We start from the raw sequence: 57,671 nt of genomic DNA, 5'->3' as shown, positions 1-57,671 counted from the left end.
TACATTTTCCTTAACACGTGTAATCGACGTTTCAATTTCTCGAAAAAGTTCTTTGGACTCTTCTAATAATTGCTCTACTTCTTCTTCGATTTTTTCATCATCTTTTCCTTCTAATTGTTTATACTCTTTCGCAAATTTCCGGAAACCGATCGTTAATTGCTGCTCATTGTCAAAGTACATCGGAGAACACATCGTTACTACTCCTTGCAGTGGTGTATTCCCTGCTAGCCGTAACGCTAATACTCCTCCAAGCGATAAACCTATAACTGCAATTTTTTGATGGCCATTATCTTTAAGATGTTGATAAGCTTGTTGAACATCTTCCCACCATTCTTCAGCAGTAACACCTATTAATTCTTCCGGAGACTTGCCATGGCCTCGATAGATCGGTGCATAACAGGTATAGCCTTCACCATTTAAATATCTTCCAAGCATTCTCATATCTGCTGAATGACCAGTAAAACCATGTAATAATAATACCGCACGTTCGTCTCCTTCAAACATAAATGGTTCTGGTTTTTTCATCTTCATTCTATGTAGACTCCTTTCATAAAGCAAGACAGTCGGACTGCCTACATCCTATTAATGTATATTTCCCTTTAATCTTTTTCACATTCTTTTTATGTTAAAGAAAAGCACAGAGCGCCCGCTAAAGAACGTAGCGACTGGAGCGAATTAACTGAGATAAAGAAATCACGGTAAAAAGCGAACCGATGATGACTTATCGTAGGCAATTCGTGAAGTCGCCTAGTTTCTGGCGCTTGCGTGGACAGATACCCAAACTTTATACTTTCTTAGCTTTGAAACAAAAACATCCTCTGCATTTTTGCAAAGGATGTTTTATTGATGCTATATTAATTTGTCCTTTTATTGATTATAATAGATAAGCAATAGCAAAAGTAAGAACAAATAGTAGTACACCCGTGATGACTGTCCCACGGTGTAACACTGCATCGACACCTCTTGCTTTTTGCTTACCAAATAATTGCTCAGCGCCACCTGAAATAGCTCCAGATAGTCCTGCACTCTTACCGGACTGTAATAATACAAATACGATTAATACGATGGCATCAATAATTAACAAAGTCATTGCAACGGTTAACATGTTGCAAACCCCCCTTAGACGTACAAATACATATCTACAATGTAGCAAAAAGTATATCAAATAGCAAGAAGTTTCTACTAATTATCCCCTAGTGATATGATAAGATAGAATATGAAATAGTAAAAGCAACAAACGGCGATTGTATCTCTCTAGGCAATAATGTTTGTAAGCGGACATTTAGTACGTTACTTGCTGAAATAATTACCCTTTTTCACTGTTGGTGGACATTTAATCCTTTATTCGTTTCATTTCGGCTTAATTTGCGTTATTTTCAATCAATAGCGGAATAGATGTCCGCATGCACCCTAAAAACGGTAATTTTGTCACAAATAACGTACTAAATGTCCGCATTCCACTCGAATTTATCGAACCAGCTATAGAAAAGGAGCGTGAACAAGATGAAGGCTGATTCTTTTTGGTTTCGTACGACTGATGATCATGAACTTTTCGTTAAGCGCTGGCAAAGCAGTTCTTCACCAAAAGCAATTATTCAAATTGCTCATGGCATGGTGGAACATATCGAACGATACCAGTCCTTTGCAACATTCTTAGCGTCACATGGATTTACTGTCTATGGACATGATCATCGTGGACATGGTCAAACTGGTACTAATGTAAACGCACTTGGCTATTTTGCTGAGGAAAACGGGTTTGACCGTGTCGTACAAGATTGCATCGAATTGACTGAGATGATTGAAATAAAACATCCACGAATCCCTATTTTCCTCCTAGGACACAGTATGGGATCCTTTATTAGTAGAAGATATCTCATGTTAGCACCTGAACACTTAGCAGGAGTTATTCTCGTTGGTACAGGATTCCAACCAAACAGTTTATTAAAAATCGCCAAACAACTCACAAAAGTAGTCGGTCACCTCAAAGGAAAGAAAACAGAAGCTAAATTAATGAATAAACTTACCTTTTTCGGCTATAACAAAAATACGGATAATCAAACGGCTTTTGATTGGATATGTTCAGATCAAAATGAAGTAGAAAAATATCAACAAGATAAATGGTGTGGTTTTATACCGAGCAACCAATTTTTCTACGATTTGTATACTGGATTACAATTAATTCAATCTAAGGATACGACCGATACCATTCCAAAAGGTATTCCTTTATATTTTGTAAGCGGAAAAGAAGACCCTGTTGGACAATATGGACAAGGTGTACTAAAAGCAGTTGCATTTTACCGTTCTTTAGGTTTGGAACATGTTGACTATCATTTATATGAGAATGGAAGACACGAAATTTTAAATGAAACCAACAAAACAGAGATATTTCACGATATTGTCACATGGATTGAAGAGCAAATGACTTGTCACAACTTAACACAATCTTTATAATAAGCATGTTACTTTATAATTTTCCTTGAAATATAACCTATAGAAAGAGTAAAATTAGGTTGTAGTACTATCTAAATATAATTTTATTAGGAGGTTTTTCTTATGGCAGTAGAAAAAACAGTAACAATCACAGATGAAACAGGAGTTCACGCACGTCCAGCAACAGTACTAGTGAATAAAGCAGGTAGCTTTGCATCTGATATGAATTTAGAATATAACGGGAAATCCATCAACTTAAAATCTATTATGGGTGTTATGTCTCTAGGTATTCCTCAAGGTGCTGAAATCAAAATCATTGCTGATGGTTCTGATGAACAAGAAGCACTAGATGCAGTGGTTGAGGTAATCAAATCAGAAGGTCTAGGAGAGTAATTCATACATGAGTCAATTAACAGGTATAGCAGCATCAAATGGAATAGCGATTGCAAAAGCGTATAAACTCGCTATTCCAGACCTTTCTTTTGATAAAAAGAAAGTAGATGATACATCAACTGAAGTCGAACGTTTAACGAAAGCGTTGGAAATTTCTAAATCAGAATTGGAAAAAATCAAAGAGCATGCTCGTACCTCCTTAGGCGACGAGCATGCGGAAATTTTTTCTGCTCATTTACTAGTACTAGGTGATCCTGAACTCATTAATCCGATCAAGGATAAAATTGAGTCAGAACAAGTCAATGCAGAATTTGCATTAGATGAAACAGCACAAATGTTTATTGACATGTTCGAAAATATGGATAATGAATACATGAGAGAACGTGCTGCAGATATCAAGGATGTTACGAAACGAGTAATGGCACATTTATTAGCGGTTTCCTTCCCAAATCCTGCCTTAATAGATGAAGAAGTAATTGTCATTGCTGAGGACTTAACTCCATCAGATACTGCACAATTAAACAAACAATTTGTACAAGGTTTTACAACAAATATTGGTGGTCGTACTTCTCACTCCGCTATTATGGCACGCTCTTTAGAAATTCCAGCAGTTGTTGGAACCAAGACAATTACAGAGCAAGCAAAAGAAGGCGACATCTTAATTGTTGACGGTATTGATGGTGATGTCATTATCAATCCAACAGAAGACGAAATTAACGAATATCAAAAGAAACAAGAGAATTTTGAAAAACAAAAGCAAGAATGGGCTAAACTGAAGGATGAACCTACTGTTTCTAAAGACGGTACACATGTTGAATTAGTTGCTAACATTGGTACACCAAATGATGTAGAAGGTGTTATCAACAATGGTGGTGAAGGTGTAGGTTTATATCGTACCGAATTCCTATACATGGGTAAAAATGAACTTCCAACAGAAGATGAGCAATTTGAAGCTTATAAATCGGTATTGGAACAAATGGGAGACAAGCCTGTAGTCGTTCGTACACTCGACATCGGTGGAGATAAAGAACTTCCCTATTTAGAATTACCGGAAGAAATGAACCCGTTCCTTGGCTATCGTGCTATTCGTCTTTGTCTAGAACGTGATGATATTTTCCGTACACAACTACGTGCATTACTTCGTGCAAGTACATACGGAAATTTAAAAATTATGTTCCCGATGATTGCAACACTGGACGAATTCCGTCAAGCGAAAGCCATCCTACTGGAAGAAAAGGAAAACTTGACGAATGAAGGAACCGAAGTATCTGATAGTATCGAAATTGGTATTATGGTTGAAATTCCTTCCACTGCAGTTATTGCTCGTCAATTTGCGAAAGAAGTTGACTTTTTCAGTATTGGAACAAATGACTTAATTCAGTATACATTAGCAGCTGACCGTATGAATGAACGAGTAAGCTACTTATACCAACCATATCACCCAGCAATCCTTAACCTTGTCAACAATGTGATTGAAGCAGCACATGCAGAAGGTAAATGGGCTGGAATGTGTGGAGAAATGGCTGGTGATTCGATCGCAATTCCGATTCTACTTGGATTAGGTCTTGATGAATTTAGTATGAGTGCAACGTCAATTTTGCCTGCTCGTACACAAATTAAAGACCTATCAAAAGAAGAATTAGCTTCCTATAAGGAACAGCTCCTCAGCATGGATACAGCAGACGAAGTAGAAGCGTTTGTCCGAGAAAAAACAAATCAATAAACTCTCAAAACGACTCGGAATTTATTCTGGGTCGTTTTTCTGTGTACTCTTGCTTTTGTAATAAAGCGCATACATGAAAACTCATTCAACATTTTAATATGAAACAATTATGATTGCAATAATTTAGCCTGAGGGCAAGGGTACCCAGCAAATCAACGGACGTTCCCCTGCCCACAGGCTATTTATTTACATTTTGATGCTATTCCGTCTGTAAGCCCCTCACTGATCATAGTCTCACTTTATTTGATCGATTCATTAACCATAGGAAATAAGGGGCTCCGATGATCGCCACGATGATTCCTGAAGGGATTTCTTTTGGCACTAAGAGTGTTCTACTTAATACGTCAGCAACCATAAGGGTGACACCACCTAACAATGCTGTAGTAAAAAACAAATGCTTGTGAGCCGGTCCTAACAGCAAACGGGCAACATGCGGTGCAATCAATCCAACAAACCCTATTGTACCAACCGTTGCAACACTTGCAGCCGCTACAACAGAAGCTAATAAGGCTAAATAAAACCTCGTCTTCATTACCGATAACCCTAACCCTTTCGCTGTATCATCTCCCAGTGCCAATGTATGAATCCGATCACTGACTAAATAGACTATTGGAACGAGAATAAGAAGTGGTCCAACCAAATAATATACTAGTTCCGTCCAACTTTTCGCATAGGTCGTACCAGATAACCAAGTTAATGCAGAAGCTACTGCCATATCTGAACGAACTACCATAATTTGAATCACTGCTGATCCAAACGCAGAGATACCGATACCAAGTAATGCTAGCAAAGTCGGCTGAAATTCCGCACGATAAGCAAGCGCCATTACAACTATAAAGGCTACAAGCGCACCAATAAACGCACCTAACGGAACCCATACGGCCGAAATAGAACCAATATATAGGAAAATTAACGCTCCAACACCAGCACCTGATGTAATACCGATTACAGATGGGTCTGCTAATGGATTACGTAATACTCCCTGAAAAATATAGCCACTAATCGCTAACAACACACCACTTGCTGCAGCAACTAATAACCTTGGTAGCCGCAAATCTAGCACCATACTTTTAATAAATTCATCATTATTTAAAAAGAGTGCCTGAAAGGTTTGAACTAATTGGATTCCGTTGTTTCCAGTAGAAATACCGACAAATAGTACCGCCACTGCGACCAAACTAAGAAAGAGAATTATCCATTTTTGTATAGCTAGCGAATTATTTTGCCCTGCTAATATGCCTGTATCCTTGCTACTATATTTCTTGTTTTGTTTATTCATTATTAGCCAGATTAACCATGGTGCACCGATAAACGCTGTAATAGCCCCTACAGGTAACTCGGAAAAAGATGGATCTAATATTCTAGCAAGAACATCCGCACCTATTAAGACAATAGCTCCCCATAAAAAAGAAGCTAAAATGACTATATGATGCTTTTGAAAACCTAATAATTTAATAAGATGAGGAGCAATCAACCCGACAAACCCAATCGGTCCCACCACACTAACGGTTACAGAGGTAAGAAAAACAGCAATTATTACCGTAATAATTCTTATTCGTTGTACTTTTTGTCCTAATCCAGTCGCCACTTCTTCTCCCAATTGAAACAAGTCTAATGATTTCGCAATCAATATAGAGCCAATGAGTCCGATTATGATAAAAGGTAAGGCAAATTGTACGCCTTGCCAGTTGTTTTGCACCAGTGTACCCGCTCCCCATAAAAATAGACCAGCAGTTTCATTCTCAAAAAAGATCTGTAATAGCGAAGTAAAAGCGGAGAACATCATTGTAACAACCATACCCGCTAATACCATTTTGACAGGATTTGCATTGGCCACTCCTGCCAACGTATATACGAGGACTGCTGTTAAAATACCGCCAAGAAAAGCAACTAATAAGCCACTCCAGCCACTTGTTGCAGAAATAAATACACTAGCAAATACAACCGCAAAATAAGAGCCAGAATGTATCCCCAAAGTACTGGCAGATGCTAACGGATTTTTCGTTATCGTTTGCAAAAGCACTCCAGATACTGCTAAAGCGCCACCAGCCAAGATACCAATAACTGCTCGTGGCATGCGTAGAAAACGAATGGTATGGTGTTCCAACTGATCTTCTGGCCTAAAAATCGCATTAAAAATAGCAGAGGGTGCAATCGAGACACTACCTTGATTCATATGTATAAATAATAGGAAAAGCAAAAGGACGGCTCCGCCCCCAAAGGTCAGAACCGCTCTTGCTATATAACTCTGTTTTGACATCAATTATCACTTCTCTTGTATTAATGCTTCCTTAATCTGATTTGCAAAAACTTCGGCAGATAATGGACCACCAAATGTCCATGTATCACCTGGCAATTGATATGTTCTACCTTCTTTCACAAATGAGAGTTCTTCCCATGCAGGATTACCTGCCAATTGATTGGTAAATACATTATCATCTTCCTGCACAATATAGAAGAAATGAGCATCCTGGGCTGTCTGTAATGATTCTACACTAGTTTCATCAAAACCGTAAACTTGGAATCCTTCTGACTGATAGGCATTGTCCAAGCCGATTTTAGTCATAATCTCTGTTGCCATCGCATTATCTTTAAATAATCTAATAACAGGAGAACTATCAGAGCTAAATGCCTGTGATAATACAAAGTCTGTATTGTCAATACCTGCTTCAGCAATTTCTGCTTCGATATCCTGATAGCTTTGATCCAACTCTGTTAAAATTTCGTCTGCTTGCTCTTCTTTTTGAACAAGTTTAGCCATTTCTTTGAAGGTAGCTTCCATTTCTTCATATTGCGTACCTTCTTCTTCTTCAGGATAGGAATTATAGGCCAATGTTGGTGCAATCTCTTCTAAACTGTCCATAATCGCTTCATGACGATAATTAGCAGTTATAATAACATCTGGATCTAATGCATGTATAGCTTCCAAATTTGGCTCTTGGCGAGTACCTACATCTTCTACTTCTTCACCTAATTCAGCTTCTATGTTTACCCATGAATGGTATCCTTCAATATCAGCCATACCAACTGGTTGTACACCAAGCGCTAATAAATCTTCTGCATAAACCCACTCTAATACAACAATACGTTCAGGCACTTCATCAAATGTATGCTCTCCATCAATGTCTGAGACAGTAATAGCACCACTCTCTGCTGCTGCTTCATCTTCTGTATCTGTTTCTTCTTGATTTTGCTCTTCTTCAGTCTCACTGTTGTCACTTCCACAAGCAACAGCAAAGATACTAACGAGCAATCCTATCATTAATAGTAATAGTCCCTTTTTCATAAAAAGATTGTCCCCTCTCTTATGTATTTATTCTAATTGAAAAAGATTATCATTTATAACATATTCATATTACACTTCCGTCAGTAAACTGTCAAGTAGAATTAGAACTGCTAATCAAAGAATTAGTTGTCATCGGTAAAATCATTGTTTTTACTTGCTTGTTTATCTAGCTTTTAAATCTTATCTTCACGTTGGATTTGTTGTAAACCTTGGTTTATTCAACAAATCTCTTTGCTCTCCTCTTGGATTTGTTGATTATCTTGATTTATTCCACAAATCTTTTCGTTCTCCTCTTGGATTTGTGTTCACATCAACACATCTTCTCGCTGAGGTATATATTTTTACATATAACGAAAAACAGCACCCTCCTATTGGGGTGCTGTTTTAATTATGCTATAGCTTATTTGTTTAAGTTGTAGAATGCTGTTTTTCCAGCGTATTTTGCTGTGCCTACTAGTTCGTCTTCGATGCGAAGTAGTTGGTTGTATTTCGCAACACGGTCTGTACGAGATGGTGCACCTGTTTTGATTTGACCAGCATTTGTTGCAACTGCGATATCTGCAATAGTTGCATCTTCTGTTTCACCAGAACGGTGAGAGATAACTGCTGTGTAACCAGCTCGTTTTGCCATTTCGATCGCTTCGAAAGTTTCTGTTAGTGTACCGATTTGATTTACTTTTACAAGGATAGAGTTACCTACACCTTGATCGATACCTTGTGCAAGACGTTTTGTGTTTGTAACGAATAAGTCGTCTCCAACTAATTGAACACGGTCACCGATACGGTCAGTTAATAGCTTGTGACCTTCCCAGTCGTTTTCATCTAAACCATCTTCAATAGAAACGATTGGGTATTTATTGATCATCTCTTCATACCATCCAACCATTTCTTCAGAAGTACGAACAACACCTTCTCCTTTAAGGTTGTACTTGCCATCTTCATAGAATTCAGAAGACGCTACGTCCATTGCAAGCTTTACTTCTTCACCTGGTTTGTAACCAGCAGCTTCGATTGCTTCAATGATTGTAGAAAGTGCTTCTTCGTTAGATTTTAAGTTTGGAGCGAAACCACCTTCATCACCAACACCAGTGTTGTAGCCTTTTCCACTTAATACTTTTTTCAAGCTGTGGAATACTTCTGCACCCATACGAAGTGCTTCACGGAATGTTGGAGCACCTACAGGCATAATCATAAATTCTTGAATATCTACGTTGTTATCAGCATGCTCTCCACCGTTAAGGATATTCATCATTGGTGTAGGAAGTGTAGTGGCATTGAATCCGCCTAAGTAAGTGTATAAAGGTACTCCTAGGTAGTCAGCTGCTGCGTGTGCTGCTGCCATTGAAACACCAAGAATTGCATTTGCACCTAATTTTCCTTTGTTTTCTGTACCATCAAGCTCTAATAATAGTTGGTCAATAACAACTTGACGAGTTACATCGATACCTAATAATTCAGGTGCAATTACTTCATTAACGTTCTCTACTGCTTTTAATACACCTTTACCTAGGTAACGGTCTTTGTCACCATCACGTAATTCTACTGCTTCATGTTCACCAGTAGAAGCACCACTTGGAACTAGTGCAGAACCGAATGCTCCTGATTCTGTAAAGATTTCAACTTCAACTGTTGGGTTACCACGGGAATCTAATACTTCGCGTGCATAAACATCTGTAATGTAAGGCATAATGTAAAACTCTCCTTTTTAAGATTATTTTTGAATAAGGCTTTCGCCTGTCATCTCTTTTGGTTTTTCTACTTGTAATAAATCTAATAATGTAGGCGCCAGATCAGCTAAAATACCACCCTCACGCAACTCGACACCATCTTTTGTCACGATGACTGGCACCGGATTCGTTGTATGAGCAGTCATCGGATCACCATCAAGCGTAACTACTTCGTCTGAATTACCATGGTCTGCTGTAATAATCGCTTGACCACCTTTTTCGATGATTTTGTCAACCACTTTTCCTAGACATTCATCAACGGTTTCGATTGCCTTAATTGTCGGCTCCAGCATACCTGAGTGACCGACCATATCTGGGTTAGCAAAGTTTAAGATGATCGCATTTTGTTCATCTTTATCTAACTCTTCTAATAATGCATCTGTAACTTCATATGCACTCATTTCTGGCTTCAAGTCATATGTTGCCACTTTCGGTGAATCGATCAGTATACGCTTTTCACCAGGGAACTCTTGCTCACGTCCCCCACTCATGAAGAAGGTAACGTGGGGATACTTTTCCGTTTCTGCAATACGTAGTTGTTTTAGATCATTTTGTGCTAAAACTTCTCCTACTGTATTATCTAAGTTGACTGGTTCATAAGCTACATAACCGTCGACTGTTTCACTAAAGTTTGTGAGACATACGAAGTGGATATTTTTTGGTGCTTTGTCGCCACGGTCAAAATCACGGAAATCTTCATTTGCAAACGTACGTGATATTTGGATGGCACGGTCTGGACGGAAATTATAGAAAATCACCGCATCTTCATCCTGAATCGTAGCTCTTGGTTCCCCATTCTTATCTGTAATGACAGACGGGATTACGAATTCATCATAGATTTCATTTTTGTAAGAATCTTCTACAACTTCGAATGGATCGGTATATTTAGGGCCTTCTCCGTATACCATCGCATCGTAAGACTTTTTAACACGATCCCAACGCTTGTCACGATCCATGGAATAATAGCGTCCGGAAATTGTGGCAAATTCTCCAACACCATATTCTTTCATTTTCTCTAAAGCTTGCTCAATATAGATTTTAGCTGATTTTTGATCGACATCACGACCGTCTAAAAAGGCATGTACATATACTTTTTTAAGACCTTTGTCGGCAGCAAGCTTTAATACTGCATACATATGCTCAATATGACTATGTACACCACCATCTGACAACAATCCGAAAACGTGGAGTGCTTTATCATTCTTTTTCGCATGTTCTACTGCATTTAGTAATACTTGATTGTCAAAAAAGTCGCCATCTTTGATCGATAAGTTAACACGAGTTAAGCTTTGATACACGATACGACCGGCACCAATATTTAGGTGGCCAACTTCTGAGTTACCCATCTGTCCCTCTGGAAGGCCAACCGCTTCACCACAGGCAGTTAATTGACTTGTTGGATATTGGTTCCAGTAACGATCAAAGTTTGGTGTATTAGCTTGTTTTACTGCATTTCCTTTTTCTTCATCCCTTAATGCATAACCATCAAGAATGATGAGTGCTGCTAGTTTATTCTGGCTCATTTTGTACCAGCCTCCACTAACTGTAAGAAGGAATCAGCCTCAAGACTTGCACCACCTACTAATGCGCCATCGATATCAGATTGTGCTAATAATTCGTTCACATTAGCTGGTTTGACACTTCCACCGTATTGAATACGAACAGCATCAGCTGCTGCAGCAGAAACCGCATCTGCTACGACTTTACGGATATGGGTACATACTTCATTAGCTTGTTCAGAAGTAGCTGTTTTTCCTGTTCCAATTGCCCAGATTGGCTCATAAGCAATAATCGTTTCTTTCACTTGTCCTTCTGAAAGTCCTGCAAGTGCTGCTTTTACTTGCTCTTCCACAACAGTCATCGTTTGATTTGCTTCACGTTGTTCTAGTGTTTCACCAACACAAACAATTGGTACTAAGTTATGAGCAAAGGCAGCATGAGCTTTTTTGTTTACTGTTTCATCTGTTTCAGCAAACATTTCACGACGCTCAGAGTGTCCTAGCACTACGTATGTTACACCAATGTCAGCAAGCATACTTGGGCTTACCTCGCCAGTAAATGCCCCACTTTCTTCAAAATGCATGTTTTGTGCTGCAACCTCTAGGTCGGTTCCTTTTGTTTTTTCTACTAATGTTGGTAAGTAAGGAAAAGGTGCACAAACTACAGATTCTACCTTGTCATTGCTAGCTACTTTGTCTTTGGTATCTTCGACAAATTGTACAGCTTCACCTAGTAGTTTATTCATTTTCCAGTTACCTGCAATTACTTTTTTACGCATATTCTTCACCTCTCCTTTGATTACTTGTCGGTTAGTACACTAACACCAGGCAGTTCTTTACCTTCCATAAATTCTAAGGAAGCACCGCCACCAGTTGAGATGTGGTCCATTTGCTCTGCGTAGTTAAATTTCTCAACTGCTGCTGCAGAATCTCCACCACCAATTACAGTATAACCTTCTGTTTTACTTAGTGCATCTGCGACAGCTTTTGTACCATTAGCAAATGTTTCTAATTCAAATACACCCATTGGTCCGTTCCAAATAACAAGCTTAGAATCGCTAACAATATCTGCATATTTTTCGCGGGTTTTTGGTCCGATATCCAATGCTTCTAAATCAGCTGGGATCGAATCAATATCAACGATTTGCGTATTCGCATCATTAGAAAAGTCATCTGCAACAATAACATCTTCAGGCATAACAAAATTTACACCTTTTTCTTTAGCTTTTTGCATATACTCTTTTGCTAATTCAATTTTATCTTCTTCTAATAGTGATTTACCAATTTCATGTCCTAATGCTTTAACAAACGTATAGGCAAGACCACCACCGATGATCAAATTATCAACTTTATCTAATAAATTATCGATCACACCGATTTTATCTTTTACTTTTGCACCACCGATAATTGCTGTAAATGGACGATCTGGATCAGACAATGCTTTTCCCAATACTTCTAATTCTCTTTCTAAAAGGAATCCTGCTGCAGATGGAATATGTTCTGCAATACCTGCTGTTGAAGCATGTGCACGGTGTGCAGCACCAAATGCATCGTTTACGAAGTAGTCTGCAAGGCTCGCGAATTCTTTTGCTAGAGCTGGGTCATTTTTTGTTTCACCAGGTTCAAAACGTACATTTTCAATTAACAAGAGGTCACCGTCTCCTAGTTGGCTAACCGCTTGGTTGACTTCATCGCCATATACTTCATCAGTTTTAATAACGGATTTGTTACTTAAGTCGCTTAGACGTTTAGCAACTGCATCCATGCGAAGTTCTTCTACTACTTCTCCACCCGGACGACCTAAGTGACTGGCAAGGATAACCTTTGCACCTTGTTCTGATAAGTATTTAATTGTTGGTAATGCTGCTTTAATACGTGTGTCATCTGTAATTTCGCCGTCTTTCATTGGCACGTTAAAGTCAACACGGCAGAATACCTTTTTACCATTAACGTCAATGTCTTTAATTGTTTGTTTGTTCATTCGTATGAACCTCCTTAAGGACTTGGATATTGCAATGTGATGATGGGATGTGTGGACACACTTACATTCCACCACCAATAGTTTAACCTAGTATGAACTTCAGGCAAAAACGGGAGGAGGATCAATCCCCCTCCCGTTCATTTGTTACGCTTATAGTCCTTGTTTTTTAAGATATGCAGCTAAGTCCACTACACGACTAGAGTATCCCATTTCATTGTCATACCAAGATACTACTTTTACCATGTTACCTTCCATTACCATTGTAGAAAGTCCATCAATAGTAGAAGAGTTAGTGTTTCCGATATAGTCAACAGATACTAGTGGCTCATCAGAGTATCCAAGGATACCTTTCAAGTGACCGTCTGCTGCTTCTTTTAATGCACCATTTACATCTTCAACTGTTACTTCTTGATCTAGTTCTGCAACTAGGTCAACTAGTGAACCGTCTGGAGTAGGTACACGCATTGCCATACCATTTAATTTACCTTCTAATTCAGGTAGTACTAGAGATACTGCTTTTGCAGCACCAGTAGTTGTTGGAATGATATTCTCAGAAGCTGCACGAGCACGACGATAGTCTTTGTGTGGTAAATCTAGAATTTGTTGGTCGTTAGTATATGAGTGAATAGTAGTCATCATACCGCGTTTTAGACCGAATTTATCGTTTAATACTTTAGCATATGGAGCTAAACAGTTTGTTGTACAAGAAGCGTTAGAAATTACATGGTGGTTAGCTGGATCGTATTGATCTTCGTTAACACCCATAACTACTGTAATATCTTCTTCTTTTGCAGGTGCAGAAATGATAACTTTTTTCGCACCAGCATCTAAATGTTTAGCTGCTGCATCACGTTGTGTGAAGATACCAGTAGATTCAACAGCGATTTCTACTCCAAGGTTACCCCATGGTAAGTTAGCTGGGTCACGCTCAGAAAGAACTTTAATTTCTTTGCCACCTACAACTAGAGAATCTCCATTAACAGAAACTTCTTCTTCTAGTTTTCCGTGTACAGAGTCATATTTAAGTAGATGTGCAAGCATATTCGCATCAGTTAAGTCGTTAACTGCTACTACTTCTACCTCATCATTTTTTAAAGCTTGACGAAAAACGTTACGACCGATACGGCCAAAACCATTAATACCTACTTTTACTGCCATGCTTAATTCCTCCTTAAAGTATCCTTTATAATTTATATTTAAAGGGATGAACCCTTTAACAACTCCTGCGCTGCCGCTTCGTCTGTGATCAATACATTACTTTTCCCTTGTTTGAAGTAAGATTGAATGGCTTTTGCTTTCGAAGAACCACCGGCTACAGCAATAACATATTGTGCTTGTTCGAGTTCCTCTAATTGCATACCAACAGTGCGAACCTTGTAAACGACCTCCCCTTGCTCATCAAGGTAGTAGCCAAAGGCTTCACTCACAGCGTTACCACTTCTTAATTTATTTAATACTTGATCAGAAGCTTTACGGCGCTTTGCCATCGTAAATGCGTCACCAATACTGTGTAAGACTATTTTAGTATCATGAATCATTTCTAAAATATCCTTAATAGCTGGTTCTTCAATAATTGAATGGTATGTTTCCTCACTTAACGGATCAGGCACATATAACATGCGATAATTACCATTTGCTTTTTTAGCCATCTGGGCACAAATGGTGTTAGCTTGATTTTCCACTTGCTCTCCTAAACCGCCTCTTGCTGGGACAAACGTACAATTCGCAGCATGTTCTAACGGCTTCATCTGATTGGCTACTTCCGCCATCGATGTGCCACCTGTAACTGCTATTGTTTGATTGGAAGTTAATATGGAACTTAAAAACTGCACACACGCTTTTCCCATATCCTGCTTAACAGATGGTTGTGTATCACTATTCCCCGATACGATAATGACATGCTCCAATTGTAATTTATCCTTAATTTGAGATTCTAAAACACGAAATTCGGAAATTTCATTCATAAATGACGATAACTTCTCAATAATCGTGTCCCCTTCATCCGTAACCTGCATCCCTTTAGAGGTTACCATTATAAACCCATGCTTGCTTAAAAACTCAATTTCACTACGAACAACTCGTTCTTTTAGTTTGATATTGTCAGCTAAGCTACGGCGTCCGATTGGTTGCATCATTTGTATGTAATGAAGTATTTTATATCGTTTCTGCATGATATCGAGTAAATCCGGGTACAATTTTTCTTGAATATCTAATAAATCTTTCAATCGGAAACGCTCCTTTATCATTTTCCGGGGAATTTTTGTCCCTCCTAGTCGCATTTCGTCCCACTTAGAACAAAAAAATAACTTCCATAAATTATTGTATCAAATGGCTTAACATCTCTCAACTATTTTCTGAATTATTTTTCTTCTTTAGATAGTTTTCGATCTTTTCCATGTCGATTAGTTCACTATCGACAATCGTGTCTTCATGTTGAATGACAGGGATCATGAGATGATAAGCTTCTAGCAGTACATCATCATTATAAATATTAATTTCTTCAATTTCAAATAAATAGTCTTGTTGCAACATTTCCAGCGTCACTTTTGCTTGATCACAAAGACTACAATTTTCTTTTCCATAAAGTTTTAATTTCATCATTCTCACCCTTTGACTTGATTACAAACCTCAACAAAACCTGCTGAACGAAACGTCTGTATGTCCCACTCTTCAAGTATCACGAGAAAACTAATGATCAGTGAGGACCCCACACCGAGTTTGTTGAGCGGACATTTAGTACGTTATTTGGTGGAATAACGTAGTTTTTTTTGATGTTGGCGGACATTGAATCCCTTATTCAGTTCATTTCAGCTTACATGAGCACAATTTTCGATCAATAGCGGAATAGTTGTCCACATATAGCCTAAAAACGACCATTTTGTCATAAATAACGGAACAAATGTCCGCACTCAGTCCGTATTCCAGTTTGAATCTATGGCTACATTATCACGGTGCTAATCGGCTGTAAGCCCCTACCGATCATAGTTTTATTTTATTGCTTTCGTTCCTGTGTCGATCATTTCTTGAATCACTTCTGATGATTGGTGAAGTTGTTGTTTTTCTTTTTCTGTCAGTTCTAATTCGATTACTTCACGGATGCCGTTTTCGTTTAGCAGTACTGGCACACCTAGATAGAGATCATTCAATCCGTATTGTCCCTCTAATTTTGCGGAAACAGTTAAAATCGCATTTTCATTATTTAATATGGCTTTTGTTAATCGAACTAACCCTAGGCCGATCCCGTAATAGGTTGCTCCTTTTCGTTCAATGATATGATATGCCGCATCTCGTACATTCTCAAATATCTCTGTCATGGCTTCATTTTGATAAAAGTTATCGATACCTGCATATTGAGTTAAAGGTACACCACCAATTTGCACATGACTCCATACCGGCAATTCTGAATCACCGTGTTCACCAATGATATAAGCATGTACATTTCGTGGGTCGACCTCAAAGTGTTCTCCTAATAAATAACGGAAACGCGCAGTGTCCAGAATCGTTCCAGAACCAATGACACGTTCCTTCGATAAACCTGAAATTTCCCTTGTCAGATGTGTTAAAATATCAACCGGATTGGTAGCTACAACAAAAATACCTTGGAAGTCAACGCCCATGACTTTCTCGACAATACCTTTAAATATTTTGGCATTTTTCGTGACAAGATCCAATCTAGTTTCACCCGGTTTTTGATTGGCACCTGCTGTAATGACAACTAAATCTGCATTATGGCATTCTTCATAATCACCTGCTTTAATACGCATCGGATTACCAAATGCCATGCCATGATTCAAATCACGTGCTTCTCCTTCCGCTTTCGCTTGATCCAAATCAATTAGGACTAATTCATTGACAACGCCTTGATTTAATAACGCATAAGCATAACTAGTACCGACTAAACCTGTTCCAATAATGACTACTTTTCTTAATTTTGTTTTGCGTATTGTCACAAATAACCATTCCTTCCATCGAAAAATGGGATATAGTTATACTATATCCCATTTTTGCTACTTATGAAACAATGATATCTGAAAATTATGTGAATAATTGAGCAATGACTTCTTCTGCGCCTAAAACACCCGAAGTCGATAATCCATAAATATAACTTTTTCGTATCGAAATTGCATCAGCACCTTGTTGTAAATAGTGGTTTAATTCATCTTTCAACTTCACTTCCGCCTCTACAACAACGGTTAACCTTTCACTTATTATTATATTGATCTGTTCCAGTAAATCAAGATTAGACTCATTAATATTGGACAAAATAATCCCATCAACTTGCTGTTCTATACTTGAACGAACATCATCTAATGACAAGTCTCCATAAACAAAGATTGGTAATGTCGTAAACTGTTTTATATATTGAATCTCTTCCCAATTAATGTACCGTTTTTGATATTCATTTGCCACCTGTTCTGCCAGCGGGCTTTTATTCGCATAATTTTTCTTGGCAAAAATTGGATCGACAACAAAATTGGTAGTTCCTTTCACTAATTGATCTGCTTTCCAATGAATTTCATCTTTAGCTATGGACAAAATAATTGCCTGATAACCGGCTAATTCGGCACGCTGGACAAAATGTTTAGTAAGTTCTAAATCTTGAAAAATGTGAGCTTGGAACCAAAGTTCACTATCTGGAACAGCATCACTAATTTCTTCAATGCTATAGGATGAATGACTGCTAACAATAAAAGGTACCCCCTGCTTACTGGCAGCTTTGGCCGTTGCTAGTTCTCCATCTTCATGAAAATATGTCTGCGCACCAACCGCACCTAACAATAGAGGAGAAATTTTCAGTTTAGATGGTGAATTACTATTAAGTATAAATGATGTAGCATTTCCTTTCTTGGATGTTACTTGATCTAAATATAATTTAGCTGTTTCAGATAATTGTTTTTCAGCTACTTCCTCTAAATCAGCTATAAAATTTCCCTTCACTTTTGTTTTTACCATGTTATATGCCTCCTAATAATTTAGGGAAACAAAAAAGCCCCTCTTGATAAACAAGAGAGACTAAAGCTATTATCTCCCTCTTATTTTTCAAACTAAAGTTTGCAGGATTTAGCACCTTTTAAGCATTAATAGCTTAAGGTTGCCGGGTTTCATCAGGCCAGTCCCTCCACCGCTCTTCATAAGAGTATCTATATGTTTTAGTTTTTAATTTTATCACGGTTATAACCTTGATAAGTTTTGCTAACCGTAAGTGGGGATTCCCACTTATGAAAATCTCACTTTCTTAGCTCTTTCGATTTCTAGTGCTTTTAATTGTCTTCTTAAAATCTTTCCGCTGATCTTGGTTTTTGGTAATTCATCCATTACTTCAATTTCTCTAGGAGCAGCATGTGCGGAAAGATTTTTTCTCACATATATTCGAATGTCTTCTAGTAATTGATCTGATTGTCGATAGCCTGCTCTTAACGTAATAAAGGCTTTGACTAATTCCCCGCGTAATTCATCCGGTTTACCGATAACACCAGCTTCTTCTACAGCGGGGTGTTCGATTAACTTACTTTCCACTTCAAAGGGACCAATACGCTCACCAGCAGAATTGATCATATCGTCATTTCGCCCTTGGAAGAAGACATATCCTTCCTCATCCTGTAATGCTAGATCTCCTGAAATATACCAGCCCTCATATTGGAAATAAGATTGGAACTTATCTTGGTTTCCCCAAATTTCTTTCATAAGTCCTGGCCAAGGTGTACGTACCGCTAGTTGTCCAACTTCACCGTGAGGTAGTTCATTACCTTCTTCATCCAAAATACCCACCTGTACGCCAGGAAAAGGTCTCCCCATGGAACCGGGTTTAATTTTTTCAGCAGGAAGGTTGACAATTAAATGCCCACCTGTCTCTGTCATCCACCATGTATCATGGATACGAACATGTAAACTGTTCCATGCCCATTGGATTACTTCAGGGTTTAAAGGTTCCCCTACACTTAAGACATGCCGTACAGAAGATAAATCATATTGTTTATAGAGGTCACCTTTTGACAGGAGCATACGGAAAGCTGTCGGTGCACTATACCAAATCGTTACTCCTAATTCCTCAATTAAGGAATACCAATTCTCTGCACTGAAGCGTCCACCTTGGATCACAACAGTTGCTCTATTCAATAGTGGAGCAAACAAGCCATATACACTGCCTGTTACCCAGCCTGGGTGTGACGTACACCAATAAACATCATCATCTTTAATATCTAGTACCCATTTTCCTGTCACGATATGATGTTGTACTGCACGATGAGCATGTAGTACGCCTTTTGGTTTACCAGTAGAGCCACTTGTATAATGGATGATTAAACCATCCTCCCAGTCTACCCACTCCACATACTGATCACCATCAACAGGTTGTAACGGTTCTTTCTCGATATCCTCCACAAAAAGAATCGTTTCTAGTGAAGGAATATCCGTCTTCGGTACACGTTTGACTAACTCCTGATCAGTAATCAGCAAAGTACCAGCACAATCATTGATACGGTCTCTCACTGCTTCTTCCATAAATGCTTCAAATAAAGGACCAGCAATTGCCCCTACTTTAATAGCTGCTAATATCGCAATATAGCATTCAGGTGTTTTAGGAAGAAATACAAAGACACGATCCCCTTTCGTTACTCCATGCTCTTTTAATATGCGAGCATAATGGTCAGTTTGATCCTTTATTTCTTTAAACGTGTACGATCGCCTTTCGTTCTCATTAATATAATGGAGAGCAATCTTATCTCCATATCCCTCTGCTACGTGACGACCAATGGTTTCATATGCTGCATTTATCTTTCCTGTCTTCGCAGCAGATAATAATGCTTTTGCATCTGACCAATCAAAATTTGCTCTTTTTTCCTCATAGTTGCTAAGATTATAATCGCCTTCTATTGTTGCAATGTGTGTTGTTGCATGTTGCGTCATCTGATGTTCCCCCTTGAAGACCGGTTACTGTTTGCTCAAGTCTAAAGATTCTAAAATTTCTGATTTTAAATGTGCTAACTCTTCACTTCCACGATCCCTTGGTCGCTCTTGCTCTATCGTAACCTCTTTCTCTACCTCTCCTGGTTGCCCTCTTAAAATAACAACACGGTCACATAAATAGGTTGCTTCATCTATATCGTGCGTTACTAATACGATAGTAGATTGATATTTTTTCCAAACATCTAATAATAAATCCTGTAATTGCATTTTGGTGAAAGCATCTAAAGCACTAAACGGTTCATCTAAAAGAAGAATTTCAGGTGATGTTACCAATGCCCGCGCAATGGCTACACGTTGAGCCATACCTCCTGATAACTCACGAGGATACAGCTTTTCCTTTCCCCTTAAACCTACGCTTTCTAAGTAATCAATAGCTCTATTTTCTTTGTCTTTACGGCTGCCTGTCAATCCGAATGTTACATTATCTAACACATTTAACCATGGTAGAAGTCTTGGCTCTTGGAAAATAAAGCCTGTTGTATCATGAATTTCTTTAGATACGGTTCCGTTAATTTCAATTTCACCATCGTATTCAGGATCTAGCCCTGATATCGCTCTTAATAAGGTACTTTTCCCACATCCACTAGTTCCAAGCAAACCGATAATTTCTCCCGGTTGCACTTCTAAATTAACATTTTGTACAGCAGTAGTACCATTAAATGTACGGCTGACATCTCTTAATGCTAGACTCATATTAAATACTCCTTCCTATTTCTCCAAACGATCCTGCCAATGCAAGGAACGATCTTCTACTAGCTTTAAAATCCAGTCGGTGATTTTACCGATAATCGCAAATAGAATAATACTTGCCAAAATAGTTTCAGGACTTGACATATTCTGACCAAAGACAAGTAAAAATCCTAACCCTTGACTTGCCCCCATCAGTTCTGCTGCCACTACAAACATCCAACCAAGCCCTAAGCCACTACGCATCCCTACCAAAAAGGACGGTAACGAAGCCGGCAAAATAATTCGTTTCACCAATTGTAAAGTATTTAATCCGTACATTTTTCCTACTTCAATTAATTTACGGTCTACGCCTAATATACCGCTAACAATATTTAAATAGACAGGGAAAAATACCCCAACTGCAATCATGGTAACTTTTGATGTTTCACCAATACCCAGCCATAAAATAAACAATGGTACCCATGCTAGCGATGGGATCGAGCGAAACGCCTGAATCATCGGATCAAAAAGCTGCTCTGCCTTTTTATAAAAACCGACAAATGATCCGAGAACAATCGCAGCAACTGTCCCGATAACAAACCCAACAAGTACTCGATAGGTTGTGATCCAAACATGCCCCCAAAGAGATCCATCCTGTGCCATACTTATAATTTTTTCAACTATGGTACTTGGTGCTGGTAGTTGATTAGAAGGGACAACACCAGCACGACATAAAATCTCCCATATGATAATTAAAAGGACAGGAATGATGCTACCCATAAATACGGTTTTTACCAGTGAATCTTTTTTCTTCTTAATGGATGCTTTTTTCCCTCTCACTTCTGATGGTGCTGGTTTAACATAGCCAGCCGTTACGTTATTTTGTTGCTCAGCCATTTTTTGCCCCTCCTAAATCCCTAAAACTTCGCAAGCCCTCACTAATGGAAATCTTACTTTATTCGATTACCGCTTCTGCATATTCTGGATTGATTAGTTCATTCGTTAATGCTTCGACATCATCGCCTGCTTCCAAGTCTCCAGCATTTTTCAACACATTACCAGCTGCTTGGATAGATTCAATATGTTCATCTCCAGGTATTGGATTAGACAAATCAGTTCTTTCTACTAACTGAATTTTTGCCACATCTATACTAATATCAGCTTCTTCTGCCAATAATTCTGCAGCCTCTTCCGGATTGTCTAATATCCATTGACGCGCTCTTTCATATAATTCAATTACTTTTTCAACATATTCTGGATGTTGATCAGCAAATTCCTCACGAACATTTAAAAATCCATACGTATTTAGATTAATATCTCTATAAAAAAGCTCTGCTCCTGATTCTAATTCATGTTTTGCCATATGTGGGTCAAGTCCTGCCCATGCATCAACATCACCATTAACAAGTGTATTACCACCATCAGCATGTTGTAAGTTCACTATTTCAATATCATCGATTGTTAATCCTTTTGAATCTAATGCTCTAACTAAGAAAATATATGGATCAGTACCAAAAGTTGCTGCTACTTTTTTACCTTCCAGGTCTTCAATTGACTCAATTCCGGAGCCTTCATTAGTCACCAGTGCTGTCCATTCTGGTTGAGAATAAATATAGACATTTTCCAATGGTACATCATTTGATTTGGCGATAAGTGCTGCTGCACCTGCTGTCGAGCCAAAATCAACACTGTCACTATTTAAAAATTCGATTGCTTTGTTACTCCCTTGACTTAGTTTCCACTTTACATCAATATCTTCTTCACCGAATACTTCTTCTGCCCAGCCAAATTCTTTTAATACAAGACTTGTAGGTGAATAATAAGCATAGTCTAAACGAATTTCAGATGGTTTTCCTTCGTCCGCTTGGCTGTCGGATGAACAGCCAACTGCTAAAATAATAATAATTCCAAATGCTGCAATTGCAAGAAAACTTCTTAAATCAATTAATGGTACTCTTTTCATGATAGATACATCCCCCTCATATTTTTTTCTAAATTTCACATGCATATGTTGAAATTGTTCCTCTTAAACGCTGTGCCTCTTTATATGTGCAACGGTTATGAACAACTTGCAAGCCACCTTCGAGCGCTACTTCTTCTGCCTTTGGAGAGACAACACCTTCTTGCAGCCAGAATACTTTTGGATTTACTTCTATTGCTTCTTTAGCAATCTCTACTGCTGCTTCTGGACTACGGAATACTTGTACAATGTCGATTTCAACCGGTACACTTTTCAAGTCTGGATAAGCTTTTTCGCCAAGAATTTCTGTTTCTCTAGGGTTGACCGGAATGATTTTGTAACCTAGTCTTTGCATTTTTCTAGCCAGACGATAACTTGGTCTTGCTTCTTTTCCACTGAGACCTACAATTGCTAATGTTTTTTGGCGCGTTACTTCTTCACCATTTTCAATGTATCGTTCATATGGAGAATTTAATGCCCATTTAATAATACCTTCATCGTTAACAACAATTTGTTTTTCTTTCTCTTCACCAATTCCTGTTGCCTTCACAAGTGCTTGATCCAAGTCATTTTTAATATCTCTTACAGATTCAATCCCTACAGATAGACGAACTAATTCCTCTGTAACACCAGTTTCTTCAAGCTCTTCTTTTGTTAACTGCTGATGTGTTGTAGAAGCCGGATGAATAATCAGTGATTTGGCATCTCCCACGTTTGCAACATGTGACCATAGCGCAACATTGTTGATTAAATCACGTCCTGCGTCACGTCCACCTTTGATACCGAATACAATGATTGAACCAAACCCGTTGTTTAAGATTCGTTTTGCTAACTCATGAGATGGATGACTTTCAAGCCCTGGATATCTAACCCATTCCACTGCTTCATTTTTCTCTAAGTATTCTGCAAGCTCTTGTGCGTTTTGGTTATGTCGTTCCACACGAATATGCAATGTCTCAAGTCCTTGTAGCAATTGGAAAGCATTAAATGGACTTAGCGCTGCACCAAAGTCTCTCAGTAGCTGCACTCGCACTTTTGTAATAAATGCTAGTGTTCCGAAATCTACTGCATAGCGGATGCCATTGTAACTTGGATCCGGCTCAGTAAATGCTGGATATTTTTCAGAATTCCAGTTGAAATGTCCACCATCGACAATAATTCCGCCGATTGATGTACCATGTCCACCAATCCATTTTGTTGCAGAATGTACGACAATGTCTGCTCCTAACGTGATTGGTTTGCAACCAAATGGTGTTGCAAATGTATTATCGATAATTAACGGAACACCAGCATCATGTGCGATCTCCGATACTCTCTCGACATCTAATACTTGTAGGCCTGGGTTACCAATGATTTCACCATAAACAGCTTTTGTTTTATCTGTAATAGCTTCTTTGAAATTTTCAGGATCTGTTGGATCAACGAATTTAACATTAATGCCATAGCGCGGAAGTGTTACATTGAACAAATTGTACGTTCCACCGTAGAGGTTAACACCTGCGACAATTTCATCTCCTGCACTTGCTAAGTTTAAAATCGATAAAGTAATAGCTGACATCCCTGAAGCAGTTGCAACAGCTGCAACTCCATCCTCTAATAGTGCCATTCTTTTTTCGAAAACATCTACAGTTGGATTACCAATTCTGGAATAAATATTTCCCGGTTCATCAAGTGCAAATAGTCTTTCTGCATGCTCTGTGTCATGGAACACGTAAGAAGTAGATTGATAGATAGGCACTGCTCGTGAACCTGTTGTCGGATCAGGTGCTTGCCCTCCATGTAGATGAATTGTTTCCGGATCGTAAGTTGAACGTTTAAAATCAGTCATTGTATATTTCCTCCCCAAGTTTAAATTCAGAAAATTAAAAAAACCCTCTTCGATAAGAAGAAGGCTTTAACTGACATAACAGTAGTAGTCTTCCTCTTATCTATCAGGATAAGTATCCTGCAGGAATTAGCACCTTTTAAGCCATTGCTTAATGGTTGCTGGGCGTCATCGGGCCAGTCCCTCTGCCTCTCTGGATAAGAGTGATGTTATTTAGTTGGTCATTAAAAAATCTCCCTATCCTAAAGATAGAGAGACTTGAATAAATATATTCGCTCTCTTATCTCTCTAAGCCATATACGCTTAGTGGAATTGGCACCTGTATTAAGGACGATTCACTTAATGGTTGCCGAGGCTTCATAGGGCCAATCCCTCCACCTCTCTCGATAAGAAGTATAGAATTCCGAGTTGTTTACTTGCTTTTCACTTTCGTTATTTAATACTTTAGCATGGCGTCAAAATGATGTCAATATGTTTTCTGAAAATTATTTCAGATAAAATGCGACAGTGACTGTTGTTTACTACCAACTTTTTGATTATTACTGGCAACTTCGGGGGGTTTACTGGCAACTTTCCGATTTTACTGGCAACTTCGGGGGGTTTACTGGCAACTTTCCGATTTTACTGGCAACTTCGGGGGGTTTACTGGCAACTTTTCCTTCTACGAAAAAAGCGACGGTTCGTTAATACCGTCGCTTTTGCTTCTTTAGTTTAAGTCTGATGATTTCTTTTCCATTACCTGATCGATGAGACCATAGTCTTTAGCTTTTTCAGCTGACATAAAGTTGTCACGATCTGTGTCTTTTTCAACTACTTCTAGTGGTTGACCAGTACGGTCTGCTAGAATTTGGTTTAATTTTTTACGCATTTCAATAATACGGTTAGCGTGAATTTGAATGTCAGACGCTTGACCTTGTGTACCACCTAGTGGTTGGTGAATCATTACTTCACTATTTGGTAATGCATATCGTTTACCAGGCTCGCCAGCAGCTAAAAGGAATGCACCCATAGATGCTGCCATACCAATACAGATTGTTGAAACATTCGGTTGGATGAACTGCATCGTATCATAAATAGCCATACCAGCAGTAATCGAACCACCAGGTGAGTTGATGTATAGGGAAATATCTTTATCGGGATCTTCAGCTGTTAAAAATAGCATTTGCGCTACAACACTGTTTGCTACATTATCGTCAATGCCACTACCTAACATAATAATTCGGTCTTTTAAAAGGCGTGAATAAATATCATATGCACGTTCTCCTCGGTTTGTTTGTTCAATAACTGTAGGGATTAAGTTCATGAAAAATTTCCTCCTTTTAACACTTGCTTTTTTTCATTCATGAAATCTAACTATTTTCATCTTAACGGAATGGTCAAAAAAGGTCAAACGATTTGATTTTCTAACTTCATCCTACCCTTAACTGTAACGATTTAAACCTCTAAGATCAAATCATCAAAGTTTGCTATATGTATTGAAATTATACTAACGATTCGCTATAATTATTCTTGTCGCATTTTATCACGACGCTAATCGCCAATTCAAGAAAGTGATAACAATGAACATTAACCCGTTCCATTGATTGATCCATGCGCCCGTAGCTCAGGGGATAGAGCAATGGTTTCCGGTACCATGTGTCGGGGGTTCGAATCCCTCCGGGCGCGCTTTTTATAACAAGTAAACGCCAACCAAAGCACTTCTCACATCCAATATGGATTGGAGAAGTGCTTTTCTATGTAGATTTATTTCCCAGTCCTGTTATTTAAGCAACATTTTCCCCATCCTTCCTTTACGATCTGCATCAACATCATTCCATATATAGTCGATATGCAGCTCATTCTGTTGCTACTTACTATGTTTCTGTTATTATTCCAATCATATATTTTCTCGACAAAAAACACTGCAGAAAAGCAGTGTTATACACATCTTTATTTTTTTCCTTCAACAAAAGCCACTAGTTCGTCTAATGCTTCCTTGTCATCACTTCCATCTGTAATAATTTTTATTGTATTCCCTTTGGCCAATGCCAGACTCATTAATCCCATAATACTTTTAGCATTGATCCGCTTATTGTCTTTTTCAATAAAAATTTCCGACGTAAAACTGTTTGCCTTTTGTACAAATTGAGCCGCTGGTCTTGCTTGTAACCCAGGATCTACTGCAATAACAACTTCTTTCTCTAACATGCTAACCCCTCCCGTTTAGTAAGCGCTATCATTCCATTCTACTAATGGATAGCTCATCTTATTCTTATAATATTGTAGAGGAGGGAAAATCCTCCTCTTGTTATTTCATGGATAACTCTTCTTTTCGTAATTGATCTGCAAATTGATCGATTTTTTTCAATCGGTGGTTAATGCCAGATTTACTAATCTTACCACCTGAGACCATTTCACCTAATTCTTTTAATGATACATCTTGATGTTCCATTCTTAGTTTGGCAATTTCCTGTAATTTATCTGGTAATGCATCCAATCCGACCGTCTTATCAATAAAACGGATATTTTCAACCTGTCGGAATGCGGCACCAATTGTTTTATTCAAGTTGGCTGTTTCACAATTCACCAAGCGATTGACAGAATTTCTCATATCCCGAACAATTCTTACATCCTCGAATTTAAATAATGCTTGATGTGCGCCAATATAATTTAAAAACTCGGTAATTTTTTCTGCTTCTTTAATATATGTTATAAACCCTTTTTTACGTTCCAAAATGCGTGCATGAAGTTCATATTCATTCAACAAATCACACAATGATTGATTGTGTTCTTCATGAAAATTATATATTTCTAAATGATAGGAAGAAGTTTCTGGATTATTAACGGATCCACCAGCTAAAAATGCGCCTCGCAAATATGCTCTTCGGCAACATTGCTTTTTCGTATACTTCTTAGAGATCGTACGAATAAATTGTAATGGTTCTGCTAAAATCTCCATGTCTTGGAGCATTTCTTTCACGCCTTCATTCATCCGAACGATGTAGACGTTATTTTTTTTTAATTTCATTTTTTTACGTACTAATAATTCTACCGGTATTTGATAGATCGATTTAATTAACGTATAAATACGACGTGCGATTGCTGCATTCTCCGTTTGCACATCTAAGGAATAATGATTTTTTGAAAAAGAGAGCGCACCATTCATCCGAATCAATGCTGCTAATTCTGCTTGTTCGCAACAATCATCACTTTCGATTTTCGTTAACTCTTTTTTTATATCTGCTGCAAACGACAACTTTCTCCCTCCCCTCTTTGCCAACTGCTAACCCCTACATTAACGAACACAACACTTTCGCCACTTTGTCCGTATCGTGCCGTAAGGAATGATTTAATTCTTTGACAATATCTTCTTCAATAATTTCCAAGCCAAACTGACGTAATTTATCGAAATCATATTTTACCGGTTCTGCATTTTCTTCAGCATAAACCATTTGGACATCACGAGCGATTGTTTTATTATGAACAATGACAGATTGCAGACATCCTGTACCTATATGATCCATGATTGCCTGTACATGATCGGATGCAGTATAATGATTCGTTTCACCAGCTTGCGTCATAACATTACATACATAGACAACTTTTGCTTTCGTATTGCGTAAAGCCTCACCAATTTGTGGAACAATCAGGTTAGGTAATGTGCTTGTATATAAACTTCCTGGTGCAATCACGACCAAGTCTGCTTCTTGAATAGCCGAGACTGCTTCCGGTAATGGCAATACCGGGTTTGGCTTTAAAAAGACACGTTTAATCCGTTTATTAGCTTTCGGTATATTGGATTCCCCAACTACTATTTCACCATCTTCATATTCTGCATGGAGAAACATGTTTTGATTAGCAATCGGGTAAATGTTCCCTTTTACATTTAACACGCGTGAAATCTCTTTTATTCCGTTGTAAAAGTCTCCGGTAACAGAAGTCATAGCTGCTAATAAGAGATTCCCCATCGAGTGTCCAGAGAGACCATTTCCTTTTGTAAATCGGTGTTGAAATAATTCCATCAACATTGGCTCAACGTCAGAAAGTGCGGCGATAACGTTACGAATATCTCCTGGTGCAGGCATTTCCATTTCAGATCGTAAGCGTCCAGAACTGCCGCCATCATCAGCAACAGTTACAATTGCGGATAAATCAATTGGTTGTTCCTTTAGCCCTCGTAGCAGAACCGGCATACCAGTTCCACCACCGATGACCACTACTTTTTTTAGGTCAGATTGTGACATTTTTATCCCTTTCGTTTCTCTATATCACGATGACTAACATGTGTGACATAATTTTTTTGAAAATGCTTTGCCAAATGCTCTGCAATCGCAACAGATCGGTGTTGTCCACCTGTACATCCAATCGCTATAACGAGCTGGCTTTTCCCCTCACGCTTATATTGCGGAAGCATAAATTGCAATAAGTCGATCGTTTTCTCTAAAAATTTCTGTGTATCAGACCATTTAAATACATAAGAAGAAACTTCCGTATTTAAACCAGTGAGCGGACGCATTTGCTCGACGTAATGTGGATTCGGTAAGAAACGGACATCAAATACCAAGTCTGCATCTATCGGCAAACCATACTTAAATCCAAAAGAAACAGTATGGACAGAAAAAATTTCTTGGTCCTTTTTACTATAGCGTTGTACAATTTCTTCACGTAATTCCTTTGGTTTTAATTTAGATGTGTCAATGAAATGTTGTGCGCGGCCACGCAATTCGTCCAATATTTTTCGTTCAGCGTGAATTCCTTCAAGTGGTAGTCCGTCATGTGCTAATGGATGAGAACGGCGTGTTTCTTTATATCGAGATACAAGAACATGGTCATTAGCATCTAAAAACAAAATATGTTCTTCTAGCCATTCTTCTTGTCCGAGTGTGTCTAATGCTTCAAATAGTGTATCAAAAAATTCTCTACCACGTAAGTCCATTACTAGTGCTACTTTTTGGATATTATTAGTGGCGTCTTTCATGAGTTCAAGGAATTTAGGCAGGAGAGCTGGCGGAAGGTTATCAACACAATAATAACCGAGATCCTCGAAACTTTGCACGGCTACTGTTTTACCGGCACCTGACATTCCTGTGATAATAACGAGCTTTGTTTCCTCAGATTGTCTCCCCATGGGTTAAACACTCCTCTCTTTCAGAAATTTATGTAACTAACGATACTACATATATTTATACCTCTATTATACACGGAGTAAATGCCCTCTACCACCAAAATACTTAATAAGAATATGTCTATTAGTAGTCGTTATTGTAGTTTTTTCTGCATATTCCAATAATGAGCAATTTTCATCCACAAAAAAAATGGGCATAGGTATGTAAACCTATGCCTTCAAGTTTATATTTATTAAAAAGGGGGTCAATTAGTTAATTACATTATATCTAATTAATATTTCGTGCGTGTTACAGCCACGTTAATTTCCAATTACGTATTTATGTCGAAAAGATTACAAATACTAGCTTGGTGTATTAACAGCTTCTTCTAAATTTTCAATATATGACTGTGCTGCTTGTGCTGCAATACTACCATCACCAGTAGCTGTTACGATTTGACGTAAATCCTTCTCACGGATATCCCCAGCAGCAAATACGCCTGGTACACTTGTTTCCATATTCTCATTTGTCGGGATGTAACCTTCCTCATTAGTAATACCTAATGACTTAAATGGTTCACTTAATGGCACCATTCCAATATAGATAAAAGTTCCATCTATCTTATGCTCATATTCTTCCCCAGTCTTTTTATTAAACAATGTAACACTGCCAACTTTACCGTCATTTTCATTGATCGACTTTACAATCGTATCCCAGATGAAATCAATTTTGTCATTATTAAAGGCTCGATCTTGTAGGATTTTTTGTGCGCGTAATTCATCACGACGGTGAACAATCGTCACTTTACTAGCGAATCTTGTCAAATACACACCTTCTTCAACAGCGGAGTCTCCTCCACCTACGACGATCAGTTCTTTCTCTTTAAAGAATGCACCGTCACAAACTGCACAATATGATACACCACGACCACCAAGTTCTTCTTCACCCGGAACACCTAATTTTTTATACTGTGCACCGGTTGTAATAATGACAGCTTTCGTTTTATATTCCTTTGATCCGGCTACAATTGTTTTGTAGTCACCATGATCAATGACTTCTTTAATATCACCATAAGCATATTCCGCGCCAAACTTTTTAGCGTGGTCGAACATTTTATTCGACAAATCCGGTCCTAAGATGTGATCATAACCTGGGTAATTTTCGACATCCTCCGTATTTGCCATTTGTCCACCAGGAATTCCTCTTTCCAACATTAATGTATCTAAATTTGCACGTGATGTGTAAACAGCTGCAGTCATACCAGCCGGTCCAGCACCTGCAATAATAACATCATAAATTCTTTCTCCAGTCATTATCGTCATTCCTTTCTTCTTTATCTTAAAACCATTATCCTACGCTCGATATAAAAGGTCTACTATTCTGCTCACTTCTTTCATTTCCATGGAGGTGTCTGCAATGCTAGGATATTATGTTGCTTACAGCCTTCATTCCATAAATGTTGCGCCATTTCCTTCATTCCTAAATAATACTGACAAGTACTATACCATCTATAATAGGAAGGATGGCCTTTTAGCTTTGATTTATGCAATAATTTGAATCGATTTAATGCTTTTTCGTACAGTCCGATTTGAGTGAATGTTACCGCAATTCTTAGTTTTTGCTGTTCATGAATCGGATAAATATTATCAAGCAGTTCCGTATAATGCTGTAACCTATCCTCATTGGCTTCGTGTCCATAAAAACAAGCTAAATTCATACAACTGAACAATTCATCAGGATGGTCTTTTAAATATTTTTCTTCCATCGTAATAGCTGTTTCTCGTTCACCAGCAAAAAATAGTGCATAGTGATATTCATGTCTTGCCTGTGAAAACTCAGGAAACAATGCAATCATTTCTTCTAAAATGGCGATTGCTTCCTCCCATTCTTCGCGTTCCAAGTGATAAAAAGCTGTTTCCTGATACATTAACAGATCATCTTCTTGCTCTAGCATCCACTCATCATCGTCGTCTTCTTCCACTTCACTAAAATCTAATACATCAAGTAAGGAATATGCTCCCTCCGTAAATTCACCATCTGGTGCTTTTTCGATATACAATTCAGCATATTTAACTGCATCCTGAAGGAGACCTAAATGCGCATAATTATTAGCAATTAAATAATAGCAATCAACATAATCTTCACCGTGTGTAGACAGTACTTTTGTTAATATTTGATTAGCTAAATGATAGGAGCCCATTTCCGTATAGACAATCGATGCCTGGCATTGATAAAGCGGGTTATCCGGCTTATCAGCAATTGCCTTCTTAAACCATTTTAAGGAGATGTCAAATTTCCGTTTTTGAAAGGCTTCAACTCCCTTTGAAAAATAAAAATCCCCTTCTGGTATGAAAGGTATGATGTTTCCTTCTATTTGATATGGATTAGACACGCTTAGTATTCCCCTCCCATTCCAACGATATTTTCTATATGATTGTTCCTTCATTTTTAAATATAATGACTTTAGCATTATAACACACTTTTGCCACATTGAAAGATTTTTTTCAAATGTATCATTCGTGTAAAAAAAGTGAGTTATAGTATCATGAAGATAGAAAGGTGGAGATGATATGAACATTTCAATTGTTGGTGCAGGTGCTTTAGGAAGTTATTTTGGTACTCGTTGGAGTAAAGCTGGTGCTAATGTGCAATTTGTGGTTCGTAACAAGCGTGCTGCCCAATTAAAAGAAAATGGGCTTAAAATCAATAGTATTAACGGCGATGATCAAATCGAAAGGCCTGTGATCATTACCGACCCAACTCAAGCAGCACCTACTGATATTATCGTTGTGTCAGTAAAAGGGTATCACTTAGAAAGCGTGATCGATACACTTAAAAAGTTAGTTAGTCCACATACATATATATTACCTATTCTCAACGGTGTTAAGCATTACGACATGTTAACTGTTCATTTTGGCAAGGAAAAAGTACTTGGAGGTTTAGCCAATATTATCGCGACATTAGATGACAAGGGACATGTAACACATACAAGCAAGATCGATGAAATTCGATTCGGTCCTCTAGATGAAGGGCAGTTTAAAATTTGCGAACAACTAGCCGAAATTTCAGCTACCGCCAACATGACTTCCAAGTATAGTAATAAGATTTTAACGGATATATGGTATAAGTATATGTTTATTACAGCATTTTCGGGAATCACTACCGTCAGTAACATGGAGATAGGTGACCTTCTTACACATCAGGAAACGAAGGATATTATTCACCAGCTGTTTCACGAAATGAGGCAGATTGCTGCTTGTGAAAAGGTAGATCTGACTGATCAACATCTAGAAAAAGCTTGGAAAACATTGTACAGTTTACCTACCAACGCGACTTCTTCGATGCACCAGGATTATCGCAAAGGACTCCGTGTGGAATTAGAACATTTACAAGGTACGGCTATTGAGTTAGCAAACAAACATCAACTTGATATTCCCCATTTAAAAACCATTTATGGAGTTTTAAAAGCGCAGATATCAAAAAGAAGGCCAATATGAAATATATCGACCTGCTGAACACCACTCCAGCTTTATAAAAGCGCAGAGCACCAATCAAAAGCTGATGATCACATTATTGATCATCAGCTTTTTGAAAAAAGATATCCTTTTGTTTACGTTCTTGCATTTCTTCTTTTGTATAAATTACATGCATTGGATTACCAGCAACAAACGTGCCCGCTTCAACATCTTTATGTACAACTGTACCTGCCGCGACAATTGCGCTATCACCTATTGTCACGCCAGGTAAGATGGTGCTATTGGCTCCAATCATTACTTCTTGTCCAATAAAAACATCACCTAAACGATATTCTTCAATTAAGTATTCATGAGCTAAAATCGTGGTGTTATAACCGATTACCGTATTTTTCCCGACGTGAATTTTTTCTGGGAACATAATATCTAACATGACCATTAGTGCAAAAGCAGTTTCATTCCCGACATCCATCCTCAAAAAAGTACGATACATCGCATTTTTTAATTTTAAAAAAGGGGTGTATCTAGCAAGCTGAATTACAATAAAATTTTTGATTACTTTCCAGAAAGGAACGGTCTTATAGACATGCCATAAACTATTGGCTCCATGAACACGATATCGATCTGTTTTGCGCATATTTATTCCACTCCAACGATTTGTAATAGATCACTCATTTCTTCTAACATATAATCCGGATTATGGGCCTCTAATACTTTTCTTCCTTTTATCGTCCAGGCAACACCTGCCGTTTGAACACCAGCATTATGACCTGCTTCGATGTCATGGTAGTTATCTCCGACCATCATCGTTGTCATCGGATTTGCTTTTAATTCATCAATAGCTTTTAAAATAGGTTCCGGATGTGGTTTGGCATTATCGACATCATCAAGTCCGATTAACACATCAAAAAGTTGATCCATTCCGGTGATCTTCAAACCTAATTTAGCAGTATCACTCAGTTTTGTTGTAACAATTGCTAATTTGACTCCTGATTCCTTCAATTTTTTGATCGTACCGACTACAGTTGGATACGCTTCTACATATTTTTCATGGTTGGCATAATTATGCTCCCGATAAGTCTTCATCATTTCTTCTACTTTTTCTTGGTTAACTTTTTTCATACTATCCACTAATGGCGGTCCGATAAAATCGAGGATTTCTTCTCGCGTATATGTGCGATCTCCGTATTTCTCCAGAGTGTGACTAAAGGAAGCGATAATCAATTCATTCGTATTAATTAACGTTCCATCTAAATCGAATAAAATCGTTTCTACTTTCATGCTTTTACCTCCAAATGACGAGAAACGAGCTTTTGCTTGAACATAGCAAAAGCTCAACGTTCCTTATTTCTTCTTATCTTGTGTTATTTTTTTACCTTGATACGTTCTATCGGCTAAGCCTTTCTTGCGACGGTAAAGTACTAAAAGCACTGCACCCACAATTAACATAATCGAAATAAACTGCGCTGTCCTTAGATCACCAACAATATATAAACTATCGGTTCTCATCCCTTCAATGAAGAAACGTCCGATTGAATACGAAATGACATAAGTCAAGAACATTTCGCCACGACGCAATGGGTACTTGCGCAAGATTATTAATAAAATGAAAACAATGATATTCCAAACCGATTCATATAAAAAGGTTGGATGATACATCGTACCGTCAATACACATTTGATTCATAATAAAATCTGGTAAGTATTGATGAAAATTTTGATATGTAGCTTCTGAAATAGGTCCACCGTGTGCTTCTTGGTTCATAAAATTGCCCCAGCGACCAATTGCTTGTCCTAGTATAATACTTGGCGCAACGATATCGGCAATTTGCCAAAAAGATAGCTTTTTCACTCGTGTATAAAGGATAGCCGTTAACACAGCACCAATTAATGCACCATGTATGGCAATACCACCTTCCCAAATTGCAAACACTTTCCACCAAGGTTCCTCCACATAGCGATCCCATTCAAAAATAACATAGTATGCACGTGCAGATATAATAGCAATTGGTATGGCAAATACTACTAAATCGACAATATAATCCTTTTTTACACCTAATCGGTCTGCTTCCTTTGTCGCGATCCATAATGCCAAAAAGACACCAGATGCGATAATCACCCCGTACCAATAGATAGAAAATGGGCCTAATTGCAGGAAAACAGGATCAAGTGCAGGAGCTTCACATGCCAAAGTTGATCTCCTCCATTCATTAATTAATCCATATCTAGATCTGTATCAAATTCTGAAACCTCTTGCTCCCCATTTTGAATCATCTTCGATAATCGCTGGGAAAACTCTTCTGCTGCATTGACGCCCATTCGTTTCAGGCGGAAATTCATCGCAGCCACCTCTATAATAACAGCTAAGTTACGACCAGGTCGAACAGGAAGTGTTGCTTTTGGAATTTTAACATCAATAATTTGCATCGTTTCTTCTTCTAATCCTAGTCGGTCATATTGTTTCTTTTGATCCCATGTTTCCAGATTAATAACCAATGATATTCGTTTATGAGAGCGAACCGATCCCGCACCAAATAATGTCATGACATTAATAATACCTAATCCTCTTATCTCCAGTAAGTGTTCAATTAACGGAGGGGATGATCCAATTAACCGGTCATAGTCCTCTTGGCGAATTTCGACACTATCATCAGCTACAAGTCGATGTCCTCTTTTGACTAATTCCAGTGCTGTTTCACTTTTACCGACTCCACTTTGTCCAGTAATCAGTACACCAATCCCGTAGATATCAACTAAAACACCATGAACTGCTGTAAAAGGGGCAAATTTCGCCTCTAAAAAGTTTGTAATACGACTGATAACACGTGTTGTTTTATATGGTGAACGCATCAAAGGTACACCTGATGCTTCACAAGCTTCCACTAACTCAACTGGGACAGCCATATCTCTTGTTACGACAATGCCCGGTGTAATATCCGTACATAGACGATAAGAACGGTCCTTTTTTTCCTCTTGTGTTAATTCTGAAAAATATGATAATTCCGTTTTCCCTAATAATTGCAACCGATCTTTTGGATAATATTTAAAATAACCCGTCAACTCAATCCCCGGTCGAGAAACTTCACTCATAAAAATCTCACGATGAACTCCCTCCGCACCAGCAATCAGTTCAATCTTAAAGCGATCCAACAAATCCTGTGTACGCACCTTTGCCATACAAAAGCCCCCTTATCTCGGAACATAGGGACAGTGTCCTTGTCCCATTCTTTCATCTCTTTTTTATTCCATGATGTAACTATTGTAGCACTTTTTCAAAGATATAGTACAGATTTATTCGAAAAAATTCGAGCGTATGTCTTAATTGCATAAGGTAAATACTGCGCATCTCAGTCAAATTCGGTGTATGAAGTTCGCTAACTTCAATGTGGCAGTCACACCCACACTCCGACTGCACACTTCGCTTTCCGTGAGCTCCGGTTTAGCCTCCTCATGAGCAAAAAAGCGCTCATTGCTTGGTCTCAACGCTGCTTTTATTGGAGCATTTATTTCTTTTTTGTTCACACACTTTTACAGTGAACTCGAGTTGAAGCAGGCGGCCTTCATTAATATTTGCTCTATAACGTAATTAGCAAGTTACTTGATTGTCTATCTTTTGAATCTGGTAATAATCCATTATGCTAGCTGTATTAAGCGTTGTTGAACATATTTTAAAGCGGAGGAAAAATGTGTAGACTCCTACTGGAATAGCATGAGCTGAAGATCCATTTCGTGAAGAAAATTTAATTTTCTTCACGAAATTAGCTGAAGCCATGCCAGTGGAAAGCGAAACATTTTTCCGGAGCTTCTTCTAGCAGTCACTAAATTTCAAAATGGTTACTTGGATAAATAACTAGTACCTATCATACTTTACACCCAACTGTTTCACAGCGCGCTTTACTCATTTAAAATGCAGCAATGGCACAGGAATGTACTTTCTTAATTCCGCAGAAAAAAACCGCTATGTGACCACATAACGGTTAATCTTTTACTATCTTATTAATGACTAAATTCATAATCGAGAAAAGTATGGCTGCTATAAAGGTAGTGCCAAATCCGTCGATAATGAAATTACTACCTAATAATGCTTGAGTGAGCCATAAAGTGATCGCATTGATTACCAATAAAAATAACCCTAAGGTTATAATCGTGATAGGTAACGTTAGTATAACTAAAATTGGTTTTACAATAGCGTTCAATATAGCAAGAATAACACTAGCAATCAAAGCAACAACAAAACCCTCAATGATAAAGCCTTCAAATAAATAGTCAATTAACATTAAGGCTAATGCATTAAATACAAGTGATAAAATCCAGCGCATGCTTAAGAATCACCTCTCTTAGGTATGATGAACGCTGCTGCTATATACAAAATAAATAGTGGGAATCCAGCTGTAAAAATCAGCAATATAATATATAACAAGCGTAATATTGTCGCATCTAAATTAGACGCTTCTGCAATGCCTCCTAATACTCCTGCTACCATCTTGTTAGTTTCGGAACGATACAATTTATTATTCATATCGTTAGTCCTCCTAGGTCAGTTTCGTATTATTACAATTCCACACTTTGAGACAAATTAAACCTTGTTATTATACTATGATTTTTTCTAAGAAATTTGCTTAAAATTTCCAAGTATAAAAAGATTCTACACCTAACCATTGTTTGGTTGCTTCTACAATATCATCAGCTTCGTTTCTGACCTTGGAGAGCATACCATCAGCCTGTGATTGATGCGCTTGGATTGTTTCAAATTTTTTAGTGAACACTTCACTTACATCATTCTGGATATCTGGCTCACCTAGTTCTTCCAAATGATTACGGCTGATTGCTTGTGCCCAAACAGTAGGGCGTTCATTTTCAGAGAACTTTTCTACTGCTTTAATTGCCGCTGCACCGAATGCATCATGGTCAGGGTGTACAGCATGTCCCGGATAGTGCGTTATAACTAATGATGGCTTAATTTTATCTAAATAAGAAAAAAGATGTTCTGCTACTTCCTCGGTAGATTCAAATTCTAAAGTTTTATCTCGATATCCCAGCATCTCTAAGTTAATGTCTAGAACTTCACATGCTTTGATTAATTCGTTTTTTCTAATTTCAGGTAAAGTTTCTCTTGTAGCAAAAGTAGGATTCCCCATATTTCTTCCCATTTCACCTAATGTTCCACACAAATAGGTGACAGGAACCCCTTTTTCTCGAAAAGTTGTGATCGTTCCAGATGCACCAAATGCTTCATCATCGGGATGTGGATAAATAACTACAACGTGTTCTGACACAATAATTCCCCCTCTTCGTTAATACTGAAATGGTGATTCACTTATTTGTAAAGCAACCATTAATCTTCCTTCACGATCATGACCTGCCATTAAAAGGCGCTTTTGCATATCCACTTCGAACTGGTTAACACCTTCTGCATATATCCAGCCAATATCCAGCTTTAGTCCAACACGATATGTAGCTCCTGCTCCTACTACCTTTCCTCTCTGATATGTTACTTTAGCATTACGAATAAATGCCCCTACATTATAGGCATCTTGGTTAAAATGGCTTGCATATGCTCCATTGGTCGTTTCCAAGTGAACATATACTTCTTTATTTGCAAAACTATCAATATATTCTTGTAGTTGATTGATTTCGATTGGTTCCATAGAAAATGGACTCCTCCTCTTCCAACATTCTGCCTCTATTTTAGCATAGTATCAGCAGAAGTTCTTGTCTCAGAATTGCAAGATTTTTCTGATAATAAGTAAGTAACTTGGAGTAGAAATAATGACTGCCCTTATGGGGACAGCCATTGATGCTTAACTACCTATCTTCGCTTCCATTCTAGCTTTGTCTCTCTCTAAAATAGGTTTTAAATACCTTCCGGTGTGGGATTCCTCAACTTCTGCGATTTTCTCTGGTGTGCCAGTTGCGACAATCGTTCCACCACCATCGCCGCCTTCTGGACCGAGGTCAATAATATGGTCTGCTGCTTTAATCACATCTAAATTATGCTCGATAATAATAACGGTATCTCCATTTTCAACTAGACGCTCGATTACCGCTAACAGACGCGAGATATCATCGATATGCAAGCCTGTTGTCGGCTCATCCAAAATATACAGTGATTTTCCGTTTGAACGGCGATGTAATTCACTTGCCAATTTTACACGCTGTGCTTCACCACCTGACAATGTGGTTGCTGGTTGTCCGAGACGGATATATCCTAACCCAACATCATAAATGGTTTCTAATTTTCGTTTGATCTTCGGAATATTTTCAAAGAATTTCATTGCTTCTTCGATTGTCATATCTAAAACATCAGCAATATTTTTCCCTTTATATTTCACCTCTAATGTTTCGCGATTATATCGTTTGCCTTCACAGACTTCACAAGGAACATAGACATCCGGTAAAAAGTGCATTTCGATTTTTATTATTCCATCACCACGACAGGCTTCACAACGACCGCCTTTGACATTGAAACTGAAACGTCCTTTTTTATAACCCCGGATTTTTGCTTCATTCGTTCGGGCAAAAACATCACGAATATCATCAAATGCACCTGTATAAGTTGCCGGATTGGATCGAGGTGTTCTGCCAATTGGTGATTGATCAATATCGATAACTTTTTCTAAATATTCGATTCCTCTAATTTCTTTATGCTTACCAGGTTTTTGTTTCCCACGATGCAGTTGCGCCGAAAGACTTTTGTGTAATATCTCATTGATTAAAGAGCTTTTTCCTGATCCAGAAACACCAGTAACTGCTGTATAAATACCGATTGGAATCTTGACATCGACATTTTTTAAATTGTTTTCTTCAGCTCCTATGATTTCGATAAACCGTTCATCAGGAGCAGAGCGTTTAGCAGGGACTGGGATGAACTTATCTCCGGATAAATACTGACCAGTTAATGATTTTTTCTTTTTCATCACTTGGTTTGGAGTTCCCTGTGCTACAACTTCTCCGCCATGTTCCCCTGCACCTGGACCAATATCAATTAAATAATCAGCCGCTAACATCGTATCTTCATCATGTTCCACAACAATCAGTGTATTACCAAGATCGCGCATACGTTCCAATGTCTGGATCAATCGATCATTATCTCGTTGGTGTAACCCAATTGATGGTTCATCTAATACGTAGAGCACACCGGTTAATGCGGAACCGATTTGTGTTGCTAGACGAATACGCTGTGCTTCCCCACCTGATAACGAACCAGCAGAACGGGATAAAGTGAGATATTCTAGACCAACATTTTTTAAGAATGTTAAGCGATCATCTAATTCATTAATGATCATATGTGCGATTTGTTTATCTTTTTCAGATAATTTGAGTGATGTAAAAAAGTGATGTGCTTCTGTCACAGATAGTGCTGTGACTTGACCAATATGCAAGTCATTTACTTTAACGGCAAGTGCTTCCTCGTTTAAACGGTAACCTTCACATGACGGGCAGGCTTTCGTTGTCATATATTTTCCCATTTGCTCACGGATAAAATCTGATGACGTTTCACGGTAACGACGAGCAATATTATTTAATACTCCTTCAAAATAAATATCATTTTCACGAAGCATGCCATAATCATTTTCATAACGAAAATAGATTTTTTCTTTCCCACTACCATACAAAATCTTCTCTAATTGTTTTTTTGGCAGTTTTTTCACCGGTACATCCATATCTATTCCATAGTGTTTACAAACACTTTTCAGTAATTGCGGATAGTATTGTGAACTTGTCGGCTCCCATGCAGCAATAGCCCCTTGGTTAAGGGTTAAGTCCTTGTTCGGGATCACCAGGTCAATGTCTACTTCCAATTGTGAACCGAGACCATCACAAGTTTTACAAGCTCCCCAAGGACTGTTAAAAGAGAATAGCCTTGGTTCCAATTCATCGATGGAAAATCCGCAAATTGGACAGGCATGATTTTCGCTAAATAATAGTTCTTCATCATCAATAACATCGACGATAACTTTACCATCGCCTAATTTTAAGGCTGTTTCCAAGGAATCAGATAGTCGACCTGTGATACCGTCTTTGACTACAATCCGATCGATCACTACTTCAATCGAATGTTTCTTATTTTTATCTAATTGAATATCATCACTAATTTCCCGCATTTCTCCGTCGATACGCAAACGGATATATCCTTCTTTTTGTAAGTCCTCTAACACTTTTACATGTGTTCCTTTACGACCAGAAATGACCGGGGCAAGGATTTGTAATTTCGTTCGTTCGGGATAATCCATAATGCGATCGACCATTTGCTCAACAGTTTGAGAAGTAATTTCCTCACCATGAATTGGACAAATCGGATGTCCAATCCTGGCAAATAGTAAACGCATATAGTCATAGATTTCTGTTACGGTGCCAACCGTGGAACGCGGATTTCGGCTTGTCGTTTTCTGATCGATCGAGATCGCGGGCGACAAGCCTTCGATAGAATCAACATCCGGTTTGTCCATTTGTCCTAAAAATTGACGAGCATATGCCGAGAGTGATTCGACATATCGTCGTTGTCCTTCAGCATAGATCGTATCAAAAGCTAATGATGATTTACCTGAACCAGATAATCCTGTTAAAACAACTAACTTATCCTTTGGAATATCAATGGATACATTTTTCAAATTATGAGCACGTGCTCCTTTTATCGAAATGGATTTTTTAGCCATTTATTTCACCCTTCTGCTTTCAATTCTAAAACAAGATCACGAAGCTCTGCTGCTCGTTCGAAATCGAGCTCGCGAGCCGCTTGTTTCATTTCGTTTTCCATTTTCTCGATTAAATCCTGCTTTTCCTTCTTCGTCATTTCACTTACTTGTTTTGCTGTGCTATCATATTGTTCTTCATCTTCTGCCGCCATAGTTGCACGGATCACATCGCGAACTCCCTTATTGATCGTTTGCGGTATGATACCATGCTTTTCATTATAGGTCTGTTGTTTTTCTCGACGTCGATATGTTTCGTCGATAGCGGTTTGCATCGAATCTGTAATTCTGTCAGCATACATAATAACCCTACCATTTTCATTACGAGCCGCACGCCCCATCGTTTGGATTAAGGAACGTTCAGAACGTAAGAAACCTTCTTTATCAGCATCCAAAATCGCTACGAGCGATACTTCTGGAATATCCAATCCTTCCCGTAACAGGTTAATACCGACTAAGACATCATATTTACCTACTCGTAAATCACGAATGACTTCGATTCGTTCTAATGTTTTAATTTCAGAATGTAAGTAAGCAACTTTTAGCCCAACTTCTTTTAGATAATCCGTTAAATCCTCTGACATTTTTTTCGTAAGTGTTGTTACTAACACTCGCTCATTGCGATCGACTCTTTTGTTGATTTCACCGATTAAATCATCTACTTGACCATCGATAGGTCGAACATCCACTTCTGGATCTAATAAACCTGTCGGACGGATTATTTGCTCTGTCATCTGAGGTGTATGTTCTAGTTCATATGGTCCTGGTGTTGCAGATACATAGATCAGTTGGTTTGCTTTTTTCTCAAATTCTTCAAATGTCAATGGACGGTTATCTAAAGCAGACGGTAAACGGAAACCGTGGTCTACTAATACCTGTTTCCGTGCCTGGTCTCCGTTATACATCCCGCGAATTTGCGGTAAGGTAACATGAGATTCATCAATGACTATGAGGGAATCATCCGGAAAATAATCAATTAATGTATAGGGAGTCGAACCAGGTTCTCTTAATGTAAGATGACGGGAATAATTTTCGATTCCTGAGCAAAATCCCATCTCCTCCATCATTTCCAGGTCATAATTGGTTCGTTGTTCCAAACGTTGTGCTTCTAATAATTTATCTTCTTCACGAAACTTTTCTAGTTGTTGCTGTAATTCTTTTTTGATGTTTTCCATTGCTACTTTTAATTTTTCTTCTCGGGTAACGAAGTGTGATGCAGGAAAAATCGCAATGTGCTCACGATCACCGATGATTTCACCTGTTAACGCATCTACTTCACGGATTCGATCGATTTCATCACCGAAAAATTCAACACGGATACAATGCTCTTCTCTTGATGCTGGAATAATTTCGACTGAATCACCACGCACACGGAATGTACCGCGTTGAAAGTCAATATCATTTCGAGCATATTGAATATCGACGAGACCTCTTAATAATTCATCTCGGTCTTTCTCCATACCTACTCTCAAGGATAACACTTGGCTGCGATATTCTTCCGGCGAACCTAAACCATAAATACAAGATACACTAGCAACGATTAAGACATCACTACGTTCAAACAGTGCGGACGTTGCTGAGTGTCGCAGTTTATCAATTTCGTCATTGATGCTCGCATCTTTTTCAATAAACGTATCTGTAGATGGGACATATGCTTCTGGTTGATAATAATCATAGTAACTGACAAAATATTCAACCGCATTGTTTGGGAAAAATTCTTTAAATTCACTGTAAAGCTGCCCCGCTAACGTCTTGTTATGTGCAATAACTAATGTTGGCCGATTAATCTCTTTGACCACATTACTGATGGTAAACGTCTTCCCAGTCCCAGTTGCTCCGAGCAAGGTCTGGTGACGTTTCTTTTTCTCAATGCCTGTTACCAGCTCCTTAATCGCTTTAGGCTGGTCCCCTTGTGGCTGATAAGGTGCTTGTAATGAAAAAGTTTGTTCTTCCACCTTGATACCTCCGTTCTCATACTACTTTTTATATTATACACTATATTCCATTAAAAAGCGAACAAATATTCGTTTTGCTTTTTGATTCTCTTTCTACATTATAACCAAAGGTGTCGGGATGATAAAAAGATATGATGTAATGGAGGGATAGTAGTGGATCACGGAGCTATGTTAGGGGTTACTATCAACTTTGGGGATTTTACTATCAACTTTTGAGATTTACTATCAACCTTCAATCATCAATCAAACACAGTAAGAAAAACCGAGCAAAATTCGCTCAGTCCTTATCATAAATGCTCAAGATTCACGCTTCCTCTAGTGCCCATTATGGCATTATATCAACTGCTTGACCACCACTCCGGCGGCCTGCGCTATTATCATGCTCTACAACGCTAGCATGAGGTAACAGGGTTGTTTTTACTCACAAATAACTATTTTTAACCTATTGTAAAAAATCAATCTATTACTTCTGACAAGAATTGTTGCACCTCCTCATAGCGGAGACTAATTACGAAGACTCCTGTGAGAATTGCACGAGCCGAAAATCCACTTTGCAAAGTTAGTTGAGGCCGTGCCCATGGAAAGCGAAGTAATTAGTCGGAGCGTTGCGAAAATACATCAAACATTTCAAAATAACTACTTCGCTTAATGCAGTCATTGCACTGATTTTATACTTTCTGTACTTACAAAAAAACCACAGCTATTCATTGCTGTGGCTTTTCTCATCATATGGTTTGATCGTATTGGTTTACTTCATATAAATCAATAAGGTCGATCTCTGGATGTTTATCAATGAACCATCTTAAGGCGAAATCGTTTTTAAACAACACGAGGAATTCGCCTTCACGGTCTTTCACTAACAGGTTGCGTTCATCAAATAATGTTGGATCGACTTGTTCTTTTTTAAGCCAACGGGGAATACGGTCACCAATTGATTCGAGCATCACTTCTACGTTATACTCATTTTTCATCCGATGCTGGAACACTTCATATTGCAGCTGTCCTACAGCACCGATGATCATCGAGTCGGTTGGATAACCGCGGAACAATTGGATCGCCCCCTCCTGTACGAGTTGCTCGATCCCTTTTCTAAACTGCTTCGCCTTCATCACATTCTTTGCCGTTACGCGCTGAAACATTTCAGGTGGGAATTGTGGCAGTTCATCATATTCAAATGACTTCTTCCCCTCGATCATTGTGTCGCCAATTCGGTATGATCCTGGATCGTAGACACCGATAATATCACCGGCATAGGCTTCTTCTACCGTATCACGTGATGAAGCAACAAATTGTTGCGTCTGCCCCAGGCGAATACTTTTCCCTGTACGAGCAAGCATTACATTCATACCACGCTCAAAACGGCCAGAGCAGACACGTAAAAAGGCAATCCGGTCACGGTGCTGTGGATTCATGTTTGCTTGAATTTTGAAAATGAATCCGGAAAAATCAGGATAATCAGGACTGATGACTTCTTCTTCTGTACGACGCGGTCCTGGTGCAGGAGCCATGTCGATGAACGTATCAAAAAAAGTCTGGACCCCGAATGGAGCGAGCGCACTACCGAAAAATACCGGTGTTTGCTCGCCAGCTAATACACGGTCTAACGAAAATTGATCACCAGCTTCATCCAGCAATTCCAATTCTTCCACCGTATCCTGATAGGTCGGATGATTATAAATATCTTCCTCTTTTTCCATCTCAGTCATAGGTATATAGGTTTCTTCTTCGTTACCATTAAAACGGATAAATTGATCATGGTAACGATCTAATATACCTAAGAAACGTTTCCCCATGCCGACCGGCCAATTCATAGGATAGGTTTCAATATTTAGGACATCCTCGATTTGGTCTAATAACTCTAACGGTTCGCGTCCTTCCCGGTCTAATTTATTAATAAACGTGAAGATCGGTATCCCACGCATTTTACAAACTTTAAACAGCTTGATCGTTTGGGCTTCGATCCCTTTGGTTGCATCAATGATCATGACTACACTATCGACAGCTGTTAAGGTTCGATAGGTATCTTCACTAAAATCTTCGTGACCAGGTGTGTCGAGAATATTAACTTTATGCCCTTTATAATCAAAGTTCATCACACTGGAAGTGACCGAAATCCCACGTTGCTTCTCAATCTCCATCCAGTCCGATGTCGCAAATTTTCCAGACTTCTTCCCTTTGACAGTACCTGCCGAGCGGATTAAATTTCCAAACAACAATAGCTTTTCTGTCATCGTTGTTTTCCCTGCATCAGGGTGAGAAATAATCGCAAATGTTTTTCTTTTTTGCACTTCTTCTTGTAATTCCATATTGTTACCTACTTTCTGCTAAACGTACCTTTTAACCTCTCCTATTTTACCACTTATCAAACAGAGATAAAATAAAAATATCATCTGGATGGCATCAAAAACAGAATCTGATATAATATAATGATGGATTCTTTAAATAAGGATGGGATCAATTTGCAACAAATTCAAATGACAGAACAATCGATCCGCCAGCTTACTGGTGAACGTTTCTATAAGCGAGGTTATCAATATTATCAAACAGGAAAAGTATACGGGCTTTCCTATAATCCGGAATCCAACTCTTGGCGTGGACTTGTGAAAGGAACGAAAATTTATACCGTTCGCATTTATTTTACGGACGAGATGAAAGTTGATACGATATGCAACTGTCCTGCCTTTGAGACACATGGTACATGTAAACATGTTGCCGCGGTGCTATTAGCCATTACGCAGGATGCGCAATCTAATCGCAGAAAATTCGCAGTGGATCGTGGTGCACAACAGGCACCTACACAGGATACCGATTTGTTCGCTAAACAACTATTACATACATTTCGTGATAAAAAAGAACAGACAGAGACACCGCTAGTGATTGAGACGGAATACCTTTTGTCTTTAACGAAGGCAAACAAAAACTCTCAGTATGCCCTTAGTATTGAGGTAAAAATCGGGGATAAAAGACCGTATGTAATTCGAGATATTCGCGGATTTTTAAAAGCGTTGAGTAGCGGTGAATCCTATAAAGTAAATCAAAGTTTTACTTTTTATCCATCGATTCATTACTTTACATCAAAAGATCAAAAAATGATCGAAATGCTTTTGACCTGTTATGAGCAGGAGCGTCTATTCGGAAATAGCTATGTTTTGAAATTGGAGCAACCTAGAAGTATTTATATTCCTCCAAGTTTAATTGACCAATTGTTAGATCAACTAACGGAAATGGACTATGTATTTCGACATCAACACAATAAGGAATATCAAGCAATAGAAGTGTGCGAACTGGCTGATCAGCTACAGTTCCATCTCGATTATCAACAGTCCAATAATTATACATTAGAGATGACCGATCTATCTGAATATTACTTTTTAGATAGTTATCGATACGTAATCCATGAACATCACTTCTACAAAATAACGTATCAACAGAAAATGATTTTAGAAAAATTGTTCCGTGTCATCCCTTTTCAAAATAAGAAAAAACAAATGATTTCGCCAAATGAAATGGATATCTTCGTCAAAAATGTCATGCCGCAATTTGAACAGGTTGGTACATTAAATATGACGGAAAAAATGGAAAAGCAGATCAACACGGCGCCATTACAGACAAAAATCTATGTCGACGAAATAGATGGAGCCTTAAAAGCTGAAGTGGAATATCACTATGGCGAATCCGTATTCACCCCTTTCTCCGAACAAGGATCAGGGGAAACAATTGTCAAACGCGAAACACACAAGGAGCAGGAAACACTGCAATTGCTTCGTGATGAAGCATTTATTGAAATGAACCAGGCGTTTTATTTGTTTAATGATGATGCGATTTATTCGTTCATCCATGAAGGTGTCTATCAAATGGAAACTGTAGCGTCTGTCTTCCTATCAAGAAGTGTGAAACAAATGCTGGCAGGCATCGATCAGATTACCTTACAATCCAATGTCGATTACCGCCCATCTGAAGGAATGCTAGATATTGAATTTGACTTGGAAGGTATTTCCGACGAAAATGTCGCAAACATCTTGCAAGCTTTAGTTGAAAAAAAGCGATATTATCGAATCCCAAACGGAGCACTAATCCATCTAGAATCAGATGACTTTTCTTCCTTTCAAAGGCTGCAAAGGACACTAGACTTGACCAAAAAGCAGATGGAAGATGGCAAAATCTCAATTCCAGCTGCTAAGAGTTTCCAGGTCGAAGAGGCATTGAATAAGACAGATCACCGCTATAGTGAATCATTCCAGCAAATGCTCGAGCAGTTAAAACATCCAGAGCAGCTACAATTTGAATTACCAGAGCAACTCGATGCGGATGTCCGCGACTACCAAGTCACTGGATTTCAATGGATGAAAGCATTATCGCATTATCATTTAGGCGGCATTTTAGCGGACGATATGGGGTTAGGCAAAACATTACAGACGATCAGTTATATTCTGTCAGAAGCAAATGGTAAAACTGGTCACTATCAAGCACTTGTCATTGCACCTGCATCACTGTTATACAATTGGAAAAAAGAAGTTGAAAAATTCGCACCAACACTGACTGCGGGTGTCATTATCGGACCTAAACAGGATCGACGAGAATTGTTGCAGCAGCATCAAGATACCAATATCCTTATTACATCCTATCCGACGCTACGCAAAGACCAGGATTTGTATGAACATCACTTGTTTGATTGCATTATTTTAGACGAAGCACAGGCGATCAAAAATCATTTAACCTTAACAGCAAAAGCGGTTCGATCATTACAGGCGAAACAATTTTTCGCACTGAGTGGTACACCTATCGAAAATACTTTGGATGAATTATGGTCGATTTTTTATACAATATCACCTGGGCTTTTCGGTAGCAAAAAAGCATTTAGTAACCTGGATACGGATTATATCGCCAAGATTACCAGACCATTCATTTTACGACGAGTAAAAAAAGAAGTACTGGATGAACTTCCAGACAAAATTGAGTCGGTTCAATATTCCGAACTAACGAAGGAACAAAAAGAAGTTTATATTGGATACTTACAACGGATTCAAAATGAACTAGATGAAACCATTGAAGAAAAAGGTTTTGATCGTGGAAAGCTGCAAATCTTAGCAGGACTTACCCGACTACGGCAAATCTGTTGCCATCCGAGTTTGTTTTTGGAAAATTATAGTGGGAAGTCAGGAAAGCTTGATCAGCTGATGGAGTTAACGACTGAATTAGAAGCAAATGGCAAACGAACATTGATTTTTTCACAATTTTCCAGCATGCTGGAAATTATTCGTGATACATTAGAAGCTAACGGTCAGGAAGTATTTTATTTGGATGGTTCCACTCCTTCTGAACAACGAATGAAGATGGTCGAAGCATTTAATGAAGGAGAAAAAGGATTTTTCCTCATTTCTCTCAAAGCTGGTGGAACAGGCCTTAACCTAACAGGTGCTGATACTGTGATTTTATATGATCTATGGTGGAATCCAGCAGTGGAGGAACAGGCAGCAGGAAGAGCGCATCGAATCGGTCAGAAAAACGTGGTACAAGTAATTCGATTTATTACCGAGGGAACAATTGAAGAAAAAATTTATCAACTGCAACAAAAGAAACGCGAACTTGTCGATCAAATAATTCAGCCAGGCGAAACGTTACTATCTAAATTATCAGAAGAAGAGATTCGCGAACTGTTGCAATTTAATGAAAAACAAGAGAGCTGATGATCAGCTCTCTTGTTTTTCTAATATGGTTTCTTGTACATAGCTATCATTTTCTTTCACAAACAATATTCCCAGTTTGTGATGCTCGCCTTCATATAATGCTCGTTGCGCAAAGCGGATTTCACCGTTTAAGTCTTTCACACTTAATTTACAAAAAGCTCGATTTTGATTCACTGCTTGATAAAAGGTTTCTTCATTTTCTACTGTTATTTCGTTCACTTTCACAATTCTTTCCCCTGGAATTAAACCTAAATCAACAGCTGGCGTATCTGGCAATGTTCCAAGTACTAACAGGCCTTCTTTGGCAGGACGGAAATACGGTGTATGCCGCTCTTCTGCTAAGCGGTAAACAATCTGTATTAACTCTTTTCCTAAGAATGCTACAACAAGCGCAACAACTGTTAAAAATGGCATGAAGTAACTGCCTGCTGCAATTAGTAAAGTCAATATCGCTAGTAATGCAACCCTTTTGGATAGCCATTTGGCTGCATCACGTGGCAATCGTGACTTCACGATATATTCAAAACCGAAAACATATGGTAAAATCATCACTCCAAAAGACTCGCCAGAAATCTCTAATAACGGCCACTCCGCAAAAGGCTCTATCCACCCACCAGGTACTAAAGCAATAAATGGGATAATGGTCAATTTTTTGATTCGATGCTGACCTAAATATTTACCGCGACTGCTTTTTACAAGTTCCGGATACGTATCATCATGCTGTACTTTTGCTAAGAACCATATTTCTGTTAGTAACAGAATACCAATAATAAAAGGTATATAAAATAAATCTGTTGCATCTAATAAGTCGAGCCAAGTGCTTGGTAGATAATCCTGCCCATATATGTTGAGAAAATACATCATTGCGGACACAATGGCTAACGTGTATCCTGCCGAAAGCCAACTAAATCGGTTACCAATTGCAACGATTAACATAACGAGACCTAATAATAGAGCAAATGGTATGGAAATCACAAAACCAAACGCAATCGCTAATATCGATAGGATCAAGCCTATCATGATCGATATCGACCATGTATGTTTTGCCTCATGAAAATATGGATATACTTTTGTTCCAAAGTTTTGACGATCCTTTTTAATGCGCCAATAACCGCTCAGCAATAGGAGCAGTACAAATAAATAGATAAACGGCTGCATAAAAACACGTGCGATAACCCCGCCAAACTCAATCAACCAATCCATCCCAAACAACCCCTCCCCAACAAACGTCTTTCGCCGATTCTTAATGTGGCAAAAATGAGTTCCACTTATCTATCTTGGTGAAAATTATGTATATTACTTCTATTATGATTTCTGAAACGCAAAGTGCATCTTTAAAAACTTAAAACTCTATCATATCAACACTTTACTATTAATCAGTATAAAACGCAAATGCAAATTGGTGTATACTATTGAGAGTTTCTGGGGCTATTTTTGGGGCTGTTTTGGACTGAAAATAATACGTGGGTAGATGATAATAAGGGATAAATTAAGCACCTACTTATTCGGTAGGTGCCTTGTCATATGCTCCATGTTTGATCAGATGCATCTTTTACGAAGATGGTGTTTCATCGGGTGTAGATCTCTATTGATTAAGTTTTTTACTTCATCTTCATAGTAAACAAAAGTTTGGCCGTTTTCATCAAAACTTAGATAAAATTTATTAAAAAAAATACATGTGATTGTTCATATTTCTTTTATTATCATAGGAAATTTGATATAGTTTTAAATATGATTCTGAATAATTTATAGTTCTTTTTTCTTATATATATATATATAAGAATTATAAAAACAACTGAAAGGATGACATCTATGAAGAAACTACCAATATGGCAAAGACTACAGTTTACTATTACATTGGCTCTTGTTATTGTATTATTGTTAAACTCCATTATCTCTAATTTTATTATTACGTTGATTGACATGACTGGATTTGACCTAGGCGTAATTGGTATATGGTTAAATAATTTTATGAATATTATCGTAGCAACTATTTTGATTAGTTTACTTTTAAGATTTTTAATTTTAAAGCCTATTTTTAAGATGGAAAAAATGCTAAGACAATTCGAAAGCGGCGAGTATGAAGTACGTTTTAAAGAAAAAAACTTCAAAAGTGAAATATCTTTTTTTGGTTTACAATTAAATCATTTATTTGAACAGATCTCAACCTTTCAAGCGAATCAACAAAGGCAAAATGATATTGTAGAATCTAAATCGCAAAGCATCTTAAAAAAGGTAAATCAGATTACGGATTCACTGTCTAAGTTGAAAGAACATCAGGAAAGCATTACTATTTATTCGAATGATAATGTAAGTGCGTTTGAGGAAACAACCTCTATAAATGAGAATATGAATGACACTATACAATCCATTGCAATTGAATTAAAAGAAGTAACTGAAAGCTTTAAAAACATGCAAAAACGCGCAGAAACTGGTGTTTCTCAAATCGAAAACTCATCTGAAATCATGGCGGAAATCGCAAAAAAATCTGAACAAACAAAAAATTCCATTGTTACACTTTCAGATGAAATAATAAAAATAAAAGAAGTTGTTACCTTAATTAATGATATTTCTGAACAGACGAACTTGTTAGCGTTAAATGCTTCCATCGAAGCTGCACGTGCAGGAGAACATGGAAAAGGTTTCTCAATTGTGGCCGAAGAAGTTCGGAAATTGGCAGAAGGTTCTGTTGAAGCTACAGAACAAATTACAGAAACTGTGGAACGAATTTTATATGATGTCGATAATATTTCAAATCAATCTAAAAATAGAGCTGATAGCATTAATAAAGAAGCGAATAGTATATTAAATTTAAATGATAGTTTCAAAGACATTATTGACAGTATCGTTCAAAACATTGAGCATACAAAGAAAATCAATAAAGATACACAGTCTATCGCAGAATCAAGTTCTGAAATTACAACAACGATGGATAATTTAACATCTAATACAGAAAAAACAAATAATCATATTGTTGAAGTCACTAACTCTTTAGAGCATCAATTAGAAGATACCAAAGAAATGCAAGAAGAAATCCATTCACTCAGAGAATCCTTTTTAGATAAATAACTATTCGTACTTTTTTAGCACCAGTGGGAGAACTGGTGCTTTTTACATACTTAAAACTGCATTTAGTAGAATCACCTTTAATTCGACAAACTACTCCACTTTTATTATAATACAGTACACTCTACGTACGGAAAATATGGATGAAAAATTATGTAGCCTTCAACACTAGGGCTCTTTTAATACAAAAAAATTTAATCCGGCTATAAGGAAGAAAGTGCATTTGATAATTGAGGAGTTGTTTGGGAGGGTAGCCATATAAGCAGTAAACAAAATATGAATCATCTGGTATAATGCGGTTATTATTTATGCTATGGGAAGTGATTCATATTCTTTACACTATTGCACTGTTTATACTCGCTGGCTTATTTGAAATTGGTGGTGGTTATTTAATTTGGCTCTGGTTACGTGAAGGTAAACCCTATTATTGGGGAATCGGTGGAGGATTAGGATTAGCACTTTATGGAGTAATTGCTACCTTTCAATCCTTTCCATCTTTTGGTCGTGTGTACGCTGCATACGGAGGTGTATTTATTATACTATCCGTTCTTTGGGGATGGGGTGTTGATCGAAAAACACCTGATTTATATGATTGGCTCGGTGCAAGCATTTGCCTTATAGGGGTTTCCATCATGTTATTTGCACCGCGTAACTAATATAAAAAATCCTTACCCGAGATACGGAGTTTAGCGGTGTGTGGTAAAGGGTAAGGACTGAACTCAATGTGAGAAGGGAGAACTTTCGATATTTTAAGATAAAAGGGAAAAAACCACCACTTATTAGTGATGGGCGTTGAGGGGAATGCAGTGTTAGTGTTTGCATTACGGCACTGCTTTTTTAGTATGGATAAAATGATAAAAATTATGATGTTTTTGCAGGAATTTTGTTGGGTGTTCTTTAATCCTTTATCTAATTAATACATTTAATTTAAACAAATGGGTAATTTAAATAAAAGTAAATTTTTATATGTTAAGGAGAATTAATGTGAACCAAATAATACTATGGGGGATGTTTCTAATTCCTATCGCATCACTAGTGCTAGTTGGAGATAAGACTTTTAAAAGATTTCTTCCGGTTGCTTTGTTTGTTACTGTAATCAACACTCTTATTTACCAAGCTGCATATCATTATAATTGGTGGAGAGAGCCTGGGCTGTTTGCCTGGGATAAAGTCGCAAATATTCCTTGGGTCTATAGTGCTTATTTAGTAGCAACAATATGGATATTTAAGTTTACCTATGGAAAATTTATTGCATATATAATAACAATTCTTATATTAGATGGTGCATACATATATTTATGGTATCCAATTCAACAAAAACTTGGCTTAGCCACCGGTGAAATGTCACCGCATATTACCTATTTAACGATGATAGGCGTAGCCCTTTTAATATACCTTTTTCAGATTTGGTATGAAGAAGGCAAACAAAGTAATAAAGGTATAAACTAAAACTTTGATAATTTCTTCTTTAATTAATGGATACTTTTTTCGAAATAAGCAGAAGTATATATTAAAAATTTAAGCCCAGGCTTTCCACACCTGGGCAATTGTTAACGACATAGATTATATTGTATTCACGACTTAATTAAAATGTACCTTTATTCAAACGACGTTGCAACTCTTTAACCACAAGAGACGGACGGCTTAATTTCTTATCATAAACGGTACCTAAATACTTCTGTAACCTTCCAATCGTATTAGGACCTAGTAAACCATCCACGTTAGCACCAATCTTGCTTTGCAGTGCTTTAATGGCTAAGCTACCCTTTTTACCATTGCCAAAATCAATAGTGGATCCGTATAAAGCTTCGGTGATTGTATTACGTAATTGGTCACTGATAATACCATCGGCAATAGTACCCAACGCTTTTTGTAACTCGTAAGTTGTCTCAGTACCCCACTTACCATCAACAGTAAGAAACTCTTTTTCTTTTTGTTTACTTTTTGATTGGATAGGTTTTGCAGGTTTTTTAGACTTATTAAGCCCAAAAACTTTAACAATCGCATTTACATGCCCGTGTGCTACCCTGTCACGGAAGTTTGCTGACTTCAATTTATTAGCATCTGATTTGTCATCAATAAAACCATTCTCTGTTAGTATTGCTGGCAGGCTCGTCAACCGTAACACTGCAAAGTTAGCTTGTTTTTTGCCTCGATTGTCGAAGCTTGTTTCTTTAACAACTTCAGTATTCATAATGTTTTGGTTTGCCTTCGTAGCCTCTGAAGAAGTTCGGTTATAAATAAAGTCTTCATAACCATCTCCACCACCAGCATTAATGTGCACACTGATAAAGTAATCTGCTCCCCAGCTATTTGCAAGATTCGCACGTTCTGATAAAGAAAGAAACTTGTCTGTAGTACGACTAAGTTTAACTTGTATTCCTGGATAACCCTTTAGTTTCTTCTCGATTCGTTTTGCAATGTCTAATACAAGTACTTTTTCTTGCAAGCCATTTGCAACTGCTCCTGGATCTTGACCACCATGTCCAGGATCTAAAAAGATTTTTACCATCTTATTTTCCCTCCTTATCATTAAATTCATTGCGGATTTCTTCTGTTATTCTTTGACTATTTCCCTCTTGATCCATCATTGATCGAATTCTCTTAGCTAAGTTTTTAGGAACGACAACATCAACTTCAGCAAGATTTTCGATAATACTCAAACCTTCATTGGCAATATAAAAAAGCACAGTCGCTGCACCATTTAAACCTAATATTTGATCTACTACGTTGGCCAAGATGATCACTACCAGAATAAGTAACTTTCCGCGTTTGCTAAAAACATAATTTTAAAAATATAATAAAACGCCTATATAACAGCATTTTTGAGGTTTGGCGAAAATTAAAATAAAACTATTTTTAGGTTAAAACTGTATCATTTATAGTATCACATACATTTTAAGAACCTACTTATTTCGTAGGTACTGATTTTTCTTTAATTAATTTTCCATTTATGGTATATTATTCATTGATAATTAAAAGGGAGGAAATACATACCATGAAAAAAGCATTACTTTTACTATTCTCTATTGTACTAGCAGGACTACTGGTAGCGTGTGGAGATGGCGAAGACGCTGGTACATCTGAGGACAATCAGTCAACAGAAGAAAATACTGAGCAAGCATCGGGTGAAGAAGAAGCAAGTGATGGAAGTGAAGAAGCTGAAGCTACAGAAGAAGAGGAAAAAACGTCTGATAATAAGCTTATCGAAATAAACGAAGAGATTGAAGACAACGATAATTTTAAAGCGACTTTAGTTAGTATCGAAAGAATCTATGACGAAACTTTTGACGAAGAAAAAATCGATGTTACCTTTGAAGTTGAAAATAAGCGTGATGAAACTATAGAATTCCAAGCACGTGAAGTTTCAATTGATGGAAAGATGGTTGATGAAAGCTTACTTATGATGAGCACCGAAGTATCAAGTGGCAAATCAGCAGATGCAGTTCTTACTATTCAAGATTATGAAGGTGGAGAACTTCCAGCAATGGAAGAAGATTTCGAAATGCTATTAAATGTATTTAGTTGGGACAACATGGATTATGAAGAACAAGCAGAGGTTAGCGTGACATTTGAATAAAGATTAAGCCCTGGTTTTTCACGCCAGGGCTTTTTCAATACAAAGGAAAAACGGAATTATTTTAATCCGGCTATAAGGAAGAAGGTTCTTTTGATATTGGAGGATTATTTTGAGTCAGTTGAGATGAAAGTTGTTTAACAAAATGGTGCGAACAGAATATGATTTAGATTAATAAAGGCAGGATATCAAAATTGATACCCTGCGTAAAAAGAGAGCGTAAAAAGTTTTGTGTAAATGGTTATACTTACCAAAAAGGAGATGATCATTTATGCAAGACTTTTTTTATGACAAAACGATTAAAGAACTAACGAAGGATTGTCGTACAGTAGAGGATGTTCAGGAGATGATGAAGCAATTGTTTAAAGACACGCTTCAACAGGTATTTGAAGCCGAATTAGAAGAAGAATTAGGCTACCAGAAACACAGTATAAAAGGAAATAACACAGGTAATAGTCGAAATGGGTACAGTAAGAAAGGGATCCAATCAAAGTTTGGAAAAGTAGATCTTCATATTCCAAGAGATCGAAATGGCGATTATGAACCGAAAATTGTTAAGAAACACGAAAAGACGGTAAACGGAATTGAAGAACAAATATTAGGGTTATATGCCAAAGGGATGTCCACAAGAGATATTGAAGATCAAATGAGAGATGTGTATGGCATCGACATTTCTCCTACATTGGTTAGTAAAGTTACCGATAAAATCATGCCTCTGGTGACCGAATGGCAAAATCGACCGCTAAATCGTGTTTATCCGATTGTTTTCTTAGATGCGATTCACTTCAAGGTTCGGAAAGAAAATCGAATTGTCAATAAAGCAGCTTATACGGTATTAGCGATTAATATGGAGGGCCAGAAGGAGATTTTAGGTATCTGGATTGGCGAAAGTGAAAGTTCTAGCTTTTGGCTTGGTGTATGTACCGATCTAAAAAATAGAGGGGTGGAAGATATCTTAATTGCTTGTAAAGACGGGCTTTCTGGTTTTTCTGAAGCTATAAACTCAGTCTTTCCACGCACAGAGATACAACTTTGTGTGATTCATCAAATCAGAAATTCCATGAAATACGTTTCCTACAAAGAACAAAAAGTGGTGATGAAAGACTTGAAGAAGGTTTATCAAGCGCTCACTTTAGAAGAAGCAGAAATGGAGTTTGCGACATTCAAAGAAACTTGGGGCAAAAAGCACCCTATCATCATACGCTCTTGGGAACAAAACTGGTTAGAATTAACGACATATTTTCAGTATCCACACGAAATACGGAGAGCGATTTATACAACTAATATCGTAGAAGGCTATCATCGCCAACTGCGAAAAGTAACAAAAACAAAATCAGCCTTTCCATCAGATGAAGCTTTGCGCAAAATGATTTACCTTACTACGATGGCAATTTCTAAAAAATGGACTATGCCGATAAGAGGATGGACAGAATGTATATCACAACTTGCCATCTATTTTGGAGAGAGGCTAGAATCGGAGCTGTCACTATGACCTCTAGTAGAGTGCCGGCTTGACATGGAGCCTCTGCGGGCGTGATGGTTTGGCGATGGAGATACCTTTAAAAAACAAAGCTATCGCCAACGGAAAAGATGAGTGTATCACGCCCGCCTCTCCACGTAAAGCCTTTAGATGTTAGTTGAGTGCAATTCCCATTTACACAAAATAATTTATACTCCC

49 protein-coding genes, 1 tRNA gene and 3 riboswitches (1 of these 53 running past the window's edge) are annotated in these 57,671 nt (G+C 37.9%); of the genes, 11 read left to right on the top strand and 39 right to left on the bottom strand.

The annotated features are described in order from the left end of the window. Positions 1-531, bottom strand: partial view of an alpha/beta hydrolase gene (locus J5J03_RS07315; RefSeq protein WP_208588082.1) — the 5' portion only. 213 nt of this gene lie to the left of the window's left edge; 531 of the gene's 744 nt are visible here — the first part of the coding sequence; the start codon lies at positions 529-531; its stop codon lies off the left edge, out of view. Positions 532-874: 343 nt separating this feature from the next. Beyond that, a complete protein-coding gene (gene secG / locus J5J03_RS07310; RefSeq protein ID WP_018930939.1) occupies positions 875-1,105 on the bottom strand; it encodes a preprotein translocase subunit SecG in 231 nt (76 codons plus the stop codon). A 398-nt stretch (positions 1,106-1,503) separates the two neighbouring features. Here secG and J5J03_RS07305 point away from each other — a divergent pair, with 398 nt between their 5' ends. The 3 genes from J5J03_RS07305 (at position 1,504) to ptsP (ending at position 4,546) form a co-directional block, all read left to right on the top strand. Further along, positions 1,504-2,451 carry an alpha/beta hydrolase gene (locus tag J5J03_RS07305; protein ID WP_208588075.1) on the top strand — a complete coding sequence of 316 codons (948 nt, stop codon included), beginning with the start codon at positions 1,504-1,506 and terminating at the stop codon, positions 2,449-2,451. 102 nt (positions 2,452-2,553) lie between these two features. Further along, entirely contained in the window at positions 2,554-2,823 is a 270-nt protein-coding gene (locus tag J5J03_RS07300; protein WP_208588073.1) for a phosphocarrier protein HPr, read from the top strand. 7 nt (positions 2,824-2,830) lie between these two features. Further along, positions 2,831-4,546: a phosphoenolpyruvate--protein phosphotransferase gene (gene ptsP, locus J5J03_RS07295; RefSeq protein ID WP_208588064.1), complete on the top strand. Its 1,716-nt coding sequence runs from the start codon at positions 2,831-2,833 to the stop codon at positions 4,544-4,546. 226 nt (positions 4,547-4,772) lie between these two features. Here ptsP and J5J03_RS07290 read toward each other — a convergent pair whose 3' ends face one another. The 17 genes from J5J03_RS07290 to clpP form a co-directional block, all read right to left on the bottom strand. Further along, entirely contained in the window at positions 4,773-6,806 is a 2,034-nt protein-coding gene (locus J5J03_RS07290) for an iron ABC transporter permease (RefSeq protein WP_208588062.1), read from the bottom strand. 6 nt (positions 6,807-6,812) lie between these two features. Next, positions 6,813-7,832 carry an ABC transporter substrate-binding protein gene (locus tag J5J03_RS07285; RefSeq protein ID WP_208588060.1) on the bottom strand — a complete coding sequence of 340 codons (1,020 nt, stop codon included), beginning with the start codon at positions 7,830-7,832 and terminating at the stop codon, positions 6,813-6,815. A 400-nt stretch (positions 7,833-8,232) separates the two neighbouring features. Continuing rightward, positions 8,233-9,519: a phosphopyruvate hydratase gene (gene eno, locus J5J03_RS07280; protein WP_208588058.1), complete on the bottom strand. Its 1,287-nt coding sequence runs from the start codon at positions 9,517-9,519 to the stop codon at positions 8,233-8,235. A 24-nt stretch (positions 9,520-9,543) separates the two neighbouring features. Further along, complete coding sequence (gene gpmI, locus J5J03_RS07275) at positions 9,544-11,082, bottom strand: 2,3-bisphosphoglycerate-independent phosphoglycerate mutase (protein WP_208588056.1); 1,539 nt, start codon at positions 11,080-11,082, stop codon at positions 9,544-9,546. Next, entirely contained in the window at positions 11,079-11,837 is a 759-nt protein-coding gene (gene tpiA / locus J5J03_RS07270; RefSeq protein ID WP_208588054.1) for a triose-phosphate isomerase, read from the bottom strand. Before tpiA ends, gpmI begins: the two co-directional genes overlap by 4 nt. A gap of 20 nt (positions 11,838-11,857) precedes the next feature. Continuing rightward, positions 11,858-13,039 carry a phosphoglycerate kinase gene (locus J5J03_RS07265; protein ID WP_208588052.1) on the bottom strand — a complete coding sequence of 394 codons (1,182 nt, stop codon included), beginning with the start codon at positions 13,037-13,039 and terminating at the stop codon, positions 11,858-11,860. A 150-nt stretch (positions 13,040-13,189) separates the two neighbouring features. After that, entirely contained in the window at positions 13,190-14,197 is a 1,008-nt protein-coding gene (gene gap / locus J5J03_RS07260) for a type I glyceraldehyde-3-phosphate dehydrogenase (protein ID WP_208588050.1), read from the bottom strand. A 38-nt stretch (positions 14,198-14,235) separates the two neighbouring features. Further along, positions 14,236-15,264, bottom strand: coding sequence for a sugar-binding transcriptional regulator (locus J5J03_RS07255; RefSeq protein WP_269435798.1), 1,029 nt, complete (start codon positions 15,262-15,264; stop codon positions 14,236-14,238). A gap of 118 nt (positions 15,265-15,382) precedes the next feature. Next, positions 15,383-15,637 (bottom strand): glutaredoxin family protein, encoded by a 255-nt coding sequence (locus J5J03_RS07250; RefSeq protein WP_208588040.1) that lies wholly within the window; start codon positions 15,635-15,637, stop codon positions 15,383-15,385. Between the two features lie 389 nt (positions 15,638-16,026). After that, positions 16,027-16,989 (bottom strand): L-lactate dehydrogenase, encoded by a 963-nt coding sequence (locus J5J03_RS07245; RefSeq protein WP_208588037.1) that lies wholly within the window; start codon positions 16,987-16,989, stop codon positions 16,027-16,029. Between the two features lie 85 nt (positions 16,990-17,074). Next, positions 17,075-17,992 (bottom strand): alpha-hydroxy-acid oxidizing protein, encoded by a 918-nt coding sequence (locus tag J5J03_RS07240; protein ID WP_208588035.1) that lies wholly within the window; start codon positions 17,990-17,992, stop codon positions 17,075-17,077. A gap of 77 nt (positions 17,993-18,069) precedes the next feature. Beyond that, positions 18,070-18,177, bottom strand: a riboswitch (SAM riboswitch). 79 nt (positions 18,178-18,256) lie between these two features. Next, complete coding sequence (gene acsA / locus J5J03_RS07235) at positions 18,257-19,945, bottom strand: acetate--CoA ligase (protein ID WP_208588033.1); 1,689 nt, start codon at positions 19,943-19,945, stop codon at positions 18,257-18,259. Between the two features lie 24 nt (positions 19,946-19,969). Continuing rightward, the gene (locus tag J5J03_RS07230) at positions 19,970-20,698 is read right to left on the bottom strand and encodes an ABC transporter ATP-binding protein (protein WP_208588031.1); all 729 of its coding nucleotides are present in this window, start codon (positions 20,696-20,698) and stop codon (positions 19,970-19,972) included. A 15-nt stretch (positions 20,699-20,713) separates the two neighbouring features. Beyond that, entirely contained in the window at positions 20,714-21,571 is an 858-nt protein-coding gene (locus J5J03_RS07225) for an ABC transporter permease (RefSeq protein ID WP_208588029.1), read from the bottom strand. 58 nt (positions 21,572-21,629) lie between these two features. Continuing rightward, positions 21,630-22,637, bottom strand: coding sequence for an aliphatic sulfonate ABC transporter substrate-binding protein (locus J5J03_RS07220; RefSeq protein ID WP_208588027.1), 1,008 nt, complete (start codon positions 22,635-22,637; stop codon positions 21,630-21,632). A gap of 28 nt (positions 22,638-22,665) precedes the next feature. Next, positions 22,666-24,462: a PLP-dependent aspartate aminotransferase family protein gene (locus J5J03_RS07215; RefSeq protein ID WP_208588025.1), complete on the bottom strand. Its 1,797-nt coding sequence runs from the start codon at positions 24,460-24,462 to the stop codon at positions 22,666-22,668. Positions 24,463-24,555: 93 nt separating this feature from the next. Beyond that, positions 24,556-24,663: riboswitch (SAM riboswitch) on the bottom strand. A 73-nt stretch (positions 24,664-24,736) separates the two neighbouring features. Further along, positions 24,737-24,852, bottom strand: a riboswitch (SAM riboswitch). A gap of 313 nt (positions 24,853-25,165) precedes the next feature. Further along, on the bottom strand, positions 25,166-25,762 hold the full coding sequence (gene clpP, locus J5J03_RS07210) for an ATP-dependent Clp endopeptidase proteolytic subunit ClpP (protein WP_208588023.1): 597 nt from the start codon (positions 25,760-25,762) through the stop codon (positions 25,166-25,168). A 289-nt stretch (positions 25,763-26,051) separates the two neighbouring features. Here clpP and J5J03_RS07205 point away from each other — a divergent pair. After that, a tRNA-Arg gene (locus J5J03_RS07205) sits at positions 26,052-26,124 on the top strand. Positions 26,125-26,388: 264 nt separating this feature from the next. On the opposite strand, the gene J5J03_RS07200 is transcribed toward J5J03_RS07205, so the two are convergent. From J5J03_RS07200 to J5J03_RS07175, 6 genes are all read right to left on the bottom strand, one after another. After that, the gene (locus J5J03_RS07200; RefSeq protein ID WP_208588021.1) at positions 26,389-26,646 is read right to left on the bottom strand and encodes an HPr family phosphocarrier protein; all 258 of its coding nucleotides are present in this window, start codon (positions 26,644-26,646) and stop codon (positions 26,389-26,391) included. Positions 26,647-26,746: 100 nt separating this feature from the next. Continuing rightward, positions 26,747-27,694 (bottom strand): DNA-binding protein WhiA, encoded by a 948-nt coding sequence (gene whiA / locus J5J03_RS07195; protein WP_208588002.1) that lies wholly within the window; start codon positions 27,692-27,694, stop codon positions 26,747-26,749. Between the two features lie 34 nt (positions 27,695-27,728). Next, complete coding sequence (locus J5J03_RS07190) at positions 27,729-28,682, bottom strand: gluconeogenesis factor YvcK family protein (protein WP_208587994.1); 954 nt, start codon at positions 28,680-28,682, stop codon at positions 27,729-27,731. A gap of 2 nt (positions 28,683-28,684) precedes the next feature. Next, positions 28,685-29,566: an RNase adapter RapZ gene (gene rapZ / locus J5J03_RS07185; RefSeq protein WP_208587992.1), complete on the bottom strand. Its 882-nt coding sequence runs from the start codon at positions 29,564-29,566 to the stop codon at positions 28,685-28,687. Positions 29,567-29,905: 339 nt separating this feature from the next. Then, on the bottom strand, positions 29,906-30,856 hold the full coding sequence (gene trxB / locus J5J03_RS07180) for a thioredoxin-disulfide reductase (protein WP_208587990.1): 951 nt from the start codon (positions 30,854-30,856) through the stop codon (positions 29,906-29,908). A gap of 80 nt (positions 30,857-30,936) precedes the next feature. After that, entirely contained in the window at positions 30,937-31,935 is a 999-nt protein-coding gene (locus tag J5J03_RS07175) for a tetratricopeptide repeat protein (RefSeq protein ID WP_208587988.1), read from the bottom strand. Positions 31,936-32,113: 178 nt separating this feature from the next. Here J5J03_RS07175 and J5J03_RS07170 point away from each other — a divergent pair, with 178 nt between their 5' ends. Then, positions 32,114-33,040 carry a ketopantoate reductase family protein gene (locus J5J03_RS07170; protein WP_208587986.1) on the top strand — a complete coding sequence of 309 codons (927 nt, stop codon included), beginning with the start codon at positions 32,114-32,116 and terminating at the stop codon, positions 33,038-33,040. A 73-nt stretch (positions 33,041-33,113) separates the two neighbouring features. Here J5J03_RS07170 and J5J03_RS07165 read toward each other — a convergent pair whose 3' ends face one another. The 11 genes from J5J03_RS07165 to J5J03_RS07115 form a co-directional block, all read right to left on the bottom strand. Beyond that, complete coding sequence (locus J5J03_RS07165) at positions 33,114-33,653, bottom strand: acyltransferase (RefSeq protein WP_208587984.1); 540 nt, start codon at positions 33,651-33,653, stop codon at positions 33,114-33,116. Between the two features lie 2 nt (positions 33,654-33,655). Next, a complete protein-coding gene (ppaX, locus tag J5J03_RS07160; RefSeq protein ID WP_208587982.1) occupies positions 33,656-34,297 on the bottom strand; it encodes a pyrophosphatase PpaX in 642 nt (213 codons plus the stop codon). Positions 34,298-34,360: 63 nt separating this feature from the next. Next, positions 34,361-35,206, bottom strand: a complete 846-nt coding sequence (gene lgt, locus J5J03_RS07155) for a prolipoprotein diacylglyceryl transferase (RefSeq protein ID WP_208587980.1) — start codon at positions 35,204-35,206, stop codon at positions 34,361-34,363. A gap of 23 nt (positions 35,207-35,229) precedes the next feature. Then, entirely contained in the window at positions 35,230-36,192 is a 963-nt protein-coding gene (gene hprK / locus J5J03_RS07150; RefSeq protein WP_208587978.1) for an HPr(Ser) kinase/phosphatase, read from the bottom strand. A gap of 800 nt (positions 36,193-36,992) precedes the next feature. Then, positions 36,993-37,334, bottom strand: a complete 342-nt coding sequence (locus J5J03_RS07145; RefSeq protein WP_208587976.1) for a phage holin family protein — start codon at positions 37,332-37,334, stop codon at positions 36,993-36,995. Between the two features lie 2 nt (positions 37,335-37,336). Beyond that, positions 37,337-37,534 carry a PspC domain-containing protein gene (locus J5J03_RS07140; RefSeq protein WP_208587974.1) on the bottom strand — a complete coding sequence of 66 codons (198 nt, stop codon included), beginning with the start codon at positions 37,532-37,534 and terminating at the stop codon, positions 37,337-37,339. 100 nt (positions 37,535-37,634) lie between these two features. Continuing rightward, complete coding sequence (gene bshB2 / locus J5J03_RS07135) at positions 37,635-38,291, bottom strand: bacillithiol biosynthesis deacetylase BshB2 (RefSeq protein WP_208587972.1); 657 nt, start codon at positions 38,289-38,291, stop codon at positions 37,635-37,637. Positions 38,292-38,309: 18 nt separating this feature from the next. Next, on the bottom strand, positions 38,310-38,663 hold the full coding sequence (locus J5J03_RS07130; RefSeq protein WP_208587970.1) for a YojF family protein: 354 nt from the start codon (positions 38,661-38,663) through the stop codon (positions 38,310-38,312). 153 nt (positions 38,664-38,816) lie between these two features. Then, positions 38,817-41,672 carry an excinuclease ABC subunit UvrA gene (uvrA, locus tag J5J03_RS07125; protein ID WP_208587968.1) on the bottom strand — a complete coding sequence of 952 codons (2,856 nt, stop codon included), beginning with the start codon at positions 41,670-41,672 and terminating at the stop codon, positions 38,817-38,819. A 5-nt stretch (positions 41,673-41,677) separates the two neighbouring features. Further along, a complete protein-coding gene (gene uvrB, locus J5J03_RS07120) occupies positions 41,678-43,663 on the bottom strand; it encodes an excinuclease ABC subunit UvrB (protein WP_208587959.1) in 1,986 nt (661 codons plus the stop codon). Between the two features lie 725 nt (positions 43,664-44,388). Then, positions 44,389-45,969: a peptide chain release factor 3 gene (locus tag J5J03_RS07115; RefSeq protein ID WP_208587957.1), complete on the bottom strand. Its 1,581-nt coding sequence runs from the start codon at positions 45,967-45,969 to the stop codon at positions 44,389-44,391. Between the two features lie 153 nt (positions 45,970-46,122). Here J5J03_RS07115 and J5J03_RS07110 point away from each other — a divergent pair, with 153 nt between their 5' ends. Next, complete coding sequence (locus J5J03_RS07110; RefSeq protein WP_208587955.1) at positions 46,123-49,350, top strand: DEAD/DEAH box helicase; 3,228 nt, start codon at positions 46,123-46,125, stop codon at positions 49,348-49,350. A gap of 3 nt (positions 49,351-49,353) precedes the next feature. Here J5J03_RS07110 and J5J03_RS07105 read toward each other — a convergent pair whose 3' ends face one another. After that, on the bottom strand, positions 49,354-50,553 hold the full coding sequence (locus J5J03_RS07105; protein ID WP_208587953.1) for a PDZ domain-containing protein: 1,200 nt from the start codon (positions 50,551-50,553) through the stop codon (positions 49,354-49,356). A gap of 609 nt (positions 50,554-51,162) precedes the next feature. On the opposite strand from J5J03_RS07105, the gene J5J03_RS07100 reads away from it, so the two are divergent. The 3 genes from J5J03_RS07100 to J5J03_RS07090 all read left to right on the top strand — a co-directional run bounded on the left by J5J03_RS07100 (position 51,163) and on the right by J5J03_RS07090 (position 53,865). After that, positions 51,163-52,419 carry a methyl-accepting chemotaxis protein gene (locus J5J03_RS07100; RefSeq protein WP_208587951.1) on the top strand — a complete coding sequence of 419 codons (1,257 nt, stop codon included), beginning with the start codon at positions 51,163-51,165 and terminating at the stop codon, positions 52,417-52,419. A gap of 305 nt (positions 52,420-52,724) precedes the next feature. Next, positions 52,725-53,072, top strand: coding sequence for a YnfA family protein (locus J5J03_RS07095; RefSeq protein WP_208587949.1), 348 nt, complete (start codon positions 52,725-52,727; stop codon positions 53,070-53,072). A gap of 328 nt (positions 53,073-53,400) precedes the next feature. Next, a complete protein-coding gene (locus J5J03_RS07090) occupies positions 53,401-53,865 on the top strand; it encodes a hypothetical protein (protein ID WP_331460448.1) in 465 nt (154 codons plus the stop codon). Positions 53,866-54,001: 136 nt separating this feature from the next. Here J5J03_RS07090 and J5J03_RS07085 read toward each other — a convergent pair whose 3' ends face one another. Both J5J03_RS07085 and J5J03_RS07080 read right to left on the bottom strand, forming a co-directional pair. Next, the gene (locus tag J5J03_RS07085) at positions 54,002-54,928 is read right to left on the bottom strand and encodes an N-acetylmuramoyl-L-alanine amidase family protein (RefSeq protein WP_208587945.1); all 927 of its coding nucleotides are present in this window, start codon (positions 54,926-54,928) and stop codon (positions 54,002-54,004) included. A 1-nt stretch (position 54,929) separates the two neighbouring features. After that, complete coding sequence (locus tag J5J03_RS07080) at positions 54,930-55,154, bottom strand: phage holin family protein (protein ID WP_231710640.1); 225 nt, start codon at positions 55,152-55,154, stop codon at positions 54,930-54,932. 260 nt (positions 55,155-55,414) lie between these two features. Here J5J03_RS07080 and J5J03_RS07075 point away from each other — a divergent pair, with 260 nt between their 5' ends. Together J5J03_RS07075 and J5J03_RS07070 are read left to right on the top strand one after the other, a co-directional pair. Continuing rightward, positions 55,415-55,996, top strand: coding sequence for a hypothetical protein (locus J5J03_RS07075; RefSeq protein WP_208587943.1), 582 nt, complete (start codon positions 55,415-55,417; stop codon positions 55,994-55,996). Positions 55,997-56,264: 268 nt separating this feature from the next. After that, positions 56,265-57,485, top strand: a complete 1,221-nt coding sequence (locus J5J03_RS07070) for an IS256 family transposase (RefSeq protein WP_208587812.1) — start codon at positions 56,265-56,267, stop codon at positions 57,483-57,485. Positions 57,486-57,671: the final 186 nt, after the last annotated feature.

The sequence above is a fragment of the Gracilibacillus suaedae genome, from assembly GCF_017599345.1.
Classification (GTDB): Bacteria; Bacillota; Bacilli; order Bacillales; family Amphibacillaceae; genus Gracilibacillus; species Gracilibacillus suaedae.
Note: the sequence above shows the minus strand (reverse complement) of the source record. Positions and strands in the feature narration are given on the sequence as shown.

What these genes read in the sequence shown, in the direction of transcription:
- secG (WP_018930939.1), bottom strand. Translation starts at nt 1,105, where the DNA reads ATGTTAACCGTTGCAATGACTTTGTTAATTATTGATGCCATCGTATTA.
- J5J03_RS07305 (WP_208588075.1), top strand. Translation starts at nt 1,504, where the DNA reads ATGAAGGCTGATTCTTTTTGGTTTCGTACGACTGATGATCATGAACTT.
- J5J03_RS07300 (WP_208588073.1), top strand. Translation starts at nt 2,554, where the DNA reads ATGGCAGTAGAAAAAACAGTAACAATCACAGATGAAACAGGAGTTCAC.
- ptsP (WP_208588064.1), top strand. Translation starts at nt 2,831, where the DNA reads ATGAGTCAATTAACAGGTATAGCAGCATCAAATGGAATAGCGATTGCA.
- J5J03_RS07290 (WP_208588062.1), bottom strand. Translation starts at nt 6,806, where the DNA reads ATGTCAAAACAGAGTTATATAGCAAGAGCGGTTCTGACCTTTGGGGGC.
- J5J03_RS07285 (WP_208588060.1), bottom strand. Translation starts at nt 7,832, where the DNA reads ATGAAAAAGGGACTATTACTATTAATGATAGGATTGCTCGTTAGTATC.
- eno (WP_208588058.1), bottom strand. Translation starts at nt 9,519, where the DNA reads ATGCCTTACATTACAGATGTTTATGCACGCGAAGTATTAGATTCCCGT.
- gpmI (WP_208588056.1), bottom strand. Translation starts at nt 11,082, where the DNA reads ATGAGCCAGAATAAACTAGCAGCACTCATCATTCTTGATGGTTATGCA.
- tpiA (WP_208588054.1), bottom strand. Translation starts at nt 11,837, where the DNA reads ATGCGTAAAAAAGTAATTGCAGGTAACTGGAAAATGAATAAACTACTA.
- J5J03_RS07265 (WP_208588052.1), bottom strand. Translation starts at nt 13,039, where the DNA reads ATGAACAAACAAACAATTAAAGACATTGACGTTAATGGTAAAAAGGTA.
- gap (WP_208588050.1), bottom strand. Translation starts at nt 14,197, where the DNA reads ATGGCAGTAAAAGTAGGTATTAATGGTTTTGGCCGTATCGGTCGTAAC.
- J5J03_RS07250 (WP_208588040.1), bottom strand. Translation starts at nt 15,637, where the DNA reads ATGAAATTAAAACTTTATGGAAAAGAAAATTGTAGTCTTTGTGATCAA.
- J5J03_RS07240 (WP_208588035.1), bottom strand. Translation starts at nt 17,992, where the DNA reads ATGGTAAAAACAAAAGTGAAGGGAAATTTTATAGCTGATTTAGAGGAA.
- acsA (WP_208588033.1), bottom strand. Translation starts at nt 19,945, where the DNA reads ATGACGCAACATGCAACAACACACATTGCAACAATAGAAGGCGATTAT.
- J5J03_RS07230 (WP_208588031.1), bottom strand. Translation starts at nt 20,698, where the DNA reads ATGAGTCTAGCATTAAGAGATGTCAGCCGTACATTTAATGGTACTACT.
- J5J03_RS07225 (WP_208588029.1), bottom strand. Translation starts at nt 21,571, where the DNA reads ATGGCTGAGCAACAAAATAACGTAACGGCTGGCTATGTTAAACCAGCA.
- J5J03_RS07220 (WP_208588027.1), bottom strand. Translation starts at nt 22,637, where the DNA reads ATGAAAAGAGTACCATTAATTGATTTAAGAAGTTTTCTTGCAATTGCA.
- J5J03_RS07215 (WP_208588025.1), bottom strand. Translation starts at nt 24,462, where the DNA reads ATGACTGATTTTAAACGTTCAACTTACGATCCGGAAACAATTCATCTA.
- clpP (WP_208588023.1), bottom strand. Translation starts at nt 25,762, where the DNA reads ATGAACTTAATCCCTACAGTTATTGAACAAACAAACCGAGGAGAACGT.
- J5J03_RS07200 (WP_208588021.1), bottom strand. Translation starts at nt 26,646, where the DNA reads ATGTTAGAGAAAGAAGTTGTTATTGCAGTAGATCCTGGGTTACAAGCA.
- J5J03_RS07190 (WP_208587994.1), bottom strand. Translation starts at nt 28,682, where the DNA reads ATGTCACAATCTGACCTAAAAAAAGTAGTGGTCATCGGTGGTGGAACT.
- rapZ (WP_208587992.1), bottom strand. Translation starts at nt 29,566, where the DNA reads ATGGGGAGACAATCTGAGGAAACAAAGCTCGTTATTATCACAGGAATG.
- trxB (WP_208587990.1), bottom strand. Translation starts at nt 30,856, where the DNA reads ATGACTGGAGAAAGAATTTATGATGTTATTATTGCAGGTGCTGGACCG.
- J5J03_RS07170 (WP_208587986.1), top strand. Translation starts at nt 32,114, where the DNA reads ATGAACATTTCAATTGTTGGTGCAGGTGCTTTAGGAAGTTATTTTGGT.
- J5J03_RS07165 (WP_208587984.1), bottom strand. Translation starts at nt 33,653, where the DNA reads ATGCGCAAAACAGATCGATATCGTGTTCATGGAGCCAATAGTTTATGG.
- ppaX (WP_208587982.1), bottom strand. Translation starts at nt 34,297, where the DNA reads ATGAAAGTAGAAACGATTTTATTCGATTTAGATGGAACGTTAATTAAT.
- hprK (WP_208587978.1), bottom strand. Translation starts at nt 36,192, where the DNA reads ATGGCAAAGGTGCGTACACAGGATTTGTTGGATCGCTTTAAGATTGAA.
- J5J03_RS07145 (WP_208587976.1), bottom strand. Translation starts at nt 37,334, where the DNA reads ATGCGCTGGATTTTATCACTTGTATTTAATGCATTAGCCTTAATGTTA.
- J5J03_RS07140 (WP_208587974.1), bottom strand. Translation starts at nt 37,534, where the DNA reads ATGAATAATAAATTGTATCGTTCCGAAACTAACAAGATGGTAGCAGGA.
- J5J03_RS07130 (WP_208587970.1), bottom strand. Translation starts at nt 38,663, where the DNA reads ATGGAACCAATCGAAATCAATCAACTACAAGAATATATTGATAGTTTT.
- uvrA (WP_208587968.1), bottom strand. Translation starts at nt 41,672, where the DNA reads ATGGCTAAAAAATCCATTTCGATAAAAGGAGCACGTGCTCATAATTTG.
- J5J03_RS07115 (WP_208587957.1), bottom strand. Translation starts at nt 45,969, where the DNA reads ATGGAATTACAAGAAGAAGTGCAAAAAAGAAAAACATTTGCGATTATT.
- J5J03_RS07105 (WP_208587953.1), bottom strand. Translation starts at nt 50,553, where the DNA reads ATGGATTGGTTGATTGAGTTTGGCGGGGTTATCGCACGTGTTTTTATG.
- J5J03_RS07100 (WP_208587951.1), top strand. Translation starts at nt 51,163, where the DNA reads ATGAAGAAACTACCAATATGGCAAAGACTACAGTTTACTATTACATTG.
- J5J03_RS07095 (WP_208587949.1), top strand. Translation starts at nt 52,725, where the DNA reads ATGCTATGGGAAGTGATTCATATTCTTTACACTATTGCACTGTTTATA.
- J5J03_RS07085 (WP_208587945.1), bottom strand. Translation starts at nt 54,928, where the DNA reads ATGGTAAAAATCTTTTTAGATCCTGGACATGGTGGTCAAGATCCAGGA.
- J5J03_RS07075 (WP_208587943.1), top strand. Translation starts at nt 55,415, where the DNA reads ATGAAAAAAGCATTACTTTTACTATTCTCTATTGTACTAGCAGGACTA.
- J5J03_RS07070 (WP_208587812.1), top strand. Translation starts at nt 56,265, where the DNA reads ATGCAAGACTTTTTTTATGACAAAACGATTAAAGAACTAACGAAGGAT.